Source organism: Cupriavidus nantongensis, from assembly GCF_041726985.1.
Taxonomy (GTDB): Bacteria; Pseudomonadota; Gammaproteobacteria; order Burkholderiales; family Burkholderiaceae; genus Cupriavidus; species Cupriavidus nantongensis_A.
Genome location: NZ_CP168303.1, coordinates 1,061,250 through 1,117,132, shown reverse-complemented (window position 1 = coordinate 1,117,132; position 55,883 = coordinate 1,061,250). Strand labels below are relative to the sequence as shown.

The 55,883-nt window shown below is 69.1% G+C and carries 48 protein-coding genes and 3 pseudogenes (2 of these 51 cut by a window edge); 28 read left to right on the top strand and 23 right to left on the bottom strand.

The window, feature by feature from the left end; genetic code table 11:
* Positions 1 to 15: the 5' end (the start) of a TetR/AcrR family transcriptional regulator gene (locus tag ACEI37_RS16310; protein ID WP_373379753.1), read on the bottom strand. Its footprint begins 663 nt before the window's first position; only the first 15 of its 678 coding nucleotides appear in the window; it begins with the start codon at positions 13 to 15; its stop codon lies beyond the left edge, outside the window.
* Positions 16 to 102: 87 nt separating this feature from the next.
* On the opposite strand from ACEI37_RS16310, the gene ACEI37_RS16305 reads away from it, so the two are divergent.
* The 3 genes from ACEI37_RS16305 to ACEI37_RS16295 are packed head-to-tail and all read left to right on the top strand — an operon-like array spanning position 103 to position 3,377.
* Entirely contained in the window at positions 103 to 1,656 is a 1,554-nt protein-coding gene (locus ACEI37_RS16305; RefSeq protein ID WP_373379752.1) for a flavin-containing monooxygenase, read from the top strand.
* On the top strand, positions 1,653 to 2,636 hold the full coding sequence (locus ACEI37_RS16300; RefSeq protein WP_373379751.1) for an alpha/beta fold hydrolase: 984 nt from the start codon (positions 1,653 to 1,655) through the stop codon (positions 2,634 to 2,636). Before ACEI37_RS16305 ends, ACEI37_RS16300 begins: the two co-directional genes overlap by 4 nt.
* Before the next feature lie 15 nt (positions 2,637 to 2,651).
* A complete protein-coding gene (locus tag ACEI37_RS16295; protein WP_373379750.1) occupies positions 2,652 to 3,377 on the top strand; it encodes a Coq4 family protein in 726 nt (241 codons plus the stop codon).
* 77 nt (positions 3,378 to 3,454) lie between these two features.
* Here ACEI37_RS16295 and ACEI37_RS16290 read toward each other — a convergent pair whose 3' ends face one another.
* Both ACEI37_RS16290 and ACEI37_RS16285 read right to left on the bottom strand, forming a co-directional pair.
* Positions 3,455 to 4,045: a malonic semialdehyde reductase gene (locus ACEI37_RS16290; RefSeq protein ID WP_373379749.1), complete on the bottom strand. Its 591-nt coding sequence runs from the start codon at positions 4,043 to 4,045 to the stop codon at positions 3,455 to 3,457.
* Between the two features lie 88 nt (positions 4,046 to 4,133).
* Positions 4,134 to 5,081: a DMT family transporter gene (locus tag ACEI37_RS16285; RefSeq protein WP_373379748.1), complete on the bottom strand. Its 948-nt coding sequence runs from the start codon at positions 5,079 to 5,081 to the stop codon at positions 4,134 to 4,136.
* Between the two features lie 112 nt (positions 5,082 to 5,193).
* Here ACEI37_RS16285 and ACEI37_RS16280 point away from each other — a divergent pair, with 112 nt between their 5' ends.
* Together ACEI37_RS16280 and ACEI37_RS16275 are read left to right on the top strand one after the other, a co-directional pair.
* A complete protein-coding gene (locus ACEI37_RS16280) occupies positions 5,194 to 5,625 on the top strand; it encodes a DUF1841 family protein (RefSeq protein ID WP_373379747.1) in 432 nt (143 codons plus the stop codon).
* A 133-nt stretch (positions 5,626 to 5,758) separates the two neighbouring features.
* Positions 5,759 to 7,057: a phospholipase A gene (locus ACEI37_RS16275; protein WP_373379746.1), complete on the top strand. Its 1,299-nt coding sequence runs from the start codon at positions 5,759 to 5,761 to the stop codon at positions 7,055 to 7,057.
* Between the two features lie 13 nt (positions 7,058 to 7,070).
* On the opposite strand, the gene ACEI37_RS16270 is transcribed toward ACEI37_RS16275, so the two are convergent.
* Positions 7,071 to 7,502: a thioredoxin family protein gene (locus ACEI37_RS16270; protein WP_373379745.1), complete on the bottom strand. Its 432-nt coding sequence runs from the start codon at positions 7,500 to 7,502 to the stop codon at positions 7,071 to 7,073.
* 109 nt (positions 7,503 to 7,611) lie between these two features.
* Positions 7,612 to 8,187 carry a nucleotide exchange factor GrpE gene (grpE, locus tag ACEI37_RS16265; RefSeq protein WP_116336563.1) on the bottom strand — a complete coding sequence of 192 codons (576 nt, stop codon included), beginning with the start codon at positions 8,185 to 8,187 and terminating at the stop codon, positions 7,612 to 7,614.
* Between the two features lie 275 nt (positions 8,188 to 8,462).
* Here grpE and ACEI37_RS16260 point away from each other — a divergent pair, with 275 nt between their 5' ends.
* On the top strand, positions 8,463 to 8,636 hold the full coding sequence (locus tag ACEI37_RS16260; protein WP_373379744.1) for a hypothetical protein: 174 nt from the start codon (positions 8,463 to 8,465) through the stop codon (positions 8,634 to 8,636).
* Between the two features lie 61 nt (positions 8,637 to 8,697).
* On the opposite strand, the gene ACEI37_RS16255 is transcribed toward ACEI37_RS16260, so the two are convergent.
* From ACEI37_RS16255 to hrcA, 3 genes are all read right to left on the bottom strand, one after another.
* Positions 8,698 to 9,093 carry an RNA-binding S4 domain-containing protein gene (locus ACEI37_RS16255; protein WP_018006937.1) on the bottom strand — a complete coding sequence of 132 codons (396 nt, stop codon included), beginning with the start codon at positions 9,091 to 9,093 and terminating at the stop codon, positions 8,698 to 8,700.
* Positions 9,090 to 10,205 (bottom strand): ferrochelatase, encoded by a 1,116-nt coding sequence (gene hemH / locus ACEI37_RS16250; protein WP_373379743.1) that lies wholly within the window; start codon positions 10,203 to 10,205, stop codon positions 9,090 to 9,092. The genes ACEI37_RS16255 and hemH overlap by 4 nt, the downstream gene beginning before the upstream one ends.
* Before the next feature lie 115 nt (positions 10,206 to 10,320).
* A complete protein-coding gene (gene hrcA, locus ACEI37_RS16245) occupies positions 10,321 to 11,355 on the bottom strand; it encodes a heat-inducible transcriptional repressor HrcA (RefSeq protein WP_018006939.1) in 1,035 nt (344 codons plus the stop codon).
* A gap of 114 nt (positions 11,356 to 11,469) precedes the next feature.
* On the opposite strand from hrcA, the gene ACEI37_RS16240 reads away from it, so the two are divergent.
* The 4 genes from ACEI37_RS16240 (at position 11,470) to mprA (ending at position 16,511) form a co-directional block, all read left to right on the top strand.
* Positions 11,470 to 12,387 (top strand): NAD kinase, encoded by a 918-nt coding sequence (locus tag ACEI37_RS16240; protein WP_018006940.1) that lies wholly within the window; start codon positions 11,470 to 11,472, stop codon positions 12,385 to 12,387.
* 66 nt (positions 12,388 to 12,453) lie between these two features.
* Complete coding sequence (recN, locus tag ACEI37_RS16235; protein WP_373379742.1) at positions 12,454 to 14,205, top strand: DNA repair protein RecN; 1,752 nt, start codon at positions 12,454 to 12,456, stop codon at positions 14,203 to 14,205.
* 67 nt (positions 14,206 to 14,272) lie between these two features.
* Complete coding sequence (locus ACEI37_RS16230; protein ID WP_373379741.1) at positions 14,273 to 14,719, top strand: hypothetical protein; 447 nt, start codon at positions 14,273 to 14,275, stop codon at positions 14,717 to 14,719.
* A gap of 151 nt (positions 14,720 to 14,870) precedes the next feature.
* Positions 14,871 to 16,511 carry an MprA protease, GlyGly-CTERM protein-sorting domain-containing form gene (mprA, locus tag ACEI37_RS16225; protein WP_373379740.1) on the top strand — a complete coding sequence of 547 codons (1,641 nt, stop codon included), beginning with the start codon at positions 14,871 to 14,873 and terminating at the stop codon, positions 16,509 to 16,511.
* Between the two features lie 31 nt (positions 16,512 to 16,542).
* On the opposite strand, the gene rrtA is transcribed toward mprA, so the two are convergent.
* Positions 16,543 to 17,184, bottom strand: coding sequence for a rhombosortase (rrtA, locus tag ACEI37_RS16220; RefSeq protein WP_373379739.1), 642 nt, complete (start codon positions 17,182 to 17,184; stop codon positions 16,543 to 16,545).
* Positions 17,174 to 20,044 (bottom strand): bifunctional [glutamate--ammonia ligase]-adenylyl-L-tyrosine phosphorylase/[glutamate--ammonia-ligase] adenylyltransferase, encoded by a 2,871-nt coding sequence (glnE, locus tag ACEI37_RS16215; protein ID WP_373379738.1) that lies wholly within the window; start codon positions 20,042 to 20,044, stop codon positions 17,174 to 17,176. The genes rrtA and glnE overlap by 11 nt, the downstream gene beginning before the upstream one ends.
* A gap of 263 nt (positions 20,045 to 20,307) precedes the next feature.
* On the opposite strand from glnE, the gene ACEI37_RS16210 reads away from it, so the two are divergent.
* The 3 genes from ACEI37_RS16210 (at position 20,308) to tldD (ending at position 27,069) form a co-directional block, all read left to right on the top strand.
* Positions 20,308 to 24,666, top strand: coding sequence for a YhdP family protein (locus tag ACEI37_RS16210; protein WP_373379737.1), 4,359 nt, complete (start codon positions 20,308 to 20,310; stop codon positions 24,664 to 24,666).
* Positions 24,667 to 24,684: 18 nt separating this feature from the next.
* Complete coding sequence (locus tag ACEI37_RS16205; RefSeq protein ID WP_373379736.1) at positions 24,685 to 25,512, top strand: carbon-nitrogen hydrolase family protein; 828 nt, start codon at positions 24,685 to 24,687, stop codon at positions 25,510 to 25,512.
* Between the two features lie 96 nt (positions 25,513 to 25,608).
* Positions 25,609 to 27,069, top strand: coding sequence for a metalloprotease TldD (gene tldD, locus ACEI37_RS16200; RefSeq protein ID WP_373379735.1), 1,461 nt, complete (start codon positions 25,609 to 25,611; stop codon positions 27,067 to 27,069).
* 73 nt (positions 27,070 to 27,142) lie between these two features.
* Here tldD and ACEI37_RS16195 read toward each other — a convergent pair whose 3' ends face one another.
* Positions 27,143 to 28,198, bottom strand: coding sequence for a class I SAM-dependent methyltransferase (locus ACEI37_RS16195; protein WP_373379734.1), 1,056 nt, complete (start codon positions 28,196 to 28,198; stop codon positions 27,143 to 27,145).
* Between ACEI37_RS16195 and ACEI37_RS16190 the strand changes: the two genes are divergently transcribed.
* Entirely contained in the window at positions 28,164 to 28,544 is a 381-nt protein-coding gene (locus ACEI37_RS16190; protein WP_373379733.1) for a hypothetical protein, read from the top strand. The genes ACEI37_RS16195 and ACEI37_RS16190 overlap by 35 nt on opposite strands.
* A 169-nt stretch (positions 28,545 to 28,713) precedes the next feature.
* Positions 28,714 to 29,794: pseudogene (aroG, locus tag ACEI37_RS16185) on the top strand (3-deoxy-7-phosphoheptulonate synthase AroG).
* Positions 29,795 to 29,837: 43 nt separating this feature from the next.
* Here aroG and ACEI37_RS16180 read toward each other — a convergent pair.
* From ACEI37_RS16180 to nosZ, 6 genes and pseudogenes are all read right to left on the bottom strand, one after another.
* Complete coding sequence (locus ACEI37_RS16180) at positions 29,838 to 30,383, bottom strand: nitrous oxide reductase accessory protein NosL (protein WP_373378602.1); 546 nt, start codon at positions 30,381 to 30,383, stop codon at positions 29,838 to 29,840.
* Positions 30,383 to 31,218, bottom strand: a pseudogene (locus ACEI37_RS16175) (ABC transporter permease). Before ACEI37_RS16175 ends, ACEI37_RS16180 begins: the two are co-directional and overlap by 1 nt.
* Positions 31,219 to 31,228: 10 nt before the next feature.
* On the bottom strand, positions 31,229 to 32,170 hold the full coding sequence (locus tag ACEI37_RS16170; RefSeq protein WP_373378601.1) for an ABC transporter ATP-binding protein: 942 nt from the start codon (positions 32,168 to 32,170) through the stop codon (positions 31,229 to 31,231).
* Entirely contained in the window at positions 32,145 to 33,431 is a 1,287-nt protein-coding gene (locus ACEI37_RS16165) for a nitrous oxide reductase family maturation protein NosD (RefSeq protein ID WP_373378600.1), read from the bottom strand. The genes ACEI37_RS16170 and ACEI37_RS16165 overlap by 26 nt, the downstream gene beginning before the upstream one ends.
* Positions 33,428 to 36,033: pseudogene (locus tag ACEI37_RS16160) on the bottom strand (4Fe-4S binding protein). The gene ACEI37_RS16165 and the pseudogene ACEI37_RS16160 overlap by 4 nt, the downstream one beginning before the upstream one ends.
* 68 nt (positions 36,034 to 36,101) lie before the next feature.
* Complete coding sequence (gene nosZ / locus ACEI37_RS16155; protein WP_373378599.1) at positions 36,102 to 38,042, bottom strand: TAT-dependent nitrous-oxide reductase; 1,941 nt, start codon at positions 38,040 to 38,042, stop codon at positions 36,102 to 36,104.
* A gap of 369 nt (positions 38,043 to 38,411) precedes the next feature.
* Between nosZ and ACEI37_RS16150 the strand changes: the two genes are divergently transcribed.
* Positions 38,412 to 39,362: an FAD:protein FMN transferase gene (locus ACEI37_RS16150; RefSeq protein WP_373380270.1), complete on the top strand. Its 951-nt coding sequence runs from the start codon at positions 38,412 to 38,414 to the stop codon at positions 39,360 to 39,362.
* Positions 39,363 to 39,441: 79 nt separating this feature from the next.
* On the opposite strand, the gene ACEI37_RS16145 is transcribed toward ACEI37_RS16150, so the two are convergent.
* Both ACEI37_RS16145 and ACEI37_RS16140 read right to left on the bottom strand, forming a co-directional pair.
* Positions 39,442 to 39,840: a c-type cytochrome gene (locus ACEI37_RS16145; protein WP_012352395.1), complete on the bottom strand. Its 399-nt coding sequence runs from the start codon at positions 39,838 to 39,840 to the stop codon at positions 39,442 to 39,444.
* 9 nt (positions 39,841 to 39,849) lie between these two features.
* Positions 39,850 to 40,197, bottom strand: a complete 348-nt coding sequence (locus tag ACEI37_RS16140; protein WP_111519610.1) for a cytochrome c — start codon at positions 40,195 to 40,197, stop codon at positions 39,850 to 39,852.
* A gap of 541 nt (positions 40,198 to 40,738) precedes the next feature.
* Here ACEI37_RS16140 and ACEI37_RS16135 point away from each other — a divergent pair.
* The 3 genes from ACEI37_RS16135 to ACEI37_RS16125 are packed head-to-tail and all read left to right on the top strand — an operon-like array spanning position 40,739 to position 43,432.
* Entirely contained in the window at positions 40,739 to 41,620 is an 882-nt protein-coding gene (locus tag ACEI37_RS16135; protein WP_062797882.1) for a MoxR family ATPase, read from the top strand.
* 13 nt (positions 41,621 to 41,633) lie between these two features.
* Positions 41,634 to 42,227 carry a GNAT family N-acetyltransferase gene (locus ACEI37_RS16130; RefSeq protein WP_373379732.1) on the top strand — a complete coding sequence of 198 codons (594 nt, stop codon included), beginning with the start codon at positions 41,634 to 41,636 and terminating at the stop codon, positions 42,225 to 42,227.
* Between the two features lie 29 nt (positions 42,228 to 42,256).
* Positions 42,257 to 43,432, top strand: a complete 1,176-nt coding sequence (locus ACEI37_RS16125) for a VWA domain-containing protein (protein WP_373379731.1) — start codon at positions 42,257 to 42,259, stop codon at positions 43,430 to 43,432.
* 196 nt (positions 43,433 to 43,628) lie between these two features.
* Here the strand turns inward: ACEI37_RS16125 and ACEI37_RS16120 are convergent, their stop codons facing one another.
* Complete coding sequence (locus tag ACEI37_RS16120; RefSeq protein WP_373379730.1) at positions 43,629 to 44,537, bottom strand: LysR substrate-binding domain-containing protein; 909 nt, start codon at positions 44,535 to 44,537, stop codon at positions 43,629 to 43,631.
* 130 nt (positions 44,538 to 44,667) lie between these two features.
* On the opposite strand from ACEI37_RS16120, the gene ACEI37_RS16115 reads away from it, so the two are divergent.
* From ACEI37_RS16115 to ACEI37_RS16105, 3 genes are all read left to right on the top strand, one after another.
* Positions 44,668 to 45,654: a tripartite tricarboxylate transporter substrate binding protein BugE gene (locus tag ACEI37_RS16115; RefSeq protein ID WP_373379729.1), complete on the top strand. Its 987-nt coding sequence runs from the start codon at positions 44,668 to 44,670 to the stop codon at positions 45,652 to 45,654.
* Between the two features lie 14 nt (positions 45,655 to 45,668).
* The gene (locus tag ACEI37_RS16110; RefSeq protein ID WP_373379728.1) at positions 45,669 to 46,556 is read left to right on the top strand and encodes an N-formylglutamate amidohydrolase; all 888 of its coding nucleotides are present in this window, start codon (positions 45,669 to 45,671) and stop codon (positions 46,554 to 46,556) included.
* A 249-nt stretch (positions 46,557 to 46,805) separates the two neighbouring features.
* Entirely contained in the window at positions 46,806 to 47,603 is a 798-nt protein-coding gene (locus ACEI37_RS16105) for a BspC domain-containing protein (protein WP_373379727.1), read from the top strand.
* Positions 47,604 to 47,799: 196 nt separating this feature from the next.
* On the opposite strand, the gene ACEI37_RS16100 is transcribed toward ACEI37_RS16105, so the two are convergent.
* Complete coding sequence (locus ACEI37_RS16100) at positions 47,800 to 48,933, bottom strand: M14-type cytosolic carboxypeptidase (RefSeq protein ID WP_373379726.1); 1,134 nt, start codon at positions 48,931 to 48,933, stop codon at positions 47,800 to 47,802.
* Positions 48,934 to 48,971: 38 nt separating this feature from the next.
* Positions 48,972 to 49,757 (bottom strand): peroxide stress protein YaaA, encoded by a 786-nt coding sequence (gene yaaA / locus ACEI37_RS16095; RefSeq protein ID WP_373379725.1) that lies wholly within the window; start codon positions 49,755 to 49,757, stop codon positions 48,972 to 48,974.
* Positions 49,758 to 49,806: 49 nt separating this feature from the next.
* Here yaaA and ACEI37_RS16090 point away from each other — a divergent pair, with 49 nt between their 5' ends.
* Both ACEI37_RS16090 and ACEI37_RS16085 read left to right on the top strand, forming a co-directional pair.
* Entirely contained in the window at positions 49,807 to 50,355 is a 549-nt protein-coding gene (locus ACEI37_RS16090; RefSeq protein ID WP_373379724.1) for a putative toxin-antitoxin system toxin component, PIN family, read from the top strand.
* Between the two features lie 73 nt (positions 50,356 to 50,428).
* Positions 50,429 to 51,601 (top strand): pyridoxal phosphate-dependent aminotransferase, encoded by a 1,173-nt coding sequence (locus ACEI37_RS16085; RefSeq protein ID WP_373379723.1) that lies wholly within the window; start codon positions 50,429 to 50,431, stop codon positions 51,599 to 51,601.
* Between the two features lie 108 nt (positions 51,602 to 51,709).
* Here the strand turns inward: ACEI37_RS16085 and ACEI37_RS16080 are convergent, their stop codons facing one another.
* Entirely contained in the window at positions 51,710 to 52,351 is a 642-nt protein-coding gene (locus ACEI37_RS16080; protein ID WP_062797852.1) for a glutathione S-transferase, read from the bottom strand.
* Between the two features lie 187 nt (positions 52,352 to 52,538).
* Between ACEI37_RS16080 and ACEI37_RS16075 the strand changes: the two genes are divergently transcribed.
* The 4 genes from ACEI37_RS16075 to ACEI37_RS16060 all read left to right on the top strand — a co-directional run.
* On the top strand, positions 52,539 to 54,062 hold the full coding sequence (locus ACEI37_RS16075; RefSeq protein WP_373379722.1) for a 3-hydroxyacyl-CoA dehydrogenase: 1,524 nt from the start codon (positions 52,539 to 52,541) through the stop codon (positions 54,060 to 54,062).
* A gap of 42 nt (positions 54,063 to 54,104) precedes the next feature.
* Positions 54,105 to 54,884 (top strand): oxepin-CoA hydrolase, alternative type, encoded by a 780-nt coding sequence (locus ACEI37_RS16070; protein ID WP_252674315.1) that lies wholly within the window; start codon positions 54,105 to 54,107, stop codon positions 54,882 to 54,884.
* 73 nt (positions 54,885 to 54,957) lie between these two features.
* Positions 54,958 to 55,686 carry a histidine phosphatase family protein gene (locus ACEI37_RS16065; RefSeq protein WP_373379721.1) on the top strand — a complete coding sequence of 243 codons (729 nt, stop codon included), beginning with the start codon at positions 54,958 to 54,960 and terminating at the stop codon, positions 55,684 to 55,686.
* A gap of 56 nt (positions 55,687 to 55,742) precedes the next feature.
* On the top strand, positions 55,743 to 55,883 hold the beginning of the coding sequence (locus tag ACEI37_RS16060) for a phosphotransferase (protein WP_373379720.1). It continues 936 nt past the right edge of the window; 141 of the gene's 1,077 nt are visible here — the first part of the coding sequence; the start codon lies at positions 55,743 to 55,745; its stop codon lies off the right edge, out of view.

Genomic DNA, 55,883 nt, shown 5'->3' with positions numbered 1-55,883 from the left:
GGTCATGCGCGCCATTATGGCATTCCCTATGGTCACGAAACTTGCCGGATCGCTTCTGACAATCTATGTTGTCAGAAACACCACTCGTCCGGATGCCTCCCCATGCGCGATGCCAGTTCCGATGACGCAGTTCTCGATGTGCTGATCGTGGGCGCCGGCCTGTCCGGCATCGGCGCGGCGCGCCAGCTGCAACGGCGCTGCCCCGGCAAGCGCTACGCCATCCTCGAGGCGCGCGACGCCATCGGCGGCACCTGGGACTTGTTCCGCTACCCCGGCATCCGCTCGGACTCGGACATGTACACACTGGGCTACCGCTTCAAGCCCTGGCGCGGCGCCAAGGCCATCGCCGACGGCCCGTCGATCCGCGCCTATATCCGCGAGACCGCCGCAGAAGCCGGCATCACGCGCCAGATCCGCTTCGGCCACCGCGTGGTCAGCGCGGCGTGGGACAGCGCCGACGCATGCTGGACCGTCGAAGCCGAACGCAGCGCCGACCGCAGCCGGGTGCGCTTGCGCGCGCGCCTGCTCTATGTCTGCGCCGGCTACTACAGCTATGCCGAGGGGCACCGTCCCGCGTTCGAGGGCGAGGATCGTTTTCGCGGCCGCATCGTGCACCCGCAGTTCTGGGACGAGTCGCTGGACTACGCCGGCAAGCGCGTGGTGGTAATCGGCAGCGGCGCCACTGCGGTCACGCTGGTGCCGGCGATGGCCGCCCGCGCGGCGCACGTGACCATGCTGCAGCGCTCGCCCACCTATATCGTGTCGCGCCCGGGCGAGGACGCCATTGCGCGCACCCTGCGGCGCGTGCTGCCGGAGCGGCTGGCCTACACCGCCACACGCTGGAAGAACGTGCTGCTCGGCATGACCTTTTTCCAGCTGGCGCGGCGCCGGCCGGAACGCGTCAAGGCGCGCCTGGTCGGCATGGCCGCGGCGCAGCTGCCGCCGGGCTTCGACGTGGCGACGCATTTCACGCCGCGCTACAAGCCGTGGGACCAGCGCCTGTGCCTGGTGCCCGACGGCGACCTGTTCCGCGCGCTGCGCGAGGGCAGCGCCTCGGTGGTGACCGACACTATCCAACGCTTCACCGAACACGGCATCGAACTCGCCAGCGGCAAGTCGCTCGATGCCGATATCGTGGTGACGGCCACCGGACTAAAGCTGAACATGCTGGGCGACATTGCGCTCACCGTCGACGGCCAGCCGCGCCGCCCCGCCGACTGCCTGGCCTACAAGGGCATGATGCTCAGCGACGTGCCCAACCTGGTGCTGGCGTTCGGCTACACCAACGCCTCGTGGACGCTCAAGGCCGACCTGACCGCCGAGTACGTCTGCCGCCTGCTGCGCCACATGGACCGCCATGGCCACCGCATCGCCGTGCCGCGCGCGCCCGTGGCGGTGCAGCCCACGCCGTTCCTGGATTTCACCTCGGGCTATGTGCAGCGCGCCGCCGGCGTGCTGCCGCGCCAGGGCGACCGCAAGCCGTGGCGTGTGCACCAGAACTACTTCAAAGACCTGCTGACGATCCGGCACGGACGCATCGCCGATGGCGTGCTGCAGTTCGGCGCGCCACCGGCGCTGCGCGAGCCGCGCAACGCGCAGGAGGCAACGGGCGCCAACACCGTCGCGGCCGTCGCCGCCAGCGAGGTGCAGCCATGACCGTCGCGCTCATCGCGCTGGCCGTGCTGCTGGCGCTGCTACTGCTGTCAGGCGCCGCGCTATGGCACTACACGTGGCGCACCGCACGCCGCATCGAAGCCGCGATGCCGCCGCCGGGCCGCTTTATCGACGTGCCCGGCGCACGGCTGCATGTGGTGGAGCGCGGGCAAGGTCCGGCGCTGCTGCTGGTGCATGGCCTGTCGGGCCAGCTCGAGAACTTCGGCTACGGCATGATTGCGCCGCTGGCAGAGAGCTTCCGCGTCATCGCCGTCGACCGCCCCGGCGCGGGCCATTCCACGCGCACGCCCGGCAGCGCCGCCGACCTGCGCGCGCAGGCCGACACGCTCGCCGCGCTGTGCGACCGGCTGGGCCTGGAACGGCCGCTGGTGGTGGGCCATTCGCTGGGCGGCGCGATTGCGCTGGCGCTGGCCGTGCGCCATCCGGAACGCGTCGGCGGGCTGGCGCTGATCGCACCACTGACGCATCCGCCCAGGGAAATCTCGCCGGTGTTTCGGGCCATGACCGTGCCGCGCGCATGGCAGCGCCGGCTGCTGGCCTGGACCCTGGTGGTGCCGATGTCGATCCGCCATCGCGCCGAGGTCATGGACATCGTGTTCGGCCCCGACCCGGTGCCGGAGGACTTCCCGACCCGCGGCGGCGGCCTGCTGGCCTTGCGCCCGCGCCATTTCCTGGCGGCGTCCGAGGACCTGATCGGCGCCGCGCAAAGCTTGCCGGCGCTGCTGCCCGACTACGGCACGCTGCGCGTGCCGGTCAGCGTGCTGTACGGCCGCGACGACCGCATCCTCGACTTCGCCGAGCATGGCGAAGCGCTGGTGGCCAAGGTGCCAGGCGCCACGCTGACGCTGGTCAGCGGCGGGCATATGCTGCCGGTGACCGCCATCGCCACCAGCGTCGATTTCGTGCGCGCTGCGGCCGCGCGGATGCAGGTGTACGCGCCGCAGCCGCCTCAATTCGCCTGATCCCGGGAGACGCCCATGGCCACCACGACGGGTTCCAACCCCTACAAGCAGGATCTCTTCGCCGCGCTGCGCGCCGTGCGCAAGCTGATGGCGGACGGCAACGACACCGAGCAGGTATTCCGCATCATGCGCGCACTCAACGGCCCGTCGATGCCGCGCAATTTCAACCGCCTGCTGGCCACGCACGACGGGCGCCGCATGGTCTACCAGCGTATCGAACTGGCCGAGCGCCTGTCCGATCCCGCTTACGTGGCCCGCTTCGCGCCGGGCACGGTCGGCGCCGCCTATCGCGCCTTCCTCGAACGGACCGGATACAGCGCGGACGGGCTGGCCAAGGTGTCTAATCTGGACCAGGAACCGGTGCTCGAGGACGCCTACCTGTGGTTCGGCCGGCGCACGCGCGATATCCACGATATCTGGCACGTGCTGACCGGCTACCGCGCCGACGAAAGCCTGGGCGAAGCCGCGCTGGTGGCATTCAGCTACGCGCAGACCGGCGGCAGGGGCTGGGCCATCATCGCCATCGCCGCGTCGCTGAAGAGCCTGCGCGTGACCGGCAGCCTGGCCTTTGCGCGCGCCGTGCTGGAGGGCTACCGGCTGGGCCGCCGCGCCGGCTGGCTGCTGGGCGAGGATTACGAGAAGCTGCTGCACGAACCGATCGACGCGGCGCGCGCACGGCTCGGCATCGGCGAGCCGCGGCGCTACCTGGCCTGCAACCCCATGCAGGAATGGACCGCCTGACCGCTGCGCCAGGCAAGGCCCAAGAAAAAAAGCGACCACCACGGGTCGCTTTTTTTGTTCTCTGGCAAGCAGCGCGCTCAGACGATGCGGCAGGCTTCGTCGAACGACAGGCGCGGGCCGCGCGGATACAGCTTGTCGGCCACGCCATAGCCCAGGTTGCACAGGAAGTTGACCTGCCACTTGCCGTCCGGGAAGAACGCCGCGTTGACCTTGTCGGGGTCGAAGCCGCCCATCGGGCCACAGTCCAGGCCCAGTGCGCGCGCCGCGAGGATGAAGTAGCCGCCCTGCAGCGAGCTGTTCATCAGCGCGTCGCGGGCGATCTTCGCGTCGTTGCCGGCGTACCAGGAGCGGGCGTCGGCGTGCGGGAACAGCTTGGGCAGCTGGTCGTGGAAGGCGGTGTCGAAGGCGATGATCGCGGTCACCGGCGCCGAACGCGTCTTGTCGACGTTGCCAGCCGACACGCAATCCACCAGGCGCGCCTTTTCGGCGGCGCTCTTGACGAACACGATGCGCGCGGGGCTGCTGTTGGCAGCGGTCGGCCCGAACTTCATCGCATCATAGATCTGGTGCAGCACGGCGTCGTCCACATGGCGGTCCTGCCACACGTTGTGCGTGCGGGCTTCGGTGAACAGTTGCGCCAGCGCGGCGTGGTCGATCGTCTGGGACATGCTCGTCCTTTCTGTACGGGAGGTAAGAGAAGGCGCGATTGTACCCAAGCGCCGGCGTGCTCCACGACAGTGCCTTTGAGCAAGCCGTTCAATTCCCTTGCATGTCGGCGCGCGCCGGGGCGGGCGCGCTGCCGCGGCGGGTCAGCCACAGCACGCCCGCCAGGATCAGGCCGCCGCTCACTGCCTGTGCCGCGCCGATCTGCTCGCCCAGCAGCAGGGCCGCCAGCACCACGGTGACCACCGGCTCCAGCGTCGACAGCATCGACGCCTGCGCCGCGCCCAGCCGCTGCAGCCCGGCAAAGAAGGTCAGGATCGCCAGCACGGTCGACAGCAGCGCGATTCCCGCCAGTGCCAGCCATCCGCCGGCATCGGCCGGAAACTGCGGCGGCGTGCCCGCACCGGCGCGCAGCACGCCGACGGCGCCGTAGACCAGCGCCGCCGCGGTGCAGATCACGGTGGTGGTGGCGATCGGATTGACGCCGGCGGTCAGGCGCGCGCCGACGATGATGTAGACGGAATAGATCACCGCCGCCGCCAGCCCCAGCGCGATGCCCAGCGGCGAGCCCGCGCCGCCGCCGACCGTCAGCCCGGCACCCACCGAGCACAGCACCAGTGCCACCACCGCGGCGGTGGTCAGCCGCTCTTTCAGGAAAATGGCCGCGAGGATGGTGACGAACAGCGGGTACAGGTACAGCAGCAGCGCCACCAGGCTGGCCTGCGCATGGTTGAGCGCGCTGAAAAAGCAGAACGACTGGCCGACATAGCCGATGCCCCCCATCGCCGCCAGCGCCAGCACGCGCCGCCACGGCGGCAGCGCGATGCCGCGCGTGCGCATCACCCACGCCAGCGCCGCCGCGGCCAGCAGGAAGCGCACCAGCAGCAGGCCGTACACGTCCGCGCCAGCGGCGTAGGCAAAGCGGGCAAAGATCGCCATGGCGCCGAAGGCGCTGGCCGAGACCGCGATCAGCAGCACGCCGGCCAGCTTGTCGCGGGCAGCAGTCGGCGCGGTGGGGGCGCTGGGGGCGGAAGGGCTCATCGGGCAGGCAGGGAGTCGGCGATCCCGCATTCTACTTGGGACCATCGCCGCCATTTCGGCCACCGTCGGGCCGCCGGCAAAGGTTGCCCCCGTCGTCTACAATGGCGCCACCATGTTCAATCCCTCACGAGAAGAAGTCCGCCGGTTCTTCTGCGACGCCTGGCAGAAGCAGATCGCAGGCGGCGTGCTGACCCCGCTGGAAGCCATCGCGGTCGACTGGATCGGCGAGCATCCCGAGTACCACGAGCTGCTGCGCGACACTGAAGGAGCGCTGGCGCAGGACTACACCCCCGAGCAAGGCCAGACCAATCCCTTCCTGCACCTGTCGATGCACCTGTCGATTTCGGAGCAGGTCTCGGTCGACCAGCCGCGCGGCATCCGCCAAGCCTACGAGGCGCTGGCGCGCCGGCTCGATTCCCCGCACGAAGCCCAGCACCAGGTGATGGAATGCCTGGGCGAGATGCTGTGGCAGGCGCAGCGCACCGGCCAGCCGCCGGACGGCGACCACTACGTCGACTGCGTCAAGCGCCGCGCCAACCGGTGACGGCGTCCCGCCGGTTCGCGCAAAAAGTGCAGCGTACAATTCCTCACAACCCTTTTGGGCGTGCGTGGTAGGCTTTGGGCTCCGAGTTTTCCCCTAGTTGCGTTGCCATCACCCGGCAACGTCGCGCATCTTCATGCCCCCTACTGCTTTTTTCTCGCGGCAGCGCCTGGCGCCAGCCAGCCGTGCCGTCGCCCCGCTCTGCCTGTCGCTGATGCTGGCCTGGCCGCTGGCCGGCCACGCCGGCGTGGCGCTGCTGCAGCCGCCACGCGTGATCGACGGCAACCAGCCGCTGACGCTGACCCTGGTGGTGTCGGCCGACAACACCACGCGCCGCTACCGTATTCCCGACACACTCGAAGTGACCGCCTCCGGCGACCTGCTGGCGCCGGTACGACTGGTGCTGTGGCGCGAGGTCTCCGGCCCCGCCGTGGTCAACCTGCGCCGCGGCGAGCATCGCGCCATCCGCTACACCGTGGCGCTGCCGCCGGTGCTGCGCGGCCAGGTGCGGCTCGATGCCACCGGCATCGACGCCGCGCCGGTGCTGGTCACGCTGAACCGGCTGCCGCAGCCGGGGGAGGCGGCCACGTCGACGCCGCCGGTGGCCAGCCAGGCGCCGGCCGCGGTTGTGGACAGCCCTGAATCTGCCGACAGCGCGCCCGTGCCGGTGACCGGGATCACCACGGCAGAGGCCACGGCCCCCGCCCCGGCCGACCTGCGCGACAGCGCCCGGCTGTCGTTCCACGACCCGATGTACTTCATGGTCGGCGCGCACGGCGGCGCCAACGCCAAGTTCCAGTTCAGCTTCAAGTACCGCATCTTCGAGGGCGAGGATCCTGCGTCGAAGCGGCTGTTCGACAACCTCTACTTCAGCTATACCCAGTTCTCGCTGTGGGACCTGAACGAAGATTCGGCACCGTTCCGCGACACCAACTACCGGCCCAGCCTGTTCTACTACCTGTCGGATACCGGCGTGCGCAACAGCGTGATCAGCCGGATGTCGCTGGCCACCGGCCTGGAGCATGAATCCAACGGCCGCAACGGCGTGGAATCGCGCAGCATCAACACGGTGTTCGTCAAGCCGACCTTCTATTTCGGCGACCAGAACGACTGGCACTGGCGCGTCGCGCCCAAGCTCTATGCCTATGTGGAAAAGGCCGACAACCCGGACATCGCCCACTACCGCGGCTTCATGGACCTGGGCATCGCCTATGGGCGGCCGGACTCATGGGAGTTCTCGGCGACGCTGCGCAAGGGCACGCGCAAGTGGTACGGCAGCGTCGACGCGCAGCTGACCTACCCGATGGCGCGGCTGATCCCCGGCACGGCGGGGTACCTGATGGCGGGATATTTCGTCGGCTATGGCGAAAGCCTGCTCGATTACAACCACAAGCTGCCGTGGCAGTTCCGCATCGGCTATGCGCTGACGCGCTGAAGCCGGGGCTGCGCTAGCCCGCCAGCGGCTTGCCGCTGGCCTTCAGGCGCGCATTGGCCACGGCCGCGGCAAACTGCCCGTGGCCGTGCCAGCCGGTGGCGCGGCCCAGCTTCTTGCCGTTCTGGAAGAACATGAACATCGGGATGCCATGCAGGCCGAAACGCCGTCCCAGCTCCGGGTGCGCATAGACGTTGGCATGCAGCCAGTGCAGGTCCAGCGCGCGCACCGGCTCGGGATTGGCCAGCATCGCCTTCTTGGCCATTTCGCAGTTGAAGCAGTCCACACCCCAGAAGAACACGCACACCAGTGCGTCGCCAGCGGCCGCGATGGCGCCGTCGATGGTGGTGTCGTCGACCTCGCGCATGGCAAAGGCGTCAAAGGCGCGGTGGTCCAGATGCGGGGCCGCGGACGGATCCGGCGCGCCGGCTTGCGGTTCGGTGCTCATGGTTCGCTCCTGATGCGGTTCGCGCCGGAGGCGGCACGCAGCCAATGACGAACGCCCGGGCCGGCAGGCACCGGGCGTCGGGCCGTGGCGGGACGGCAGGGGCGGCGGCTTACTTCGGCGCCGCCACCGTGACCAGCGCCGGGCGCAGCACGCGGTCGGCAATGGTGTAGCCGCGCTGGAGCACGGTCACCACGGTGTTGGGCTCCTGCTCTGCCGGCACCATCGAGATGGCCTGGTGGCGGTGCGGGTCGAACTTCTCGCCTACCGGGTTGAGTTCGACGATCTTGCCGCGCTCGAAAGCGGCGGCCAGCTGGCGCGCGGTCAGTTCCACGCCTTCGCGCAGCTTGGCGATATCGCCGGAGCCGTCGGCCAGCGCGGCCTGCAGGCTGTCCATGACCGGCAGCAGGTTGTCGGCAAAGTTCTCGATGGCGAACTTGTGCGCCTTGGCGACATCTTCCTGCGCCCGGCGGCGGATATTCTCGCCCTCGGCCACGGCCCGCATGTACAGGTCGTAATGCTCGCTGGCCTTGGCTTCCAGGGCGGCCAGCTGGGCCGCCACGTCGTCCACGGCGGTGGCCGCAGTGTCAGGCGCGCCGGTCTCCGGGCTGGCGGTGGCGGTGCTGGCCGCCTCATCGCCCGCAGGCGTCGCAGTCTGGTTGGATGGCGTCTGCTTCTGGTCTTCCATGTCGATCCGTATCAATGCAGTGTCGCGGCCCGCCGTGGGGCTGGCCGCGGGTGGTAAATCGGCGTGTGTCCGATGCAGGTGGTGGCAGCTCGCCGCATTTCAAGAGTGGCGCCGGCGCGACGCCGAAACACACGGTTACAAAGCCTCGCCTGTTGCAATCGACGCCTTATTGCTTTGCGTCAGCGCGCTCACTAAGATTCTTAGTAAGAAAAATGACAAAAATGGCGAGGGCCCAGGAGATGGTTCATTTTTGTGCCGCTTCCGAAAGGTTGGCCATGCATAAGCTCCCAGTCGTGACGCTGTGCCTCGTGGCCGCACTGACGGTCATGACCGCCTTTATCTGCCTGTCCGGCGCCTTCACCCCGCGCGATACGGAGTATGGCAGCGGCAAGGCGGTGTTCAAGCACTACATCGTTCCCTTCGTCAGCCAGGAGGTCGCGCAGGAATAAGCTGCCCACCTGGCGATCCAACGCGCGGCGGCACCGGCAACGGTGCCGCCGCGCTGCCATCTCAGCCATTGAAGTCGTCGATGCGGCGGCGATCGCGCTTGGTCGGGCGCCCCTGGATCTGCGCCGAGGGCTCAGGCTGCAGGCGCCGGCGCTCGGCGTCGGCGGCCCGGCGCGACTGGCTCTCGGCACTTTCCTGGTACAGCGTCTGCGCCACCGGGGCGGGCCCGCGCGCCGCGGCGATGCCCTTCACTTCGAGCTCCCAGCGTTGCTGGTGTGCCTCCAGCGCAACCTTGTCGCCGGGCTTGACCTCGCGCGAGTTTTTGCACAACTGGCCGTTGACCGTGACCTTGCCGCGCTCCACCGCTTCGGCCGCGAGCGAGCGCGTCTTGAAAAAACGCGCGCACCACAGCCATTTGTCGATGCGCTGGCGCGCATCCGCCTCGAAATCCACATTCATGCCGCCGCTCCCCGCGCCTGCGCACGCGTGCGCCGCGCTTCCAGTTCATGCGCATGCGGCGTGGCGAGCGGCCAGCCCTGCAGGTGCTGCAGCGCGATCTCCGCCATCGCCGCCACCCACGGCGCGGCATCGTTCATGCATGGAATGAAGTGGAAGTCCTTGCCGCCCGCGACCTTGAACTCAGTCTGACCTTCCATGGCGATTTCTTCCAGGGTTTCGATGCAGTCCGCCGGAAAGCCCGGGCAGAACACGTCCACGCGCCCGGCCCCGACCTTGCCCAGCTCCGCCAGCGTCGGCGCGGTATAGGGCTGCAGCCACTCGGCCCTGCCGAAGCGCGACTGGAACGTCACCTGATACTGCCCCGGCTGCAGGCCAAGCGCCTCGCCCAGCAGGCGGCCGGTCTTCAGGCACTCGCAGTGGTAGGGATCGCCCAGTTCCAGCGTGCGCCGCGGCACGCCGTGGAACGACAGGATCAGCTTGTCGCCCTGGCCGAAATCCGGCATGCCGTGCCGGCTCCAGTAGGCGGCTACCTGCTGCCGCAGCGCCGAGATATACCCAGGATGGTCATGGAAATGCTTGACCAGCCGCAGCTCCGGCTGGTTGCGCCACTGGCCCAGCACCCGGAACACTTCGTCGAAGGCGGTGGCCGTGGTGGTGCCCGAGTATTGCGGATACATCGGCAGCACCAGCACCTGCTCGCAGCCCTGGCGGCGCAGCGCTTCCATCACCGAGGCGATCGACGGGTTGCCGTAGCGCATCGCGCACGCCACCGTCACGTCGTGGCCGTTCTGGTGCAGCAGCCGCTGCAGCGCATGCGCCTGGCGCTCGCTGTAGACCAGCAGCGGCGAGCCCGTCATATGCGCCTCGCGCAGCCAGATCGATTCGTACTTGAGCGCCGACGCGCGCGAGCGCAGCGGCAGGATCACGCCGTACAGCAGCGGCAGCCACGCCGCGCGCGGGATCTCCACCACGCGCGGGTCGGACAGGAATTGCTTCAGGTAGCGCCCCACCGCCTTGGGCGTGGGGGCATCGGGGGTGCCCAGGTTGACCAGCAGGATCGCCGTGCGCGGCGCCTGGCCGTGCTGGTAGGCCGGTTCGGGAGAAAACGTCATGTCGCTTCCGGATTGGCGCGATGCCGGGATGGGACGGGTGCGGTGCCGGGCGCGGCGCACCGGCGCCAAGCCCGCGCGCCGGAAAAGGCGCCGCGCAGACCGGAACGCCGGACCACTAGTTCTGGCTCAGCGCGCTCGACAGCAACCGCGCGGTAATGTCGACGATCGGGATCACGCGCTCGTAGGCCATGCGCGTGGGGCCGATCACCCCCAGCGTGCCGACGATCTGCCCGTCGACCTCGTACGGCGCGGTGATGACCGCCATGTCTTCGATCGGCACCAGCTGGCTTTCGCCGCCGATAAAGATCTGCACGCCCTGCGCATGGCTGGACACGTCCAGCAGCTGCAGCAGGCTGGTCTTGTGCTCGAACACGTCGAACAGGCGCCGCAGCTTGTCCATGCTCGAAGCCAGGTCGTCGACTTCGAGGAGCTTGCGCTCTCCGCTGATATAGACGTGGTCGTCGTCCTCGTCCTCGGCGGCGCTGCCGGCCTCGACCGCGGCCTGCATCAGCTGCGACATGTCGCGGCGCAGGTCCTGCAGCTCAAGCCGCAGGTGGCTGCGCACGGTGTCGAAGCTCATGCCGGCATAGTGCGAGTTGAAGAAATTGGCGGCCTCGATCAGCTGCGCCGGCGTGTAGGGGAGTTCGGTCTGGATGATGCGGTTCTGCACGTCGCCCTCGGGGCTGACGATGATCAGCAGGATACGCTTGTCCGACAGCCGCATGAACTCGATCTGCCGGAACGCCTGCGCGCGGCGCGGCGTCATCACCACGCCGGCAAAGTGCGACAGGTTCGACAGCGTGCGCGCGGCCGCGGTGATCATGCGCTGCGGGCCCAGCTGCTGGCCGCCGAGCTGGTCCTGGATCTGCCCGGTCAGCTCGGCGAGGTCGGCGTTGCGCTCGAGCGGCTTGGCGGTCAGCATCGAATCGACGAACAGCCGGTAGCCGCGCGGCGTGGGAATCCGGCCGGCCGATGTATGCGGGCTGGCGATAAAACCCATTTCCTCGAGATCGGACATCACATTGCGTATCGTCGCCGGCGACAGGTCCAGCCCCGAGTACTTGGACAGGGTGCGGGAACCGACCGGCTGGCCTTCGGCAATGTAGCGCTCGATCAGGGTCTTGAGCAGCGTTTTGGAACGTTCATCCATGATGCCCCGATTTTACGCAAGTTTTGGACCTTCTGGCGGACCGGCCCGATGTGCCGCGGGATGGGCCGCCGGCGCCTGCTGACAACCGTCACGGCGGTATGGTCTAATCCCGGCATGTCCGCCCCAGCCAAAGCCAGCGCCGTGCGCACTCCATTCAAGACCGTCGCCCTGGTGGGCAGGTACTCCACCGCCGGCATCGAAGGCCCGCTGGAAGAGATCGCCTCCTATATCCTGCGCAACGGCCAGGATGTGGTGTTCGAGCGCGAGACCGCGCTGGCCACCGGGCTGACCGCCTACCCCGCCCTGTCCGCCGAGGAGATCGGCACGCAGGCCGACGTCGCCGTGGTGCTGGGCGGCGACGGCACGCTGCTGGGCATCGCGCGCCAGCTCGCCGGCTATGACGTGCCCCTGATCGGCGTGAACCACGGGCGCCTCGGCTTCATGACCGATATTGCGCTGGAAGACGCGCACACCGTGCTGCCCGACATGCTCGACGGCCGCTACGAGTCCGAGACCCGGCTGCTGCTGGCCTCGCGCGTGGTGCGCGACGACATGGATATCTTTTCCGCGCTGGCGCTGAACGATGTGGTGGTGAACCGCTCCGGCATCTCCGGCATGGTCGAGCTGGCGGTTTCGGTCGACGGCCACTTCATGTACAACCAGCGTTCCGACGGCCTGATCGTGTCGACCGCGACCGGCTCGACCGCCTACGCGCTGTCGGCCGGCGGCCCGATCCTGCATCCCACGCTGTCAGGCGTGGTGCTGGTGCCGATCGCCCCGCACGCGCTGTCGAACCGGCCGATCGTGCTGCCGCACGACGCCGAGGTCACGATCGAGGTGGCGAGCGCGCGCGACGCCAGCGTCAACTTCGACATGCAGTCGCTGACCTCGCTGCTGCCGGGCGACCGCATCGTGGTGCGGCGCTCGCAGAAGACCATCAACCTGCTGCACCCGGTGGGCTACAACTACTACGCCACGCTGCGCAAGAAGCTGCACTGGCACGAATACCCGTCCGAAGACAATCGCCTCTGAGCGCCATCCAGCCGCCCCTCAGCCCGAGCCCGACCGTTCATCGGACCGACCACCTTCTCCGCCACGATGCTGCGCAGCCTGTCCATCCGTGATTTCGTCATCGTCGACACCCTCGACCTGGACTTCGCCTCCGGCTTTACCGTGTTCACCGGCGAGACCGGCGCCGGCAAGTCGATCCTGATCGATGCCCTGGCGCTGGTGCTGGGCGAGCGCGCCGATGCCGGCGTGGTGCGCGAAGGCGCGCCGCGCGCCAGCGTCAGCGCCACCTTCTCGACCCATGCCGCGCTCGATGCGTGGCTGGCCGAGCGCGAGCTCAACAGCGAAGAAGACGGCGGCGTGCCGACCGTGCTGCTGCGCCGTACCGTCGATGCCGGCGGCCGCAGCAAGGCCTTTATCAACGGCGCCGCCGCTACCCTGGCGCAGCTGCGCGAAGTCGGCGACCAGCTGGTCGACATCCATGGCCAGCATGCGCACCAGCAACTGCTGCGCCCGGATGCGCAGCGGCTGCTGTTCGACGCCCACGCCGGCCTGACCCAGCAGGCCGCCGCGGTGGCCGAGGCCTGGCGCGCCTGGCGCGCCTGCGCGCGCCAGCGTGAAGCGGTCGAGCACCAGTCGCGCGAGATGCAGCTCGAGCGCGAGCGGCTCGAGTGGCAGGTCGGGGAGCTGGATAAGCTCAACCCGCAGCCGGGCGAATGGGATGAGATCCAGTCGGAGTACAACCGGCTCTCGCACGCCGCCGGGCTGATCGACGGCAGCCGCGCGGCGCTCGACGCGCTCTCCGAGGCCGACGGCTCGGTGCTGTCGGCGCTCAACGGCATCGTCCACCGGCTGCAGCAGCTGGCCGATGTCGACCCCGCGCTGCGCGACGTGCTGGCCGCGCTGGAGCCGGCGCAGGTGCAGGCCGAGGAAGCCGCGCATTCGCTGACGCGCTATGTCGACCGCCTCGAGCTCGACCCCGAGCGGCTGCAGGTAGTGGAAGAGCGCATGCAGGCGCTGCACGCCACCGCGCGCAAGTACCGCCTGCCGCCCGAGCAGCTCGCCGATGAGCTGGTCGCGCGGCGCCAGCAGCTCGACGACCTGCAGGCCGCGCAGGACCTGAACAAGGTGATGGCGCGCGAGGCCGCGGCCAAGGCCGCCTACCTGACGCTGGCGCAGCACCTCAGCCATGCCCGCAAGCAAGCCGCGCAGGCGCTGTCCGGCGCGGTCACCGACGCCATGCAGGGCCTGTCGATGGCCGGCGGCAGCTTTGTCGCGGCGCTCAATGCGCTCGACGAAGGCCAGAGCTACGGCCTCGAGCAGGTCGAGTTCCTGGTGGCCGGCCACGCCGGGGTCAGCGCGCGGCCGCTCGCACGGGTCGCCTCCGGCGGCGAACTGGCCCGCATCAGCCTGGCGATCTCGGTGATCACCAGCGAAGCCTCGCCCACGCCCACGCTGATCTTCGACGAGGTCGACACCGGCATCGGCGGCGCGGTCGCCGAGGTGGTGGGCCGGCGCCTGCAGGAACTGGGCCGCGCGCGCCAGGTGCTGTGCGTGACCCACCTGCCGCAAGTGGCGGCACAGGCCGGCACGCACCTGCTGGTGAGCAAGGAAACCACGGCCGAAGCCGACGCCTCGGTCACGCGCTCGCGCATCCGCGTGCTCGACCCGGCCGGACGCGTGGTCGAGACCGCGCGCATGCTGGGCGGCGCCACCGTCACCGCCACGACGCTGCAACATGCCGAAGAGATGCTGGCGCAGGGCATGGCCGACAGCGGCGCCGGCCAGCCCGCGCGCGCGGCCAAGGACGGCAAGCGCGGCCGCCGCGCCGCCGCCGGCTAAGGCTCGCGCCACCTTGCGCAGCCCTGCGTGGCAGCGCGCCAATTTATTTATCGACAGGAGCTTCCCCATGACCCGCCCAGCGCCGCCCACCGGCCACCGCCCGCGCGCCTCGCTGCGCGCGGTGCTGGCCATTGCCACCGCCGCCTCGGCCGCACTGCTGGCGCTGTCCGCCTGCCAGGCCCAGCCCAAGGCCTCGGCGCCGCCGCCGGGCAGCATCAGCGATGACCGCGCGCTTGGCGACATCATGGTCCGCTTCAAGCCGCCCGCGGTGGACCTGTCCGAAGACGCCGGCAAGCTGCTGGCCGAGATCAAGGGCCCGATCCGCTACGTGGTCAAGCGGCCGATGTCGGGCGGGATCTGGCTGGTCACGGCGATTTCGCCGTCGGCCGACGCCACCCTCGACCAGGCCGTCGACACGCTGCGCGCCACGCCGCGCATCGAGACCGCCGAACCCGACCGCCTGCTCAAGCCCAGCCGCAATATCCCCACCAGCCGCGACATGCCGGCGCGCTAGCACGGGACCGAATCTGTACGGAATGCCGCATTAACGAACGCGAACGATGCTAAAGCCGGCCTTGCACAACCCGGCGGCATCGTATTCGCTACATAACATGCCCACGCGCCGGCCCGGCCCGAGCGCGCTACGCCCCAGGGAGGAGAAATCCATGCCGCAATCCGCGCTGTCCGCGTTGTCCGTTCCTTGCCGCAGCTTCGCGGCCCGCCGCTGGCGGGCCCTCGCCCTGGCCGCCGCCGCGGCAAGCGGCGCGGTCCCGACCGGCACGGCCCTCGCAGCCGGCGCGCAGTCCGCACCGGCCTATACCGGCCATATCATCGTGCGCTGGCGCGACGGCACCACCGCGGTCGACGGCAACGGCGCCGGCAAGTCGCCGGCTGCCGCCGAAGCCCTCAAGCAGCTGAGCGAACGCACCGGCATCGCCGTCACGGCGCGCCGCGCCATGGGCGGCAACCTGCAGTTGCTGCAGGTGCCCGACGCCTTTGCCGCCGACCCCGAAGCGGCGGCCGCACGGCTGCGCCAGGATCCGCGCGTGGCCGACGCCGTGCCCGACCGCTGGCTGCGCCTGCACGACACCCTGCCCGACGATCCCGAGTTCCAGGTCAACCAGCCGTACCTGAAGGGCACCGGCACCGCCGTCGGCGGCGTCAACCTGCCGCGCGCGTGGGACCGCACCGGCGGCAGCAGCGGCATGGTGGTCGCGGTGGTGGACACCGGCATCCTGCCCCATCCCGATCTGCAGGGTCGGCTGCTGTCCGGCTTCGATTTCATCAGCACCACCACGGTCTCCAATGACGGCGACGGCCGCGACGGCGATCCGACCGATGCCGGCGACGGCTTGCCGGCCGGCTTCACCTGCCCGGGCAGCAGCACGCCCACGCCGGAGCAAACCAACAACAGCTGGCATGGCACGCGCGTGGCCGGCGTGCTGGGGGCGCTGACCAATAACTCGCGCGATATCGCGGGCGTCGACTGGAATGCGCGCATCCTGCCGGTGCGAGTGTCGGGACGCTGCGGCGCGCTGCTGTCCGACACCGTCGACGGCATGCGCTGGGCCGGCGGCCTGCCGGTGCCCAACGTGCCTGACAACCCTAACCCGGCGCGCGTGGTCAATATCAGCCTGGGCGGCGGCACCTGCAGCGGCATCGAACAGCAGGCCGTCAACGACCTGAATGCGCGCGGCGTGGTGGTGGTGGCCGCGGCCGGCAACAACCGCGGCGCGGTCGAGGCGCCGGCCGACTGCAGCGGCGTGATCGCGGTCACCGCGCATGCCAACGGCGGCGAGAACGCCAGCTATGCCAACGTCGGCCCGCAGGTGGCGATCAGCGCGCCGGGCGGCGGCTGCGGCAACTCGCAGGTGGTCGACGGCCGCTGCACGGTCACGCCTTCGGTGATCCGCACGCTCAGCAACGACGGCAAGACGGCGCTCGGCAACTACGTCGTGGCGTCGTCGGCGGGCACCAGTTTCGCCGCGCCGATGGTCTCGGGCGTGGTATCGATGATGTTCACGCTCAACGGCTCGCTGACGCCGGCGCAGGTTACCGCGGCGCTGAAGAGCTCGGCGCGCCCGCATCCCTCCGGCACGTTCTGCACCACTAATCAGGGCGTATGCGGCGCGGGGCTGCTCGATGCCGACGGCGCGCTGCTGGCCGCGCTGGGCATGCCACCGCCACCGGCCGCGCCGGCACCGGCCGCGGATGGCGGCGGTGGCGGCGGCGCGGTGCCGTTGTGGAGCGCCCTGCTGCTGGCGCTCGCGGGATTGACCGGCTTCGCGCTGCGCCGCCGCGGCTAGCGGCAGCGGTGGCGCTCAGGCGGCGGCGCCGCTATCGTCCGCCGCTATCGCGCGCCGGCCGCCGCGCCAGCCACCATTCCTGCACCACCCAGCACATCAGGCCGGCCACCGCGCCGGCCGCATGCGCCACGCGCACCACGCCGAAGCCCCACGCCGGATCGAACACCACCGGCGCCAGCCACGACTGTTCCACCCAGACCTTGGCCAGCACGCCCAGGCACAGGAGCACGCCGGTGATGCGCGCCAGTCCCGGCGCGCGCAGCAGGCCCAGCGCGCCCCACAGCGCCAGCCCGTGCAGCGCGCCCGAAAGCCCGCCGTACCAGGCAATCGCCGGCACGCGCAGCAACACCAGCTGCACCGCGATGCCGCACGCCACCAGCACCAGCAACAGGCTGCGCACCCGCGCCACGCGCGCGCAGATCGCCAGCACGCCGGTGGCGGCAAGCATGTCGGCAAGCCAGTGATGGCCGTCCAGGTGCACCCACATCGCCGTGGCCAGGCGCCACCACTGTCCGTCCACCCGCACCGCATCGCGCAGGTACAGGCCATGCGCGTGCCACCACGGCAGGAAGGTGAACGCCGCCGACAGCGCCCATACCAGCGCCACCGCCGCCAGCAGGCCCGGCCACGATGCGCCGGCCGGTGCCGACGGCCTCGCGGCCTCAGTCCTCACCGAACACAGCCCGCCACAGCGTGCCCACCGCCGCGGTCTGCGTGGCCATCGACGCCGGCGCCACGCGCGCATGGACCTGGCCGTCGAGACGCATCTGGTGCTGGCGCGCGCGGAACAGCCGGTAGGCGTCGCCCACCGCCAGCGCCAGCGTGGCATCGATCAGGCCCAGCTCGCCGGCCTCGCGCAGCAGCGCGATATTGCCGGCATTGCGCGTCAGCTGCGGATGGGCGCGGCTGTGCAGCAGCACCAGGTACTGCACCGTGAACTCGATGTCGACCATGCCGCCGCGATCGTGCTTCAGGTCGAACAGGTCGGTGGGGTTGGGATGGCCTTCGGCGACCTTGCGGCGCATCTGTGCGATCTCGCCGCGCAGCGCCGCGGCGTCGCGCTGCTGGCACAGCACCTCGTCACGAAGCGCCTCGAAGCGCGCGCCGATGGCGGCGTCGCCGGCGCAGAAGCGCGCCCGCGTCAGCGCCTGGTGCTCCCAGACCCAGGCGGTGTTGTCGCCCTCGCGCAACTGGTAGCGGCGGAACGCGTCGAAGCTGGTCACCAGCAGGCCGGCCGCGCCATTGGGGCGCAGCCGCGTGTCGACGTCGAACAGCGCGCCGGCCGCGGTATGGCTGGTGAGCCAGGTGATCAGGCGGCGCGCATAGGCAGCATAGACCTCGGGCGCGCGCTCGTGCTCGTCGTCGTACAGGAAGATGATGTCCAGGTCCGAGGCATAGCCCAGCTCCTTGCCGCCCAGCCGGCCATAGGCGATCACGGCGAAGCGCGGCACCTCGCGGTGGCGCGTGGCGAGCTGGCGCCACACCGTTTCCAGGGTCGCGTCGAGCATGGCATCGGCCAGGTCCGACAGTCGGTCAGCCACCTGCTCCACCGTCAGCATGCCCTGCAGGTCCTGCAGCAGCACGCGGAAGGTCTCGGCATGGTGCTCGCGGCGCAGGATGTCCATCTGCTGCTCGACCTGCCCCTCCGCGGCCAGCAGCCGTTCATGCAGGCGCTTGCGGAACGCGGCCCAGTCGGGCGCGCCAGCCAGCGCGTCGCTGTCGAGCAGCTCGTCGAGCAGTTGCGGATGGCGCGTCAGGTAGGCGGCGGCCCAGCGCGAGGCATGGAGCGTCTGCGCGACGCGGTCCATCGCCTGCGGGTATTCGGACAGCAGCGACAGGTAGGAGGCGCGCCGGCTGATGGCCTCGAGGAAGTCGATAAAGCGCCCGATGGTGCTGTCGGGATCGTCCTGGCGTGCGGCCAGGTCGAGCGCGCGGTTGACCAGCTGGTCGAAGCGCGCGCGGCTGGCTTCGGACAGCGCGCGATAGCGCAGCGACGCGGCGATCGCGCGCAGCCGGTCCAGCAGCGCATTGCAGTTGGTAAAGCCGGCGGCCTGCAGCCGCTGGCACGGCACCGCGCTGTCGCCCGCGCCCTGCGACGGGTCCTGGCGCGGGTTGTCCTGCGCGCGCGCGGCGCTGTCTTCTATGACGATGTCCGGCCACAGCGCCTCGCACGGGCCGGCGTCGGGATCGGAGAAGGTGGCTTCGAACTGCTGCGCGACCGGCTCCTGCAGCTCGGCGAGCCGGGCCAGCAAGGCGGGCCAGTCGGCGCAGCCCATCATCTGCGCCACCGCGTGCTGCTCGTCCGGTGACGTCGGCAGGTGATGGGTCTGGGCGTCGTCGCGGTATTGCAGCCGGTGTTCGAGCTGGCGCAGGAAGCGGTAGGCATCGCCCAGTTGTTCGGCCTGCCCGGCAGGCAGCAGGCCGCGCTCGACCGCCACCGCCAGCACCTCCAGCGTCGGCCGGATCCGCAGCGCGGGGTCCTGGCCGCCGCGGATCAGCTGGAACACCTGTGCCATGAACTCGATCTCGCGAATGCCGCCACGGCCCAGCTTGATATTGAACGAGCGCTGGTTGACACCATGCCCGGGCAGGCCGCCGCTGCGCTTGGCGGCCTCGCTGCGGATTTGCGCATGCAGCGAGCGGATCGCCGCGATCACGCCGTAGTCCAGGTAGCGCCGGAACACGAACGGCGAGGTCAGCCGCGCCAGCAGGGCAGCGGTGCGCTGCGCATGGGGCGAGTCCAGCGCCGACACCACGCGGCCCTTGATCCAGGCGTAGCGCTCCCACTCGCGGCCCTGCACCACCAGGTATTCTTCCAGCATGCCCAGGCTGCAGGCCAGTGGCCCGGCATCGCCGTTGGGACGCAGCCGCATGTCGACGCGGAACACGTAGCCGTCGGCGGTCACGTCGGCGAGCAGGTTGATCAGCCGGCGGCCCAGGCGGATGAAGTACTCGTGGTTGGACAGGGTGCGCGGGCCGCCCTGGGTTTCGCCGTCCTCGTCGTAAAGGAAGATCAGGTCGATATCGGACGAGACATTGAGCTCGCGCCCGCCCAGCTTGCCCATGCCCACCACCACCAGCTCCTGCACCTCGCCGCTGTGGGCGCCGGCCGGGCGGCCGAAGGTGGCGGCAAGATCGTCGCCCAGCACTGCCAGGCCGTGCTGGATCGCCAGTTCGGCCAGGTCGGTCATGGCGCCGGTGACCTCGCCCAGTGTCGCCAGGCCGCGCAGGTCGCGCTCGATCACCGCGCACATGACCTCGGCACGCAGCCGGCGCAGCGCGCGCTTGGCGGCCTCTTCGGTGTCGGCCGAGGGCGCATGCAGCGCCTGCAGCCGTGCTGCCATCCACGCGCGCGTGAGCGGCTGCGCCACCGCGGCAGCGAGGATTTCCGGCAGGTCCGGGCGGGCCTGCAGCACGCGCCGCGCGTAGTGCGAGTACGCGGCCGAGTACAATACGTCGCCGCCCGCCCGGGCGCCTTCGCCGTCCGGCTGCGGCGCCTGCGCCGCGGTGACGGCAAAGGCGCCGGCAGCCATGGTGCCGGCGCCCTGCCCCGGTGCGACATACGCCGCCTGGGCGGGTTCCGGTGTGGCGCGCGCGCCATGTTGGTCAACAGCGGCGCCAGCGGCGGAACTCGTCGGATCAGAGGCAGTCATTCCAGTATTTGAAATGCAAGCAAAGTTGCGAAAGGTGCGGCCAGAGGGTTACCCCGCCGCGGTGCGCGCAGCTTGCGCATTTCTTGTTTTAGCCGGCCGGGCACCAGATTGGAGAGCGGCTAGTATTGTCGGATAATCTGCGCATGTCCAGCCGCGCCCCACAACCCGCTGACGGTTCTCCCCCCAATGGCGGCGCGGGCGGGCACGAGGCCGCCACCACGCTGCCCGCATCGCCCACCGGTTCTCTTGGCATTGACACCCCTGGCGCCCCCCGGCGGAGTCTCGCGTGGGCGCGCACCGCGGCGCTGGGCCGCGCCACTGCCCGCGCCGCCGCGGCGGCCGTGCGCCATCCGTTCTGGCGCGGCCTCGGGCGCGCGCTGGTGCGCCTGGCGCTGGTGCTGGCCGTGCTGGCGCTGGCGGCCGGGCTGCTGATCCGCTTCGTGCTGTGGCCGCAGGCGTCGGCCGCGCGCGAGTGGCTGGAACAGCGCGGCTCGCAGGCGCTGTCGGCGCAGGTCAGGATCGGCTCGCTCGATACCTATTGGGACGGCTGGCACCCCGCCTTCCGCGCGCGCGGCCTGAGCGCGGTGGACGGCCAGCAGCGCGCGCTGCTGTCGGCCGCCACGCTCGACGGCAAGCTGGCGTGGCGTTCGCTGGTCAGCATGAACCTGCAGTTCGTCAGCCTGAGCGCCAGCGGCACCGACATCCTGGTGCGCCGCACCGCCGAGGGCCGGCTGCTGGTCGCCGGCATGGTGGTCGATGCCACCGGCGGCCAGCAGGACGACGACCGCTTCCTGGGCTGGCTGATGTCGCAGGGGCGCGTGGCGCTGTCCGACGGCAAGCTGCGCTGGCTCGACGAAAAGGCGCGCCTGCCGCAACTCGACATCGGCGAGATCCGCCTCGACACGCGCCGCGACGGCGCGCGCCACACCTTCCACCTGGAAGCACGCTCGCCGGCACTGGGCCCGCGCCCGCTGGAGGTGCGCTCGACCTTCCGCGACGACTACCTGCACAGCGCCGGCAACTGGCGCCACTGGACCGGCCAGGCCACCTGGGACCTCGGCCAGCTGCAGCTGCCGGTACTGCAGCGCTACCTGGCGATGTTCGAGCGCGTCGCCAGCGGCACCTTCAGCACCGACGGCAGCATCGAATTCCGCCAGGGGCGCATCGTGCGCAGCCAGACCCGGCTGCGCGCCAGCGGGGTCGACCTGCAACTGGCCGGCGCCGCCGCGCCGCTGCGGCTGGCCAATGCGCAGGCCCTGCTGCTGCACCGGACCGAGCGCGACGGCAGCAACCTGCTGACCGTCGATACGCTGCTATGGCAGCCGCTGCAGGCCCAGCAGCCGGCGGTGCCCGATGCCAGCAACGCGCCCGCGGTGGCCGACGGCACCTGGCGCGAAGGCATGCGCAAGGTCGCCATCGGCTGGGCCCGGGCCAGGGATGGCACCCTGAACAAGTTCTCGCTGAAGGCACCCTCGCTGGACCTGAACACGGTGCGCGCGCTGGCCACCTCGATGCCGATCGATACCGCGGTGCTGCGCCAGCTGCGCGCGCTGCAGCCGGCCGGCCACATCGACAACCTCAACGTCAGCTGGACCCGCGCGCGCACCGGCATGCTCGAGCGCGGCGGCGGCAAGCCGCACTACAGCATCCAGGGCACGCTGCGTGAGGTCTCGATCAACGGGCAGCCCGCGGTGCCGGCGCTCGACGCCGCCGGGCATCCGCGCCTGGGCACGCCGGGCTTCTCGCGCCTGTCCGGCACCTTCACCCTCGACGACCAGCAGGGCAGCGCGCGCTTCGAGGGCAACGACGCGGCGCTGGTGCTGCCAGGGCTGTTCGAAGACCCGCGCCTGCCGTTCGACCAGATCGGCGGCGACGTGCGCTGGCAGCACCGCGACGGCAAGCTCGCGGTGACGCTGGACGGCGTGCGCTTTGCCAATGCCGACGCCGCCGGCTCGGTGCGCGGCACCTGGCGCGAAGGCGGCGATGGCGTCTCGGGCATCGCCGACCTGGCCGGCGAGATGACCCGCGCCAGAGTCGCGCGCGTGCCGCGCTACCTGCCGCTGAGCATCCCCGCCGCGACCCGCCACTACCTGTCCGGCGCGCTCACCGGCGGCGAGGCTGCCGGGGTCAGCTTCGTACTGCGCGGCGACCTGGCGCACTTCCCGTTCCACGCACCGCACGAGAAGGCGGGCGAGTTCCGCGTCGAAGTACCGATCGAACACGTCAGCTACCAGATCGCGCCGCATGACGGGGCCCACGAGCCGGCCCATGGCGCCGCCGGCGCATCGTCGTGGCCGGTGTTCACCGACATCGCGGGGCGCGTGGTGTTCGACCGCGGCGGCATGACCTTCCTGGCACGCCGCGCCACGGTGCAGGACATTGCCGGCGTCACGCTGCAGGATGTCAGCGGCCGCATCGACGACCTGAGCCCGCGCGGCAAGCTCGCCATCGACGGCAGCGCCACCGGGCCGGTGCAGGGCTTCGTGCGCTACATCAACGCCTCGCCGGTGCGCGAATGGACCGGGCACGTGGCCGATGCGGCCCGGGCCGGCGGCCACGGCGAGCTCAAGCTCAAGCTCGAGATGCCGCTCGAGCACGCCGACGCCGCCAGGGTCGACGGCCGCTTCCGCTTTCCCGGCAACGATGTCGTGCTCAGCCCGCAGCTGCCGCCGCTGGGCAATGCCAGCGGCGTCATCACCTTCAACGAGCGTGGCTTCGGGCTGGAGAACCTCCGCGCGCGCTTTCTTGGCGGCGAGCTGCGCCTGGCCGGCGGCACCCAGCCGGACGGCGCCACACGCGTGAGCGCGAACGGCCAGGCCTCGGCCGCCGGACTGCGCGAGGCCGCCGCAGGCACGGCGCTGGCGCCGCTGGCGGCACGGCTGGAAGGCGCCACCGGCTACAGCGCCGTGATCGGCGTGCGCGAACGGCAGCTGCAGGTCCAGCTGAACTCCGAGCTCAACGGCATGGCGCTGCAGCTGCCGGCGCCGCTGGCCAAGGCCGCCGCGCCGTCATTGCCGCTGCGCGTGGAGCTGCGCCCGGCCGCGCATGGGGCGAATACCGCCGGCACCGCGCGCGCCGGCACCGACGAGCTGGCGCTGCAGCTGGGCAATGTGCTCAACGCCCGCTACCTGCTGCGCCGCGATGGCAGTGGTAGTGGCAGCGGCAGCGGCGGCAGCAACGGCTTCGAAGTGCTGGCGGGTGGCATCGGCGTGCAGCAGGCGGCGCCGCTGCCGGCCACCGGCGTCAGCGCCGCGGCCACCTTCGACCAGCTCGATCTCGATGCCTGGCGCGCGGCCTTCGCCGGGGGGGCTGGCGGCGCGGGGGCCGAGGAGCCGCCCTCGCCGTTCCTGCCCAGCCGCATCGCGCTGCGCGCGCGCACGCTGCACGGCATGGGCCGCACGCTGGACGAGGTCGCGCTCGACGCCAGCCGCGAGGCCGACGGCTGGAACGCCAGGGTCGACTCGCGCCAGGTGGCCGGTGCGGTGCAATGGCGCCCGGGCGCGACGGCCGCCGCCGGTTCGCTGCGCTTGCGCCTGTCGCGCCTGAACGTGCCCGATGCCAACGACGAGCACAACGTGGTCGACGCGCTGGCGAGCAGCATCGACACCTTGCCCGCGATCGACCTGGTCGCCGACCAGTTCATGCTGCGCGGCCACGACTTCGGCAAGCTCGAGGTCAAGGCGCATACCGAGACCAGTACCGGCGGCACCGATCCGGTCTGGACCCTGGACAAGCTGCAGATCGAACAGCCCGGCGCCACCCTGACCGGCAACGGCAGCTGGCGCGTGCCGCGCCGCCTGCGCGCCGACGCCAGCGCCGAGCGCCGCACGCTGCTGTCGTTCGCCATCGACGTGCGCGATGCCGGCGCGACGCTGGACCGGCTGGGGCTGCCGCATACGCTCAGCGACGGCAAGGGCAAGCTCGAGGGCCGCGTGGCGTGGCGCGGCTCGCCGCTGTCGATCGACTACCCGACGCTGACCGGCAAGCTGTCGCTGGACCTGGAGAACGGCCAGATCCTCAGTGTCGAGCCGGGCGCGGCGCGCCTGCTGGGCGTGCTCAGCCTGCAGGGCCTGCTGCGCTTTGCCACGCTGGACTTCCGCACGCTCTCGGGGCGCGGGCTGCTGTTCGACCGCATCACCGGCAGCGGCACCATCGAAAACGGCGTCGGCACCATCGAGGACTTCCGGCTACGCAGCCCGCAGATCATCGCCAGCATGAGCGGCACCGCCAACCTGCTGCGCGAGACCCAGGACCTGCGCGTCGAGGTGGTGCCGCGCATCAACGCCACCACCACGTCGATCGCGGCCGCCTTTATCAACCCGGCGCTGGGCATCGGCACGCTTGCCGCGCAGCTGCTGTTCGCCGACGAGTTCTCCAAGATGTTCACCCAGCACTACCGGATCTCGGGCAGCTGGGCCAACCCACAGGTCGGCAAAGTGGAGGACAATACGGCGCAAGGCCCGACCTTCCAGAACCGCGCGGACCCGGCCTTCCCGCGCTAGAAGAAGATGCCGCCCCCAATGACACCAGCCAGCCCCGCCCCGTTCCGCGTTGCCGCCGTCCAGACCGTGACCGGCACTTCGCTTGACGCCAACCTGGCGCGCGCCGAGGCGCGCATCGCCGAGGCCGCCGCCGGCGGTGCCGAGCTGGTGCTGCTGCCCGAGTACTTCTGCATCATGGGCCGCGCCGAAACCGACAAGGTCGCGGTGCGCGAGCACGACGGCGACGGCCCGGTACAGCAGTTCCTGGCCGACGCGGCGCGCCGCCATGGCATCTGGCTGGTCGGCGGCACGCTGCCGATGTGGTGCGACGACCCGCAGCGCGTGTACAACACCTCGCTCGCCTTCAACCCGCGCGGCGAGCGCATCGCGCGCTACGACAAGATCCACCTGTTCGGCTTCACCCGCGGCACCGAAAGCTATGACGAATCGCGCACCATCCTGGCCGGGCGCACGCCGGTCAGCTTCGATGCGCCCTGCGGCCGGGTGGCGATGTCGGTGTGCTATGACCTGCGCTTTCCGGAGCTGTACCGCGGCCTGGCCGCCGACGGCGGCACCAGCCTGATCCTGATGCCGGCCGCCTTCACCTACACCACCGGGCAGGCCCACTGGGAAATCCTGCTGCGCGCCCGCGCCATCGAGAACCAGTGCTATGTGCTGGCGGCGGCGCAGGGCGGCAAGCACGAGAACGGCCGGCGTACCTGGGGCCATTCGATGCTGGTCGACCCGTGGGGCGAAGTGCTGGCGATGCTGCCCGAAGGCGAAGGCGTGGTCGGCGGCGTGATCGACCCGGCGCGGCTGGAGGAAGTCCGGCAGAACCTGCCGGCATTGCGGCACCGGGTGCTGTAGCATGTACGCAAGCGCGGGGGCCGACGGCGCCCTCGCCCACAGGATTGTTTGCCGCGCCGGCCCGCCCGCGCGGCCCAAGGAAAAAAAGGACCTCTCATGAACGCCGGCGATCTCGGAATCCGCAACCTGGCCACCGCGCAGCAACTGCTGCTGGCACCGTACGGCCTGGACGAAGCCAGGCTCCAGCGCGTGCTGGCCGATATCTTCACGCACAAGGTCGACTACGCCGACCTGTACTTCCAGTACACCCGCAACGAGGCCTGGAGCCTGGAGGAAGGCATCGTCAAGTCGGGCAGCTTCAGTATCGACCAGGGCGTGGGCGTGCGCGCGGTCTCGGGCGACCGCACCGCGTTCGCGTATTCGGATGAAATCAGCCTGCCCGCGCTGTCGCAGGCGGCAGCCGCCACGCGCACCATCGGCAAGGCCGGCAGCGGCCGCGTCAAGGTCGCCGGCGAGCTGGCCACGCACGCGGGACGCAGCCTGTACACGCCCAACGACCCGCTCGACTCGATGAGCGCGGCGGAAAAGGTGGCGCTGCTGGAGCGCATCGAGCGCATGGCACGCGCCAAGGATCCGCGCGTGGTGCAGGTGATGGCTGGCCTGGCCGGCGAGTACGACGTGGTGCTGGTGGCGCGCAGCGACGGCGTGATCGCCGCCGACGTGCGCCCGCTGGTGCGGGTCTCGGTCACGGTGATCGCTGAACAGGGCGGGCGGCGCGAGATCGGCTCGTCGGGCGGCGGCGGCCGCTATGCCTACGGCTATTTCACCGACGACCTGCTGCAGCAGTACGTGGACGAGGCGGTGTCGTCGGCGCTGGTCAACCTGGATGCGCGCCCGGCCCCGGCCGGCGCGATGACCGTGGTACTGGGCCCGGGCTGGCCCGGCGTGCTGCTGCACGAGGCGGTCGGCCACGGGCTCGAAGGCGACTTCAACCGCAAGGGCTCGTCGGCGTTTGCCGGCCGCATGGGCGAACGCGTCGCGGCCAAGGGCGTAACCGTGGTCGACGACGGCACGCTGGCCAACCGCCGCGGCTCGCTCAACCTGGACGATGAAGGCAATCCGACCCAGTGCACCACGCTGATCGAGGACGGCATCCTGCGCGGCTACATTCAGGACACCCTCAACGCGCGCCTGATGAAGATGCCGGTCACCGGCAACGCGCGCCGCGAAAGCTATGCCGCGCTGCCGATGCCGCGCATGACCAACACCTACATGCTCAACGGCGACAAGGACCCGCAGGAGATCATCGCCAGCGTCAAGCGCGGCCTGTATGCGGTCAATTTCGGCGGCGGCCAGGTCGACATCACCAACGGCAAGTTCGTGTTCTCGGCCAGCGAGGCCTACATGATCGAGGACGGCAAGATCACCTACCCGGTCAAGGGCGCGACCCTGGTCGGCAACGGCCCGGAATCGCTCAAGGACGTGACCATGATCGGCAACGACATGCGGCTGGATTCGGGCGTGGGCGTGTGCGGCAAGGAAGGCCAGAGCGTGCCGGTGGGCGTGGGCCAGCCGACGCTGCGCATCGAGAATATGACGGTGGGCGGGACTGCGTAAGACCGCTGGTCTGCTCCCTCTCCCGCTTGCGGGAGAGGGAGTACCCAGTCCGTTAGCAAGACGGCCACACCCCTCACGGCCGCACTTCATACACCAGATTGAACGGCGTCTGCGCCGCCCGCCGGAAGCTGCGGAAGCCCGCCTGCTCCGCGACCGCGCGCATGCGCGCCTCGCCCGCCTGCGCGCCCAGGCACAGGCCGATTTCCTGCGACCGCGATGCCGGCGTGCAGATAAAGGTCGACGCGGAATAGAACACCCGGCCCACCGGGTTCAGGTTCTGCTCCAGTGCATCGTTGGCAAAGGGCTCGACGATCATCCACGCGCCATCGGCGCGCAGGGTCTCGCGCACGTGGCGCGCCGCGCCGACCGGGTCGCCCATGTCGTGCAGGCAGTCGAACACCGCCACCAGGTCATAGTCCTTGCCGCCATAGTCCTTGGCACTGGCCACCTCGAAGCGCACGCGCTCGGCCACGCCGGCACGGCGCGCGGCCTCGGCCGCATGGCGCACCGAGGGCTCGTGGTAGTCGAAGCCGACGAAGCGCGACGACGGAAACGCCTGCGCCATGATGATGGTCGACGCGCCATGGCCGCAGCCCACGTCCGCCACCATGGCCCCGGCCTTGAGCCGCGCCGCCATGCCGTCGAGCGCCGGGATCCATTCCGACACCAGGTGCGCCGCATAGCCGGGCCGGAAAAAGCGTTCGGTGCCGTGGAACAGCGCGGGGTCATGCTCGTGCCAGCCCAGCCCGCGGCCATTGCGGAAGATGTCGATCATCTTCGGAATCGCGCGGAACTGCGCCACGGCAATCTGGAACGCGCCCGGGATAAAGGCCGGGCTGCCTTCCTGCGCCAGCGCATAGGCCTGCTCCTCGTTCAGGCTGAACTGCCCCGAACCCGCGTCATAGTCGACATAGCCGCTGGCCGCCTGCGCCGACAGCCATTCGCGCAGGTAGCGCTCGTCGGTATGGGTCTTGGCCGCGAGCACGGCGACGGTCATCGGCTTTTCCGCCAGCGCCTTGTACAGCCCGAGTTCATCGCCGACGACCACGGTCGCGGCATGCATCACCGCGCCGATATCGCCGATGAATTTTTCCATGAAGGCATTCAGCCTCGCTTCATCGACGCTCATGATGCACCTCCCCGTGCGACTGCTCCCCGCTTCCAATATAGCCATCGGCCATCCCCGGAAAAGCCGAAAAGCGGCGGCGGCAGCAGCCTCGCAAGGCCTTGGCGAAAGGCAAGACGGATTGGTGCGCCAGCGCACGGCATGGCTGCGGCGACACTTGCCAACCCCGGCAAAAGGCGCTATAAAGATGCTTCGTCGCGCGGCCAGCAGCCAATGTGCAACGAAAATTACCGAAGCGGCGCGCAATTTCCTGCCTTTCTGCCACGCAGTGCAGCATAAATCCAGCGCCCGCGAAGAAAATCGTTTCAAGCTGACCCAAGCCAACGCCTTTTCCCGCCATGTCCGCTAAGTTTTACTTTTACTTTTTTGGCGATCTCACACCGCTGGCGGATAGGGAGGGATGGCTGTAAGCAGCGCCCCGAATACAAAAAAAAAAAACCGCCAGCGACCCTGGCGGTTTTTTTATACCCCTTTGTTTTCCCACACACTCACGACCTCACAAGAATCCTGGAGCCATCATGCTGAAGAACACCGACGACCTGCGCATCCGCGAACTCAAGGAGCTGCTGCCGCCCGCGCACCTGATCCGCGAGTTCGGCTGCTCCGAACAGGCTTCGGACGTGATCTATGGCGCGCGCCAGGCCATGCACCGCATCCTGCACGGCATGGATGACCGGCTGATCGTCATCATCGGCCCGTGCTCGATCCACGATACCCGTGCCGCGCTGGAATACGCCAAGCTGCTCAAGGTGCAGCGCGAGCGCTTCGCCGGCGAGCTCGAGGTGGTAATGCGGGTGTATTTCGAAAAGCCGCGCACCACGGTGGGCTGGAAGGGCCTGATCAACGACCCGCACATGGACGGCAGCTTCAAGATCAACGACGGCCTGCGCACCGCGCGCGAGCTGCTGCTGACCATCAGCGAAATGGGCGTGCCGACCGGCACCGAATACCTCGACATGATCAGCCCGCAGTACATCGCCGACCTGGTCAGCTGGGGCGCGATCGGCGCGCGCACCACCGAGTCGCAGGTGCACCGCGAGCTGGCGTCGGGACTGTCGTGCCCGGTCGGCTTCAAGAACGGCACCGACGGCAACGTCAAGATCGCGGTCGACGCGATCAAGGCCGCGTCGCAGCCGCACCACTTCCTGTCGGTGACCAAGGGCGGACACTCGGCGATCGTGTCGACCTCGGGCAACGAGGACTGCCACGTGATCCTGCGCGGCGGCAAGGCGCGCCAACTACGACGCCGCCAGCGTGCAGGAAGCGTGCGACGCCATCGCCAAGGCCGGGCTGGCCTCGCGCCTGATGATCGACGCCTCGCATGCCAACAGCAGCAAGAAGCATGAGAACCAGATCCCGGTGTGCGCCGAGATCGGCCGCCAGATTGCCGCCGGCGACCAGCGCATCATCGGCGTAATGGTCGAATCGCACCTGGTGGCCGGTCGCCAGGACCACGTCCAGGGCCAGCCGGTCGAGGAGCTGACCTACGGCCAGTCCGTCACCGATGCCTGCATCGGCTGGGACGAGTCGGTCAAGGTGCTCGAGGGCCTGGCCGAGTCGGTGCGCCAGCGCCGGCTGGTATCGGGCAGCGGCAACTGAAGCGGCAACTGAAGTCACGACGGCGGGCACCCAGCCCGCCGTGCTACATCCGGCTGTCGTGCATGGCGCCGCCGCTGAGGTCGGCCAGTTCCGGCGTCACCTCGGCGTAGCGCAGCAGTTTCCCGCCATGGCGGGCAGCGAAGGCAGCCGCATCGCTTTCCATCCTGAAGCTCGCCAGCGTCGGCCCCATCGCGCCGTGGCGGCGGCTGCCGGCGACGTAGAGGCCGGTGGTGGCGTCGAACCAGTGGCCGCGCGGCTGCTCCCAGTCGGCACGCGCCATGTCCTGCACGAACGCCGCGCGCACCGGCCGCAGCTGTTCCGGCCGCAGCAGCGCGTGGAACATTTCCACCGTATCGCAGAACCAGTGCGGGCGCCCTTCGCCCGCATAGAACACCTGCGCCTTGGGCCCGGCGTAATCGGCCAGCAGCATGCCGTCGAGCGCGCAGGCGGTGGCGGCGTCGAATTCCTGCGGCTGTGCCGGGTCTTCCGGCTTGCGGCCGCAGCCGGCGAGCAGGACGGCGCTGCCGGCAAGGGCCAGCAACAGGTGGCGGCGATGCCATGAGAACGGGGTACACAGCGTGGTACACATCAGCGGAAACTCCTGGCGGCAAGGCCCAGCGGCACGGCGATCCACGCAGCAGCGCCGCGCCGGTCGGCCACGGGCTGGCCAGCGCGGGCGGCACGATGCTGGCAACGCCCCCGGCGCTGCGCAGCTGGTCCAATGAAAAGGCATTGACGATGCGAAACAGGTCGGCGGGGTTGAGCAACAGCAGCCACGCGATCCAGTCGGTGGCGGCGTGCTGCGCGTCCGCGCCGCTGCCGGCGACCAGCATGCCGAGCAGCAGCAGGTCGAACACCAGCACGAAGAAGAACCACAGCCCGATCGCCAGACCCGACGCCTGCGCGCGGTCGCGGCTCAGCACCGACAGCCACAGCGCCAGGCTCAGGAACGCCAGCCCGAGCAGCACCGCGCTGGCGACGAAGCCGAGGGTGTGATACAGCCCCGCCCAGCCGAACTGTCGCGCCAGCAGCAGCGCTATCAGCGCAAAGCCGCCGGCCGTGGCCAGCACCAGCGCGGCGGCCAGGCCGAGGTACTTGCCCAGCAGCAGTTCGCCGCGCGTCAGCGGCAGCGACAGCAGCAGGTCCAGCGAGCCGCGCTCGCGCTCGCCCACCACGGCGTCGAAGCCCAGCAGCAGCGCGATCATCGGAACCAGGTAGATCACCAGGCTGGCCAGGCTGGTGATGACGAACTCCAGCGAGCGCGGGCCCAGCACGCCCTGCTCGGCGCCGCCGAAGTAGCCGATCGCCAGCGACAGCCCGGTGAATACCGCGGCCACCGCCAGCACCCAGCGATTGCGCATGCGGTCGCGGAATTCCCTGCCGGCCAGCGCGGCCACCTGCCGCGCGTCGAACCAGTCGCCCATGCTCATGCCCTCATCCCCTCATGCCGAGAAACAGGTCCTCGAGCGACGGCTCGTGGATCTGCAGGTCCAGCAGCCGGCCGGCGAGCGGCTGCAGCGCGGCCAGCACCGCCATCTTGGCGGCCGGCGCACAACGCACCGTCAGCGCGCCGGGCGGCGCAGCGTCGATTTGCAGCGCGGGCAGCGCGCGCAGCCGGCGCAGCGCCTCGTCGCGCGCGCCGGCCTCGACCCGCAGCACCAGCGTCAGCGGCAGGCCGGCCCGGGCGCGCAGCGCCGCGAGGCTGCCGGCGGCCTGCAGCCGGCCCGCGGACAGGATGGCAAAGCGGTCGATGCGCTGCTGCAGCTCGGCCAGGATGTGCGAGGTGATGACGATGGTGACGCCGCGCTCGCGCTGCGCGTTCAGCATGGCGTAGAAGTCGCGGATCGCGGCGGGGTCCAGGCCGTTGGTCGGCTCGTCCAGGAACAGCACGCGCGGGGTGCCCAGCAGCGCCTGTGCAAAGCCCAGCCGTTGGCGCATGCCCTTCGAATACTCGCGCACCGGACGAGCGGCCGCAGCGGACAGACCCACATGGCCGAGCATCGGCGCGCAGGCTTGCGCCTGCACGCCCTTCAGCCGCGCGAAGAAGCGCAGCGTCTCCAGGCCGCTCAGGTTGTCATGGAGCACCAGGTGTTCGGGCAGGTAGCCGATGCCGCGGCGTGCCGCACGGAATGCGCGGCTGCCCACATTGGCACCGGCCACGCGCAAGGTGCCGTGCGTCGGCGGCAACAGGCCCAGCATCATCCGGAACAGCGTGCTCTTGCCCGCGCCGTTATGGCCGATCAGCCCGAGCAGCTCGCCCTGCCCCACGCTCAGGCTGACATCGTCGACGGCGCGCAGCGCGCCGAAGTGCTTGCTGACGCCGGACAGCACGATGGCATCCATGGCCGGTTCAGCGGCTGGCGTCGGCCGGCTCATGCCATTGCCTCCAGTTGGCGCCGGCCGGCCGCATGCGGGGATATTCGTCGACCACTCCCGGCGCACGGATTACCGGAAACTGGTGCCCGGCCAGCCGCAGCGCTTGCAGCGCCGGGCTGCCCAGCAGCAGCGCCACGCCCGGATAGCGCCAGCTGAGCCGGTCGACCACGTCATTGGCCCGGTACGGGATATCGCCCACGCCGTCGGCATCACGGTCCCAGCCCAGGTAGTTGCTCCAGTAATTGCCTTGCGCGCGCTCGGACGCGTCGCGTCCGCCCCAGGCCTCGTCGCGCGCGCCGACATAGCGCACCGGCTCGCGGTTACCGATAAAGTCATTGCCCTGCACCACGTTGCGCGTCGATCCTGCCGACAGGTGCACGCCGATGGCGTTGCCGAGCACCAGGTTGCCGCGCAGCTGCGCATACTCGACATCGTAGATAAAGAAGCCGCGCTGGTTGTGCGCGACCACGTTGCCTTCGATCACCGAGTCCTGCAGCGTGCGCAGCATGATGCCGTGGTCGGCATTGGTCCAGGTGCGGTTGTTGCGCACCACCTGGTCGCGCACTTCCATCAGCGCCAGTCCGCCGCGGTTGCGGTAGCTGTCGTTGTTCTCCCACAGGTTGTGGTACGAGTTCATGTAATGGGTGCCGTAGCGGCTATGGTGCAGCCGGTTGCCGCGAAACACGGCGTGGTGCGAGACGTCGACGTAGAGCGCGTCGCGCACGAAGCTGATGTGGTTGCCGAGGATGCGCGCGCCGCGCGTGTTGTAGAGCTGCACGCCGTTGCCGCGCTGCGCCGAGTTGTAGTCACGCTTGCCGGTGATGGTGTTGGCCTCGACGCGGACCTCGTCGGCCTTTTCGATCCACAGGCCGAACAGGTTGTAGGTCAGCTCGCAGTGCCGCACCACGGCACGGTGTGCGCCGGGCTGGATGTAGATGCCGGCGTTCTGGGCCTTCAGGCTGTCGCCGGAGTCACGCACGATCAGTCCCTCGACCGTCACGTCGGGCGCGGCGATGCGCAGCGTATCGCCACGCAGCGCGCCGCTGAGCGTGGGCCGCGCGATGCCGCGCAGCACCAGCGGCCTGGAGATGGTGAAGTTGCCGGTGTAGTGGCCGCGCGCGATCTCGATGGTGTCGCCGGCAGCAGCGGCATCGATCGCCGCCTGCAGGGACTGGCCGGGCTGCACGCGCCAGGTCGCTGCCTGCACGCAGCCTGGCTCGCACGCAAGCCATAGGAAGGCGATCCCGAACAGCAGCTTCATGCGGCCAGCATCCCCATCGCCTTCAGCGCCAGGAACAGCACGGCACCGACCAGCAGGTTCTTGAAGCCGACATAGCTGAGCATGTCCATCACGGTGGCGCGACGATAGCGGCCGCGCCACCACGGGCCATCCTTGACATAGCGTTTTGCCGACAGGCGGATCAGCACCTCGTAGAGGCTCCAGCCCAGCCACCAGCCGATCACCGCGCCGGCGCGCAGTTGTCCGCTGGCCGCCAGCGCCCACGCCGCGGTCGCCGCCAGCGCGACCGCCAACCCTGCCAGCTGCAAAGCAGCGGCGGAGCGCCAGCCCTGCCCGCTCCAGGGCCACAGGTGGTCCCACAGCTCGGCGAAGCAGCGCGCGGCGCCCGTGGCGGCGGCGTAGGGCGGCGTCACGGGATCGGTGGGCATGCGCGGATCGGGGCCCGACGGCTGTGCCGCAGCGGCCGTCACCGGCACCAGCGGAATGAAATACCCGTCGCGCCCCACCGGCGTCAGCGCAGCCCGTCGCGCTCGCGCCGCTTGCGCTCGCGCGCCAGCGGCGGGCAGCCGTGCGTATCGGTGTAGAGCACCATGCAGTCGAGGCAATGGAGGCACTCGCGCTGGTCGATGCGGCCATCGGCATCGATCGCCTGCGCGCCGCACCCCGCCGCGCATGCCTTGCAGCGGTTGCAGTCGGGCTTGCGCTGCAGCCCGAACCAGCGGAACGTGCTCGGCATTGCCAGTGCCGCGCCGAGCGGGCACAGGTACTTGCAGTAGGGCCGTTCGATGAACAGCGACAACGCCAGCAGCGCGCAGGCGAACAGCCCGTAGGGCCACGCGCGGTTCGCGATGCCGACCAGGAAGGTGGTCTTGAACGGCTCGATCTCCGCCAGCCGCTCGGCCAGCCCCATCGAGAACACCGACACCGCCAGCAACCCGAAGAACACGCCGTACTTGACCCACTTGAGCCGGTCGTGCCAGCGCCGCGGCAACTGCCGCTGCCATCGTTTCAGCCCCAGAAATCGGCCGAGCTTGTAGAGCGCCTCGGACAGCGAGCCGAACGGGCACAGCCAGCCGCAGAACAGCCCGCGCCCGAACAGCAGCACGGTGGCGATGATGAAGATCCAGAAGCTGAAGATAAAGGGATCGCTCAGGAACAAGGCCCAGTCCCAGCGCAGCAGCAGCGCATGGAACCACGTCAGCACCTGCGTCACCGAAGGCTGCGCCATCGCGCCAAACCCGACGAAGACGATGCTGATGGCCCAGCCCGTGTACTTGAACGCGTTGACCGGCCACTTGTGCTGGTGGCTGGCACGCCGCGTCAGGCGGTCGCGCAGCGCGTAGACCAGCGTGACCGCGCCCAGCAGCGCCACGAACAGCGCGATGGCGCCGGCCTGCCGGCGCCAGACCTTGCGCCACGGCGCCTGGGGTACGTCGATCTGGGGGCGGCTGCCCTGCAGCAGCGCCGCCGGCAGCCAGTACGGCGCGTCGAAGCTGGCAAAGCTGCGCGTGCCGGTGGCGCGGTCGACCCGGTTGCCCAGGAACGACAGCTTCCACGGATACGCCGCCGAAAAGGCCGGCGAGCGGATCACGAAGATCGCCGACTCGGTCGGCGCCGGCGCGCCCGGCGCGGCCACGCCATAGAGGTTCAGGTAGTCGAGGTCGCGGAAGGTGAACGCGTCCGCGTCCTGGCGCACCTGCACCCGGTCGTAGATGCCGCCGCGCACGAAGCCGGAGCCCTTGAACGACTCCGTGCCGCCGGTGCGGATCACGAAGATGGCATGTTCGCCCGGCCGCAGCTGCGCGCGCAGGCCCTGCCAGCCGGCATCGCCCAGCACGCTGCGCGCGATATCGGGATGGTTGAGATCGCCGAACCACAGCTCGATAAACGGCCCGCCGCCGCCCGGCAGGCCGACCTGCGCGGGCTGCACCAGCAGGCGCTGCACCGCGCCCATCGCCACCAGCTGCGGCCAGCTGTATTGCGTGCCGCTTTCAACGAAGCGCGCCGGCGCGCGCTGTGTCGGCGCCAGGATGCCGACCTGCCGCGCCACCACCGCACCTGCCGTGGTCAGCACGTGGTTCTGCGCGATCACCGTCACCGTGGCGCCCGAAATCGCGTCGACCCCGACCACGCCTTCGTCGGGTCGCGACTGCCCCACTTCGATCTTGTCGGCGACCGACTTGCCGACATACTGCCGGTTGAAATCGAGCAGCGCCGATTCCGGGATGCCCAGCAACAGGATCGGCTCCGAATGCTTCAGCACCTTGACGCCGGCATAGCGGCCCTGCGTGTCCATGCCGATCAGCGTCACCACCGGCTTGCCCGAATACGCCGGGGTATCGGTGATGTCGGTGGACAGCATGACGTAGCCGAGCAGCTCGCGCTTGCCGCCGGGGCCGGTGCGATAGCCCTCGACATAGGGCGGCTGGCCCATGCGCGCCGAAAAATGCGTGGCGCCGGGCAGCACTTGCGCGCACGGCACCAGCGCGCACAAGTCGGCAGCGGTTGCCAGTTGTGGCGGCAGCTCGGCCTCATAGGCGCCCGCGTGCGCCAGCCCGACCAGGCCAAGCGAGAGCAGCCACGCGGCGAGGGCCGCGACGAATCCTTTGAAGATTGCGTGCATCATGAAAAGCAGCAGGCGTAGCGCCGCACGCGGCCGATGCGCCGCGCGCCACGCTACGCCAGGCCGGCTCAGGCCTCGACGATCATGCGGCTGCGCATCTCGAGATGCAGCGCGTGGCAGAAGTGGGTGCAATAGCACCAGAACACGCCGGGCTTGTCGGCGACGAAGGTCACCGACGCCGTCTCCTGCGGATTGACGATGAAGTTGATGTTGTACTTCGGGATGGCGAAGCCGTGGGTCAGGTCCTCGATCTTGTCGAGGTTGGTCAGGATCAGCGTGACCTCGTCGCCCCGTTTCAGCTGGATCTCGCGCAGGCTGAATACCGGCGCCTGCGAGGTGAGCTTCACCGTCACCTTGCGGCCGTTGCGGAACACGCCCGATTGCTGCGCATCCTTGATTGCCAGCGGGAAATCGTCGAGCGCGTAGACCTGCTTGGGCCGCAGCAGCTCGCGCCGGAAGATGATGAAATCGTGCGGCTCGCTGTGCACGGGGTGGTCCGCCAGCAGCACCATCTTGTCGCCGGAGATGTCGATCAGCTGTTCGTTCTCGGCATGCAGCGGACCCACCGGCAGGAAGCGGTCCTTGGAGAACTTGCAGCCCACCGCCAGCAATTTGCCGTCGGCGGCGATGGTCTCGGATTGCGAGGCATTGAGGTGGCCGGGCTGGTATTGCACGTCGAGCCGGTCGACCACGTATTTGGCGCTCTTGTCGCCCCGGTGGAAGCGGATCGCCGCGTCGATGTTCCACTTGACCACCTGGCTGTCCAGAAACAGCGTGGTGTAGGCATTGCCGCGGCCGTCGAAGGCGGTATGCAGCGGCCCCAGGCCCAATTCAACTTCCGCGACGATGGCATCGTCCAGCCTGGCCAGCTTGCCGTCGAACCAGTCGAGCACCCTGGCCAGTTCGATCACCGTGCCGGTCGGCGACAGCTTGCCGGCGCAGATGAAGTACTTCTGGTCGGGGCTGGCGTTGACGCCGTGCGGGTTCTTGGGCACCGAGACATAGGCGGTCAGTGCCGTGGCCGGGTCCTGGTTGGCGGCATGCGTGCCGTCGACCACCGGCACCCTGGAATCGCCGATGGTCCTGAACTTGCCGGCCTTCACCGCTTCTTCGATGCGAGCAATGTTGAAGAACAGGCAGGCATCGCGCTCGGCCGACATCATGTCCTCGAAGCGCACGCCCATTTCCACGTTGTACTGGTTGGTCGCGGCCAGCTTGCCGTCGTACGAGGTCGCCACCAGGTCGCAGTTGCCATCGATCAGCACCTGCCAGCGCACCGCCATCGATTCGGCGTCGACGCAGGTGAACAGCGAGCGGTACTTGCTGCCGTCCTCGGTCGGCGTATTGGGCAGCGGCACGCCGAATTCGGCGCCGCAGAACACGCGCGTGGTGTAGTTGATGCTGGCGTCGACGGGATCGCGCTTGTCCGGGAAGATGCCGTGGAAGCCCTGCACGTTGGGCAGCTCGGTGATCTTGTCGCAGATGAAGTAGTCGAGCCGGATGCGCGCCAGCCGGGCATTGATCTTGTCGTTGATCCAGGCATAGCGGCCGTCGTAGTTGCCGTCCTTGTACGAGGCATGCACGTGATGGGTATCGCCGACCGTGTACTGCACGCTGCCGTCGGCGCGCGTGCCCATCACGCGCTTCGACTCATTGGTGATCCCCCACCCCGTCAGCGCGTCCGGCACGAAGCATGGAATGCGGTGCAGCTCGCGCCCGGACGGCAAGCCCAGCACGCGCATGTCGCCGGCATGGCCGCCGCTCCACAGCCCGTAATAGGTGTCCAGTTCGCCGGGCTTCAGGTGCACCGTGGTAGCGGTGTTGCCGGCATGGCCGGCGTGGGCACCGGTGCCGCTGGCCGGCGTGGTCGCGACCGGCGCGCCGCCGTTGTCGGTGCACGCCGCCACACCGGCTAGGCCGGCGAGCGCCGCGGTATTGATGAAGCGCCGCCGTCCGGGCGCTGCCGGTGCATCGTGGAGTGGCAGGGGATGCTGCGTATGCCTGGTCATCTTCGTTCCTCGAACCGTCATGGCAAAGGCGGAGTCCGCTCCGCCGGCTTGCTGCTTGATTTGACTTGTAGTGGCTTGCTGCTGCCGGCTACAGATGGTCGAAGCAGTTGGCGCGATCGAGGTTGATGATCGTCATGGTTCTCTTGAATATTCATTATCGATGCATGTTTTTCTCCGACGGCGCGGACAGAATGTCGGCACGGCAAGGCTCACCGCCGCTTTCGCGATCGATACCACCTCGTCATGCGCTTCAAGACCCTACTGCCAGCACAGCCTTCCCTCCCCCACTTCGACCACGTTGCCCCCATCGACCGCCGGCGCCGCGCCCTCGTCCGCGGCGCCGCGAGCGTGCCGCTGCTCGCCACCGCGATGTTCGTGCGGCCGGCGCTGGCCGATCCCTCTGTCACGCGTGCATCGCGCCGATTGCTGGGCACGCGCGTCGACATCGTCGTGCAGGACAACTGCCACGGCGCGGTGCAGGCCGCCATCGCCGCGGCCTTTGCCGAGATGGCGCGGCTGGAGCAGTTGATGAGCCGCTATCGCCCCGACAGCCAGGTCAACGCGCTGCAGCGCGCGGCGGGCCGCCACCCGGTGCACATGGCGCCGGAAATGATGACTGTGCTGCAGGCCGCCGCGGCGGTTTCGGCACGATCCCGCGGCGCCTTCGATATCACCGTCGGCGCCTTCGCCGGCTGGCGCTTCGGCGCGGATGGCAACCGCTTGCCCGACGCCGCCGAACTGGCGCGCGAGCGCCTGCTGGTGGACTACCGGCAAGTGCGGCTCGACGCCCGGCGCGGCACGGCCATGCTGGCCCGCCCCGGCATGCGGCTGGACCTCGGCGGCATCGCCAAGCTGCCCATCCTCGATGCGGGCATGCAGGTGCTGCGGCGCCACGGGCTGGCCAATGCGATGATCAACGGCGGCGGCGATGTGCTGGCCATGGGCCAGTTGCAGGGGCGCGACTGGCGCATCGGCCTGCGCGATCCGCTCGCGCCGGCGCGGCTGCAAGGCGTGCTGCAGGTGAGCGACGCCGTGGTGGCATCGTCGGGCGACTACGAGCGCTGCTTTGTCGCCGGCGGCCGGCGCTATCACCATGTGCTCGATCCCGCCACCGGCCTGCCGTCGGCCGGGCCGCACGGGGTCACGCTGGTGGCCCCGACCGTGGCCGCGCTCAACGGGCTGGGGGCCGCGCTGATGGTGGCAGGCCAGGCGGCCTGGGCACGGCTGGCCGGCGGCAGCGCCGGCATCGATGGGCTGATCGTGGGCGATGGCGGCCGGTGGATGTCCGCCGGCATGGCGCAAAGGCTGCGGCAAATCTGAGCGCCCGCGCCGCGGACGAAAAAAAAGCCGCTTCCAGCGAAGCGGCTTCCTTGCCTGCAGGCGGCCTGGCCGCCGGCGCTTACTTCTTCAGCACCAGGTCGCCCGGCAGCGACTCGATGTAGGCGGCCATGTCCTTCAGTTCCTTGCGCGTGAACGGGCGCGGCTTGCCGTCCTTGTCGGTGACCGCCGGATTGGCGTTGACCTGGCCGGCCATGATCGCGTTGGAACGGCCCACCAGCGCATTGCCCGACACCTGGTAGGACATCAGCGCGTGATACAGGTAGTCGGCATGCTGGCCGGCCAGCTTGGGGTAGTCGGGCGAGATCGGCTTGTTCATGCCGGCGCCATGGCAGGCCACGCAGTTGCCCTTTTCGACCAGGGTCTTGCCGTTGGCAAGGTCAGCGGCCGAGGCCGGCATGGCGGCAGCACCCAGCACGAGTGCGCCGAGCGCGAACGAAAGCGTCTTGAGCGTCTTCATGTGGGTCTCTTACTTGAGGGAATTGTTCTGCGTGCCAGCGTTCTGCTGCGAGTAGTAAGCCGCCACGTTGGCGATGTCCTGCTCGGTCAGCGTCGCGGCGATGCTGCGCATGGTGGGGTGCTTGCGCTCGCCCTTCTGGTAGGCCTTCAGCGCGTTCTCGATGTACTTGGCGCTCTGGCCGCCCAGCAGCGGCACTTCATAGATCTCGGGGAAGGACGCACGGTAGCCCGGAATGCCGTGGCACCCGATGCACATTGCAACCTTGTCCTTGGCAGCGTCTCCATTGCCCTTGACTTCCTGTGCCTGCGCGGCCGTTGCAGCCGCGCCCAGCACCACCATCGTGAGGAGCTTTTTCATTGTCTTTGCGGATTGGAAGTTAAACCGTGTGACCTGCCCTGCCGGGCGGAGACGGTTTCAGAATGCTTCTGCGGGGCAACCAGGGCAGCCAGTCGGTTGGCCGGGGTGCAACCCGCCAGAGATGTCGCATCCGGTCGGTTTGCCGGGGAGTGGAACACCATTCTGGAACCACCTCGCGCAATCGCCGCGACCCGGAAGGGCCGCTGGGACTTCTGAACGCGGACTGCCGGATACTGGAGAACTGGACGTGGGGGCGCGTCAAACCGCCGCATTGTACCGCAGCCGGCACCTGCCAGTCCAGCCAGCGACCGGCGCCGGCGGAACCCTGTCGGCACGCCCCAACACGAACCGCAAAGGTCTTTTATACTGGCCCATCCCGGGAATCCGCACGACCGTTCGCGGACGCTCCGCCAGCGGCACGCGGGCGCCCGCCACGGACCCTGTATTCCATAACGAAAGCGCGCATCACAGCGCGAAGAGACCGCGCCCAGCACGCCAATCCGGCCCTCGCCCGCGAGCGGCCGCCACCTCAGGTTGCCTCATGTCAAACACCGCCAACGCCCAAGCCTCATCCCAGCCGGTCCGCTTCGAAGGCAGCGACCAGTACGTTGCCACCGATGACCTCAAGCTCGCCGTCAATGCCGCGCGCACGCTGCAGCGCCCGCTGCTGATCAAGGGCGAGCCCGGGACCGGCAAGACCATGCTGGCCGAGGAAGTCGCCGCCGCGCTGGGCATGCCGCTGCTGCAATGGCATATCAAGTCGACCACCAAGGCGCAGCAGGGCCTGTACGAGTACGACGCCGTGTCGCGCCTGCGCGATTCGCAGCTAGGCGACGACCGCGTCCACGACATCCGCAATTACATCGTCAAGGGCGTGCTGTGGCAGGCCTTCGAGGCCGATGAGCAAGTCGTGCTGCTGATCGACGAGATCGACAAGGCCGACATCGAATTCCCCAACGACCTGCTGCGCGAACTCGACCGCATGGAGTTCTATGTCTACGAGACCCGCGAGCTGGTCAAGGCGAAACACCGTCCGCTGGTGATCATCACCTCGAACAACGAGAAGGAACTGCCCGACGCCTTCCTGCGCCGCTGCTTCTTCCACTACATCAAGTTCCCCGATGCCGAGACGATGCAGCAGATCGTCGACGTGCACTACCCCGGCATCAAGCGCGAGCTGGTTGCCGCCGCGCTGGAATCGTTCTACGAGATGCGCAACCTGCCGGGGCTGAAGAAGAAGCCATCGACGTCCGAGCTGATCGACTGGCTCAAGCTGCTGATGGCCGAGGACATCCCGCCCGAGGCGCTGAAGAGCCCGGACAAGAAGGCCGCGATCCCGCCGCTGCACGGCGCGCTGCTGAAGAACGAGCAGGACGTGCACCTGTTCGAGCGCCTGGTGTTCATGAACCGCGCCAACCGCTGAGCCACTGCGCGCCATGACTACGTTCGTCAAACCCGTCACGCTGGTGGGCCGGCACGTCACGCTGGAGCCGCTGCGCGCCGAGCACGCCGAGGGGCTGCGCGCCGCCTGCGCCGACGGCGAGCTGTGGAAGCTGTGGTACACCAGCGTGCCAGCGCCGGAGCGCATGGAAGCCGAAATCGCGCGGCGGCTAGCGCTGCAGGAACAGGGCTCGATGCTGCCGTTCGCGGTGCGCGACGCGGCCGGCGAGCTGGCCGGCATGACCACCTACATGAATATCGACGCGAACAACCGGCGCGTCGAGATCGGCTCGACCTGGTATGCGCGCCGGGTCCAGCGCACGCCGCTGAACACCGAGTGCAAGCTGATGCTGCTGGGCCATGCCTTCGACCATCTCGACTGCATTGCGGTGGAGTTCCGCACGCACTGGATGAACCAGCAAAGCCGCGCCGCCATCGCCCGCCTGGGCGCCCGGCAGGACGGCGTGCTGCGCAACCACATGCGCATGCCGGACGGCTCCCTGCGTGACACCGTGGTGTTCTCGATCATCGCCAGCGAATGGCCGGCGGTGCGGCAACACCTGCAATTCCAGCTCCAGCGGCCGCGCTGACGCGCCGCGCCGACTGAAAGCGAGGCACCATGCTGATCGATTTCTTCTTCTCGCTGCGCCACGCCAAGCTGCCGGTGTCGGTCAAGGAATACCTGACCATGCTGGAAGCGCTCAAGGCGCAGGTCATCACGCCCTCCATCGACGAGTTCTACTACCTGTCGCGGATGACGCTGGTGAAGGACGAGAAGCACTTCGACAAGTTCGACCAGACCTTCGCCGCCTACTTCAAGGGCGTGGAGAGCCTGGTCGACTGGAAGTCCGACATCCCGCTCGACTGGCTGCAGAAGACGCTCGAGCGCGAGCTGTCGCCAGAGGAAAAGGCGAAGATCGAGGCCATGGGCGGACTCGACAAGCTGATGGAGCGCCTCAAGCAATTGCTCGAGGAGCAGAAGGAAAAGCACGAAGGCGGCAACAAGTGGATCGGCACCGGCGGCACCTCGCCGTTCGGCCACGGCGGCTACAACCCCGAGGGCATCCGCATCGGCGGCCCGTCCAAGGGCAACCGCACCGCGATCAAGGTGTGGGAGGCGCGCAGCTACAAGGACTATGACGACCAGGTCGAACTTGGGACGCGCAATATCAAGGTCGCGCTGCGCCGGCTGCGCCGCTTCGCGCGCGAAGGCGCCGACACCGAGCTGGACCTCGACGACACCATCCACTCCACCGCGGCCAACGCCGGCCTGCTCGACATCAAGCTGCGGCCCGAGCGTCACAACAAGGTCAAGGTGCTGATGCTGATGGACGTGGGCGGCTCGATGGACGACCACATCAAGCGCGTCGAGGAACTGTTCTCGGCCACCAAGACCGAGTTCAAGCACCTCGAGTACTACTACTTCCACAACTGCCTGTACGACTACGTGTGGAAAAACAACCGCCGCCGCCATGCCGAGAAGCTGGCGACGTGGGACCTGCTGCACAAGTACACGCCCGACTACAAGATCATCTTCGTCGGCGACGCCACCATGAGCCCGTACGAGATCCTGCAGCCGGGCGGGTCGGTCGAGTACAACAACGCCGAGGCCGGCGCGGTGTGGCTGAACCGCATGACCGAGCAGTTCCCGCACTTCGTCTGGCTCAACCCCGAACCCGAAGGACTGTGGCAGTACCGGCAGTCGATCACGGTGATCAACCAGCTGATGAAGGGACGGATGTACCCGGTCACGCTGGCAGGGCTGGAACAGGCGATGAAGGTGTTGTCGAAGTAAGGACTTGAAACGCGCGCCGCAGCCGACGCCGCGCGCACAGGCTCCCCTCGCCCGCTTGCGGGAGAGGGGTGGGGGAGAGGGCCGGAGTACCCACGAAGTAAGGCGTGTCAGCCTTGCACGCGCCTGCCCTCTCCCCCGGCCCCTCTCCCGCGCGCGGGAGAGGGGAGCAAACCACCGGCATGCTGAAACCTCTGACTCACTCAGGCCGCGCCAGGTCCGCCCCCTCCATCACCCACGCCCGGAACGTGCGCAGCGCCGGCAGGTGCTGCTTCTGCTCCGGATAGCACAGGTAATAGCCCTTCTTGGCCAGCACCTGCGCGGGATGCGCCACCACCAGCGCGCCGCTGGCCAGTTCTGCCTCGATCAGGCAGCGCGGGATCAGCGCGATGCCCAGTCCCGACAGCGCCGCCTGCGTCAGCAGCGAAAACTGGTCGAAGCGCGCCCCGCTCCAGGCATCGCGCGTGGGCAGGCCGAGCGTGGCGAACCAGTCGGGCCAGGCCTCGGGCACGGTGGTGTGGTGCAGCAGCGGGTAGCGCAGCAATGCCGCCGGCGTCGGCGCGACGCCATCGGGCTCGGACGCGAGCAGGCCCGGCCGGCATACCGGCAGGACCTCGCGGCCGGTCATGTAATCGGCCAGGCTGCCGGGCCAGACGCCATCGCCGAAGCGGATCGCGGCATCGAGGTCCGGCTCGGAAAAATCGTAGCCCTGCGCATGCGGCACGAATTCCAGCGTCACCTCCGGATGGCGCGCGAAGAACTGAGGCAGGCGCGGGATCAGCCACTTGGCGCCCAGCGTCGGCATGCTGGCGATATGCAGCACGCCGCCCCGCCCCTGCCCCGCCATCAACTCCACCGTGGCGGCTTCCAGCTCGTTCAGGCTGGGCGCGATGCGCTCGAGGTAGCGCTCGCCCGCGCGGGTCAGCACCAGCCGCTGGCGCACCCGCTGGAACAGCTCGACCCCGAGGTAGGCCTCGAGGCTGCGCACCTGCTTGCTGACCGCGCCCTGCGTGACATGCAGCTCGCGGGCGGCTACGGTAAAGCTGTTGTGGCGCGCCGCCGCCTCGAAGGCGTGCAACTCGGTCAGCGACGGACATAGGCGTCGCATAAATCACCTCTACTTCACGACCAAATGGAATGAGCTTGGGATTTTATTTCGTTTGCGAGGGTCCTGCTTGCACGAGCAAAATCGTGAAAACGCCTTTGTCTCTTCCTTGATACCTTTCGCCACCAAGATCATGCAACGTCGCCACCTTCTCCGCGTCCTGGCCGCCACCTCGGCCGCCCTCGCCACCGGCCTGTCGTTCAGCGCCGCCGCCCAGTCCGGCTACCCGACCAAGCCGATCACGCTGGTGGTGCCGTTCCCGGCCGGCGGCACCACCGATATCGTCGCGCGCATCGTCGCCGACAAGCTTGGCCAGCAACTGGGCCAGGCGGTGGTGGTCGACAACCGCGGCGGCGCCGGCGGCAGCATCGGCACCACCTTCCTGTCCAAGGCCGCGCCGGACGGCTATACGCTGGGCATCGCCACGGCCTCGACCCATGGCATCAACCCGGCGGTGTACCCGCGCCTGTCCTACGATGCCACCAAGGACTTCACTACCATCACCAACCTGGCCTCGGTGCCGAACGTGATGAGCATCCACCCGTCGGTCAAGGCCACCGACATGAAGGCCTTCATCGCGCTGGCGCAGTCCCAGCCCGGCAAGCTGGCCTATGGCTCGGCCGGTAACGGCAGCGTCTCGCACATGATGGGCGAACTGTTCAAGCTGAGCAGCAAGACCGAATTGCTGCACGTGCCGTACAAGGGCGTGGGCCCGGCGCTGAACGACGCGCTGGCCGGCCAGGTGCAGGTGCTGTTCGACAACCTGCCGTCGTCGCTGCCGTTTATCGAGGGCGGCAAGCTGCGCGCGCTCGCGGTGGCGGCACCCAAGCGCGTGGCCGCGCTGCCCAATGTGCCGACCTTTGCCGAGCTCGGCCTCGGCGAAGTCAACGACGCCGCCTGGTTCGGACTGATCGCGCCGGCCAACCTGCCGGCCGAGCTGCAGAACAAGCTGCATGCCGCCGCGGTCAAGGTGCTGGCACTGCCGGAAGTCAAGGCCAAGCTGGAGAAGCTCGGCGCCACGCCGGTGGGCGACACCCCGGCGCACTTTGCCGCGCAGATCAAGACCGAAGTGGCCAAGAACAAGCGCGTGGCCGCCGCTGCCAAGATCTCGCTCGACTGAACGCACCGCACACCATGACCGACACCGACCGAACCATCGCGGACAGTCCGTTCTGCCTGTACCAGCCCGAGGGCGAGCCCGCGGCGCTGTTCCTGGACTCGCCGCACAGCGCGACGACGTACCCCACGGACTTCCGCCCCGATCCCGCGCTGCCGCTGGCGCTGCTGCGCCAGGCCGAGGACACCTTCGTCGACGAGCTCTACGCCGGCGCCCCGGCACGCGGCATCCCGCTGCTGTGCGCGGGCTTTCCGCGCAGCTACCTCGACGCCAACCGCGCGCTCGAGGAAATCGACGAAGCCCTGCTCGACGCGCCGTGGCCCGGCGCCCGGCAGGAAACCGCCAAGACCCGGCTGGGCAAGGGCCTGGTCTGGCGCGTGCTGGACACCGGCGAAGCCATCTACGACCGCAAGCTGAGCGTGGCCGAGGTGCAGGCGCGCATCGAACGCTGCTACCTGCCCTACTACGCGCAGCTGCAGAAGCTGGCCGAGCGTGCCGTCGCCAGCCATGGCAGCGCCTGGCATATCAACTGCCACTCGATGCCCAGCCACGCCGCGCCGTTCGCGACCGAATTCCCCGGACTGGAGCATCCGGATTTCGTCGTGGGCGACCGCGACGGCACCACCTGCGACAAGCGCTTCACCGACCGGGTCGAGGGGCTGCTCAAGGAGATGGGCTACGAGGTCTGGCGCAACCACCCGTACAAGGGCGTCGAGATCGTGCGCGTGGTCGGACAGCCGCAGGCCGGTCGCCACAGCCTGCAGCTGGAGGTCAACCGCAAGCTCTACATGGATGAAGCGGGCCTGACGCATACCGCCGGCTTTGCCAAGCTGCGGCACGACCTGAACAGCCTGCTCGACGAACTGCTGCGCTTTACGCGCGCGATGCCGTCGCGCGTGGCGTGACCCCCCTGCGGTCCCCGGCCCGGCTGTGCCGCCGGGGTCCGCTTCGGAAACTGCGAGCCCGCGCCGGGATCACTTCGCGCGGGCGGTAGCGTGTCCGCCAGGCTTTAGAAGAATGGGTAACAAGATTTAGGAACTTTGGCAGATGGGTTTCCTCTATCATGGCAATCCTTTGCGAACCCATCCTGGCTGCCGGCCCCTGGCGCCGGCAGGCAATCCCAGGCAAGCACACACGCTCACAACGCTAACACCGTGATCCGACGAATCTCCGCAATGCTCGGCAGCCGGCTGCGCATGGTGGCCGCCGCCGTAGCCGGTGCGATCGCGCTGGCAGGCTGCGCCAACCTGCCGGACGAGGCCGCCGGCACCGGCGCCAGCCCGGCGCCGTCCCCTGCAACCGCCGCACCGGCCCCGGCACCAGCCCGCCCCGCCGCTCCCCCCGCCCCGGCAGCTTCCGCTTCGCCTCCCACCAAGACCATCAACCTGCCCGACCGCGGCCGCGTCAGCCTGTCCGAGTACCGCGCGCGCATGCGCGAGCAGCTGATGAAGACCGAGAACGCCAGCAGCGACGTGGCCGACTGCGCCGCGCACGCCAGCTGGGTGGTGCCGCGCTCGGCCACCTACGATGCGCTGAAGATCCCCACCGGCGCGCTCGCCGCGGGACAGGCCACCACCGAACCCTGGAGCGGGCGTTTCTCGCCGGGCAAGCAGGCCGTGCCGGTCAGCTCGGTGGTCACCTTCGCCGCCACCGCGCACAAGCGCAAGGGCAGCGACGACTGGCAGCCGGTGAAGGTGCGCTGCGGCTATGACGACGGCATGATGCTGGCGTACGAGCTGCTCGACAGCAGCGGCGCCACCATCAGCGAGCCGGCCGCCGCGCCGGCGGTACCCACCGCCACGCGCACGTCGGCCAGCAAGAGCCGCAAGAGCGCGAAGGGCAAGAGCACGGCGTCGAAGTCGAGCAAGGCTTCGGCATCGAAGTCGGTGAAGTCGGGCTCTGCCAAGTCGACGTCGGCCAAGGCGAGCAGCAAGAGCAAGAAGAAGCAGTAGGCGCAGCAAGACAGCGCACGCCGATGTGGGCGCTGGCTGGCTCCCCTCTCCCGCTTGCGGGAGAGGGGCTGGGGGAGAGGGCAGGCGCACGGCAAGCACGATGACGCTTCACTCCGTGGAAGCTCCGGCCCTCTCCCCCGCCCCTCTCCCATAAATGGGAGAGGGGAGACAACAACTAGCGTGCGGACGCCTCGGCTCAGCCCAGGTAATCCAATATCGCCTGCAGCATGGCCGTTCCCAGCAGCGCGCTGCGCGCGCCATTCCATCCGACCGCCGGATCCGGCATATCGGCGTTGTCCTTGAACGGCATCTCCAGCGTCAGCGCCAGGCAGCCGAAGGTATGGCCGATGTACTTCGACGCCAGCTTGAGCGCGTCGGCGTTGTACTTGCTGGCCGCGTAGCCATGCACGTCCTGGAAATCCGGCGAGGCTCGCTTGAAGGCCTCGATAAAGCGCTGCTGCTCGCGCCGGCGCGCTTCGGTGAAGCCGGGCAGCATCTCGCTGCCAGCGACGAAGTTGTACGGCAGGCCCTCGTCGCCATGGATATCGAAGAACATGTCGCAGCCGCTGGCCTCGATCGCGCGGCGCACGTGGTAGACCTCGGGGCTGGACTCCGGGCTCGGCGCCATCCACTCGCGGTTCAGGTTGGCGCCCGCGGCGTTGGTGCGCAGGTTGCCGCGCGCCGAGCCGTCGGGGTTCATGTTCGGCACGATATGGAACACCGCGCGCTCGAGCAGCTTGCGCGCGACCGGGTCGCCCGCCCACATGCCGGTGCCGGTCAGCCGCTGCAGCACGCCTTCGACAAACCACTCGGCCATGCTTTCGCCCGGGTGCTGGCGCGCGATCATCCAGATGGTCGACTTGCCGGGACCGGGCGCGCCGATGGTGACGCGCGTCATGTCGCGGCCGTCGACGGTGCTGCCCAGGTGCGACAGCCGCGCCAGCGGCGAGCGCTGGCAGCTTGCCAGCAACGACAGGTGGCGCTCATCCGGGTACGGCTCGAAATACGCTAACCAGAGGCTGTCGTGCTCGGGCGTGACCTCCACCGTCATCACCTGGCCGTCGAAGCGCGTCGGCACGCGGAACCAGTAGGCGCGGTCGTACGACGCCACCGCGCGGTAGTCGCGCCAGCCGTCCGGATAGGTGCAGTCGCCCGCGTTCAGGAAATGCATGCGGCAGGCCTGCCCGGCCGCGCCCTGCAAACGGAAGTGGAACCACTGGCGGAAGTCGGCGTGCGAATCGGCACGGATGCGCAGGCGGATATCGTCGGCGCGGTCGAGCGCCTCGACCTCGATGGCACCGGAATCGAAATGCGAAGAGATATGCAGCATGGCTGACGGTCTCGTGGCGATGGGTTGAGGACCCGTGGTCAGTCTTCGAGGCGACGGCGGAACACCCAGCGGGTCGCGTCCGAGGCCGCCTTGTCGAAGGCATAGCCGTCCTCGGCGAAGCGCTTGAGCTTCTCCGGCTCGGTTACGCGGTGCGTCACGGCGTAGCGCGCCATGGCGCCGCGCGCCCGCTTGGCGTGGAACGAAATGATCTTGTAGCGGCCGCCCTTCCAGTCCTCGAACACCGGCGTGACGATGCGCGCCTGCAGCACCTTGGGCCGCACCACCTTGAAATACTCTTCCGAGGCCAGGTTGACCAGCACCGGCGCGCCCTCCTGCTTGAGCGCGGCCATGTCGGCGTTGAGCAGCTGCGTGACGTCGTCGCCCCAGAACGCGTACAGATCCTTGCCGGCGGCATTGTCCAGGCGCGTGCCCATTTCGAGCCGGTACGGCTGCATCCAGTCCAGCGGGCGCAGCACGCCGTACAGGCCGGACAGGATGCGCAGGTGCTTCTGCGCAAAGCCAAGGTCATCGGTCGACAGCGACTTCGCGTCGAGGCCGTCGTAGACATCGCCGTTGAAGGCCAGCACCGCCTGCTTGCTGTTGGCCGCGGTGAAGCTCGGCGACCAGTCGGCGTAGCGGGTCACGTTGAGCACCGCGAGCTTGTCGGAGATATCCATCAGCGCGCCCACGTCCTGCGGCGCGAGCCGGCGCAGGCGTTCGATCAGCGCGGCGGAACGGTCGATGAAGCGCGGCAGCGTGTGGGTCTTGATGCGGGCGGGAGTCTCGTAGTCCAGCGACTTGGCGGGAGACAAAACGATGAGCATGGCAAAATCGCGGCAGTAGCCAAGGACAAACAAGCCCAGATTGTAGCGAATGCGCCTCGACACCACCGCAACCATCCCGCCCGCCGGCAGTGCCGGGGACGCCGGCCGCCCCGCCGGCATCACATCCGCGCCGCGCGTGGTGCTGGACTCCAATATCTGGGTGGACCTGCTGGTCTTCCAGGACCCGCACGTCGAGCCGATCCGCGCCGCGCTGGAAGCCGGCACCATCGCCCCGGTGATCCGCGCCGACTGCCGCGAGGAACTGCGCCGGGTGCTGGCCTATCCGCAATTTGCCCGTTTTGAAGTCGATATCGGCGCCGCGCTCGCGACCGTCGACCGCCTCGCCAGCCTGGAGGCGGCGCCGCCGCAGGCCGACTGCGACGCGCTGCGCCTGCCGCGTTGCAAGGACACCGACGACCAGAAGTTCGTCGAGCTGGCTCACTTTGCCGGCGCCGCCTGCCTGGTATCGAAGGACAAGGCGGTACTCAAGCTGCGCACCCGCCTGCGCCGCAGCAGCGGCGTGGAAGTGATGACGCCGCCGGCGTTCGGCGCCTGGCTGGCCGCGCTGGACCCGTCCCCGGTCGCCGATCCGCTTTAGAATGGCGGCTCGCGGCGCCGCCCTGCGCCGCCGCACGCCTGCCTACCGTTCCCACTGCATTGACTCGCGCTCTATGTCCGCAGACACCACGCTCGCCCCACTGACGCCGCCGCCGTCGCGCCTGCCCAACGTCGGCACCACCATCTTCACCGTGATGTCGGCGCTCGCCGCCGAAAAGAACGCGGTCAACCTGGGCCAGGGCTTCCCCGACTTCGACTGCGACCCGAGCATCGTCGATGCCGTGGCCGGTGCCATGCGCGCCGGCCATAACCAGTACCCGCCGATGGCGGGCGTGCCGCGCCTGCGCCAGGCCATCGCCGCCAAGATCGCCAGCCTGTATGGCCACCAGTACAGCTGGGACAGCGAGATCACCGTCACCGCCGGCGCCACCCAGGGCATCCTGACCGCGATCCTGTGCGCGGTGCATCCGGGCGACGAGGTCATCGTGCTGGAGCCGTGCTACGACAGCTACCTGCCCGCGATCGAACTGGCCGGCGCCACCGCCGTGCCGGTCGCGCTGGAAGCGCCCGCGTTCCGCGTGCCCTTCGACAAGCTCGCCGCCGCGATCACGCCGCGCACGCGCATGATCCTCGTCAACACGCCGCACAACCCCACCGGCACGATCTGGCGCGCCAGCGACATGGACCAGCTGGCGCAGATCCTGGCCGGCACCGACATCCTGCTGCTGTCGGACGAGGTCTACGAGCATATGGTCTACGATGGCCAGCCGCATGAATCGGTGTCGCGCCATCCAGAGCTGGCGCGCCGCAGCTTCGTGATCTCGAGCTTCGGCAAGACCTATCACGTGACCGGCTGGAAGGTCGGCTACGTCGCCGCGCCCGCCGCGCTGATGGCCGAGTTCCGCAAGGTGCACCAGTTCAACGTGTTCACGGTGAATACGCCTGTGCAGCACGGCCTGGCCGACTACATGGCTGATCCGGCGCCCTACCTGCAGCTGTCGGCGTTCTACCAGGCCAAGCGCGATTTCTTCCGCGCCGGGCTGGCGAGCTCGCGCTTCAAGCTGCTGCCGTCGGACGGCACCTATTTCCAGTGCGTCGATTATTCCGCGATCTCGGACCTGAGCGAGGCCGACTTCGCCATGTGGCTGACGCGCGAAATCGGCGTCGCCGCGATACCGGTCTCGGCCTTCTACTCGCAGCCGCGCGAATCGGGCGTGGTGCGGTTCTGCTTTGCGAAGAAGGAAGAGACGCTGGCGCTGGCGCTGGAGCGGTTGGGGAAGCTCTAAGCAGAATCGTAAACGCCCGCAAATTGCGGGCGTTCTTGCATGTGGGAGCGGTTTGCTCGCCTCTCCCGCTTGCGAGAGAGGGAGCATACAAGCGGCAAGCCGAACCGCTTACTTCCTCCGGCTCATCATCAGCTCGGTATTCGCCTTGCGGTCCGCATTGACCTTCTGCACCGACTCGCGCTGCGACAGCGTCTTCAGGTAGTCCTTGACCGGCAGGTCCGCCAGCATGTCGGTGCCGTAGATGATCTTGGTGCACGACGACACCAGCGGCAGGTGCACCGCGGCAGCGCAATCGGCCAGCGTGAAGCGGTCGCCGGCGATATACGGCGAGAACTTCGCCAGGCTGGCGAAGGCGGGGATATAGCGGCTCAGCAGCTTGTGCTGGCGCTCCTTGACGCCGTCGCTGACCTTGCCGCCGAAGAAGGCCTCCGGGTACAGCTCGCGCGCCGTCAGCTCAAGGTAGAGCTCCAGGAACACGATGATCTCGCGCACCTTGGCGGCCTGGTACGGGTCAGCCGGCAGCAGCGGCGTCTGCGGGTAGGCCGCTTCCACGTATTCGGCGATGGCCTCGGACTCGCACAGCGGGCCGGATTCGGTGATGATGTAGGGCACCTTGCCCGCGGGCGTGGCCGCCGGGTCGGTCTCGCCGATCCAGGCCAGCACCTCTTCGAACGGCACGTTCTTTTCCAGCAGCGCCAGCTTCACTTTGTTGTAGTAGTTGCTGGCGGCAAATCCGCAGAGCTTCAGCATGTCGTCTGTCTCCGTTATGGGATGGGTCCCCGCATCGAATCGCGTGGAACGGGGGATTGTGGACCATCCGGCGTCTGCAGTGAACCGGCTGGCCGATCAGCGCACGCCGCCTGCCCCGCCGGTCTGTCGCGGAAGGTGCAAAAAACGTACGATCGTGCTAATTTAACCACAACTTTTGGGACAAATGATGAGCACTTTCACCATCGATACGCTGGGTATCGTCGGCACCGGCGCCATGGGCCGCGGCATCGCACAAATCGCCGCGCAGGCAGGCCTGACCGTCAACCTGTACGACGCCAACCCGCAGGCGGTGGAAGCCGCGCGCAAGTACCTGCAGGACACGCTGGCCAAGCTCGCCGACAAGGGCAAGATCAGCACCGCCGACGCCGAAGCTACGCTGGCCCGCGTCAAGCCGTGCGGTGCGCTCGAAGACCTGGCTGCCTGCGACATGGTGCTGGAAGCCATCGTCGAGAAGCTGGAAGTCAAGCGCGACCTGATCGCCAAACTGGAAGCGATCGTGCGCGAGGACGCCATCATCGCCTCGAACACGTCGTCGCTGTCGATCACCGCGATTGCTGTCGGCGCGAAGCACCCCGGCCGCATCGCCGGCTATCACTTCTTCAACCCGGTGCCGCTGATGAAGGTGGTCGAGGTCATCGACGGCCTGTCGGGCAACCCGGCGGTGGGCGACGCGCTGATGGCGCTGTCGCGCCGCATGGGCCATACGCCGGTGCGCTGCAAGGACATGCCGGGCTTTATCGTCAACCATGCCGGCCGCGGCATGAATATCGAAGGCCTGAAGGTCGCGCAGGAAGGCGTGGCCGAGTTCGCCGACATCGACAACATCATGCGCGAGCAGGCCGGCTTCCGCATGGGGCCGTTCGAGCTGATGGACCTGACCGGGCTGGACGTGTCGCACCCGGTGATGGAATCGATCTACAACCAGTTCTACCAGGAGCCGCGCTACCGTCCGTCGCCGATCACCGCGATCCGCGCGGTCGGCGGGCTGATCGGGCGCAAGGCCGGCACGGGCTTCTATGCCTACGCCGATGGCCAGAAGCAGGTGCCGGCCGCGGCCGCGGTGCCAAGCGCGCGCCCGTCGAGCGTGTGGGTCAGCCACGCCAGCGAGCGCGGCCATGCCATGGTGACCAAGCTGCTGGGCGCGCTCGGCGTGACCCCGGAAGGCGGCAACCAGCCTTCGGCCGAGGCACTGATCATCGTCACGCCGCTGGGGCTGGACGCCACCACCAGCGCGCTGCAGCAGGGCCTGGACCCGGCCCGCACCGTCGCCATCGACACGCTGCTGCCGTTCGAGGCCACCAGGCGCCGCACGCTGATGACCACCCCCGCCACCAGCGCCGCCGCGCGCGACGCCGCGCACGGCCTGTTTGCCGGCGACGGCGTACCGGTCACGGTGATTCGCGACTCGGCCGGCTTTGTCGCCCAGCGCGTGCTCTGCTGCATCATCAACATTGCCAGCGATATCGCGCAGCAGCGCATCGCCACGCCATCGGACATCGACCTCGCTGTGAACCTCGGCCTCGGCTATCCGAAGGGACCGCTGGCGCTCGGCGACGCGGTCGGTCCGCAGCTGGTGCTGGAGACGCTGCGCAACATGGAAGCGCTGACCGGCGACATGCGCTACCGCCCCAGCCCGTGGCTGTGGCGCCGTGCCGGCCTGGGCCTGTCGCTGCTGGCCGAAGGGCAGTAAGCCCCCGGCCGTTGCCGCTACCCGCCCCACCGAGCCCCCGCCATGCCCGCACAGCTGCTTTCCCGCCGCGTCGATTCGACGCTGGTGCTGACCATCTCGAACCCCGAGGCACGCAACGCGCTGCACCCGGACATTTACGCGGCCTCGCAGCAGGCGCTGGAACAGGCCGCGGCGGATGACTCGCTGCGCGCGGTCATCATCACCGGCGCCGACGGCATCTTCTGCGCCGGCGGCAACCTGAACCGGCTGCTCGGCAACCGCAGCCAGCCGCCCGAGGTGCAGGCCGCCAGCATCGCGCTGCTGAACGGCTGGATCGAGTCGCTGCACGCCTTTCCCAAGCCGATCATCGCGGCAGTGGAAGGCGCGGCCGCGGGCGCGGGCTTCTCGGTGGTGCTGGCATGCGACTTCGTCGTGGCGGCCAGCGATGCGAAGTTCGTGATGGCCTACGTCTCGGTGGGCCTGACGCCCGACGGCGGCGGCTCGTACGAGATCGCACGCGCGCTGCCGCGCCCGCTGGCGAGCGAGCTGATGATGGAGGGCAAGCCGGTCGACGCCGCCAGGCTGGCGCAGTTCGGGCTGGTCAACCGCGTCACCGAGCCGGGCCAGGCGCTGGACGAAGCGCTGCGCCTGGCCGCGGGCCTGGCGCGGCAGTCGCCGCACGCAGTGGGCCGCATCAAGGCGCTGATCAACCATGCCGCCACCGCCTCGCGCGCCGAGCATCTGCTGGCCGAGCGCGACAGCTTCGTCGCCGCGCTGCACCACCCCGACGGCGGCGAAGGCATCAGCGCCTTCCTGGAGAAGCGCAAGCCGCAATACCGCTGATCCGCCCGCGCGGATCAACACCACGGCCAGCCCGCGCAGACGGGCATGCCGGCACAATGCAAGGAGACCACGCATGGAATTGCCGCCGTCCTCGCGTCGCCGCATCTACCTGATGCGGCATGGTGCCGTGTCTTACTTCGACGACGCCGGGCGCCGCACCGCCCTGCCCGAGCTGGTGCCGCTGAACGAGACCGGCCGCATGCAGGCCAGCGCCGCCGGCCGCGCCTTTGCCGCGGAGCAGATCCGCTTCGACCGCGTCATCGTCAGCGGGCTGCCGCGCACGGTCGAGACCGCGCAACGCGTGCTGGCCGAACTGCCGGAGATGGACGGCATCGCCCCCGAAGTCTGGCCGGAGCTGCAGGAAATCCGCGGCGGCGACCTGTCCGCCATTGCCGATGAAAACCTGCGCGACGCCTTCGTCGGCGCCTTCGAAGGCGAGGTGCCGGAACACAAGCGCTTTCTCAACGGCGAGACCGTCGGCGCCTTCCTCGACCGGGTGCTGCCCGCGCTGGCGCGGCTGCGCGACGACCCGGCCTGGGATACGGTGCTGATGGTGCTGCACGGCGGCACCAACCGGGCCATCCTGTCGCAGGCCATCAGCTGCGGGCGGCGCGTGTTCTTCGGCTCGCTGCTGCAGACCGCCGGCTGCATCAATGTGCTCGACATGGGCGACGGCCCGCTCGACTGGGTGGTGCGCATGACCAACTACTCGCCGCCCACGCCCGTGCACAGCGGCTCGCGCCACACCACCATGGAAGTGCTGCTGCACCAGTATTTGCGCGGACGCCAGCCACCCGGCTGAGGTTCCCCGCCCCCGATTTCCTCATCGAACCCGAACAGAAAACCAACGGAGACAGCATGACCAGCAACGTATCGCACTTCGAAGGCACGCGCCCGGTGGCCGACCAGCAGCGTTTCGACACCGCCGCGCTGGAGGCCTGGATGCGCCAGCACGTGGAGGGCTTTGCCGGCCCGCTGACCGTGGAGCAGTTCAAGGGC

What these genes read in the sequence shown, in the direction of transcription:
- ACEI37_RS16305 (WP_373379752.1), top strand. Translation starts at nt 103, where the DNA reads ATGCGCGATGCCAGTTCCGATGACGCAGTTCTCGATGTGCTGATCGTG.
- ACEI37_RS16300 (WP_373379751.1), top strand. Translation starts at nt 1,653, where the DNA reads ATGACCGTCGCGCTCATCGCGCTGGCCGTGCTGCTGGCGCTGCTACTG.
- ACEI37_RS16295 (WP_373379750.1), top strand. Translation starts at nt 2,652, where the DNA reads ATGGCCACCACGACGGGTTCCAACCCCTACAAGCAGGATCTCTTCGCC.
- ACEI37_RS16290 (WP_373379749.1), bottom strand. Translation starts at nt 4,045, where the DNA reads ATGTCCCAGACGATCGACCACGCCGCGCTGGCGCAACTGTTCACCGAA.
- ACEI37_RS16285 (WP_373379748.1), bottom strand. Translation starts at nt 5,081, where the DNA reads ATGAGCCCTTCCGCCCCCAGCGCCCCCACCGCGCCGACTGCTGCCCGC.
- ACEI37_RS16280 (WP_373379747.1), top strand. Translation starts at nt 5,194, where the DNA reads ATGTTCAATCCCTCACGAGAAGAAGTCCGCCGGTTCTTCTGCGACGCC.
- ACEI37_RS16275 (WP_373379746.1), top strand. Translation starts at nt 5,759, where the DNA reads ATGCCCCCTACTGCTTTTTTCTCGCGGCAGCGCCTGGCGCCAGCCAGC.
- ACEI37_RS16270 (WP_373379745.1), bottom strand. Translation starts at nt 7,502, where the DNA reads ATGAGCACCGAACCGCAAGCCGGCGCGCCGGATCCGTCCGCGGCCCCG.
- grpE (WP_116336563.1), bottom strand. Translation starts at nt 8,187, where the DNA reads ATGGAAGACCAGAAGCAGACGCCATCCAACCAGACTGCGACGCCTGCG.
- ACEI37_RS16260 (WP_373379744.1), top strand. Translation starts at nt 8,463, where the DNA reads ATGCATAAGCTCCCAGTCGTGACGCTGTGCCTCGTGGCCGCACTGACG.
- ACEI37_RS16255 (WP_018006937.1), bottom strand. Translation starts at nt 9,093, where the DNA reads ATGAATGTGGATTTCGAGGCGGATGCGCGCCAGCGCATCGACAAATGG.
- hemH (WP_373379743.1), bottom strand. Translation starts at nt 10,205, where the DNA reads ATGACGTTTTCTCCCGAACCGGCCTACCAGCACGGCCAGGCGCCGCGC.
- hrcA (WP_018006939.1), bottom strand. Translation starts at nt 11,355, where the DNA reads ATGGATGAACGTTCCAAAACGCTGCTCAAGACCCTGATCGAGCGCTAC.
- ACEI37_RS16240 (WP_018006940.1), top strand. Translation starts at nt 11,470, where the DNA reads ATGTCCGCCCCAGCCAAAGCCAGCGCCGTGCGCACTCCATTCAAGACC.
- recN (WP_373379742.1), top strand. Translation starts at nt 12,454, where the DNA reads ATGCTGCGCAGCCTGTCCATCCGTGATTTCGTCATCGTCGACACCCTC.
- ACEI37_RS16230 (WP_373379741.1), top strand. Translation starts at nt 14,273, where the DNA reads ATGACCCGCCCAGCGCCGCCCACCGGCCACCGCCCGCGCGCCTCGCTG.
- mprA (WP_373379740.1), top strand. Translation starts at nt 14,871, where the DNA reads ATGCCGCAATCCGCGCTGTCCGCGTTGTCCGTTCCTTGCCGCAGCTTC.
- glnE (WP_373379738.1), bottom strand. Translation starts at nt 20,044, where the DNA reads ATGGCTGCCGGCGCCTTTGCCGTCACCGCGGCGCAGGCGCCGCAGCCG.
- ACEI37_RS16210 (WP_373379737.1), top strand. Translation starts at nt 20,308, where the DNA reads ATGTCCAGCCGCGCCCCACAACCCGCTGACGGTTCTCCCCCCAATGGC.
- ACEI37_RS16205 (WP_373379736.1), top strand. Translation starts at nt 24,685, where the DNA reads ATGACACCAGCCAGCCCCGCCCCGTTCCGCGTTGCCGCCGTCCAGACC.
- tldD (WP_373379735.1), top strand. Translation starts at nt 25,609, where the DNA reads ATGAACGCCGGCGATCTCGGAATCCGCAACCTGGCCACCGCGCAGCAA.
- ACEI37_RS16190 (WP_373379733.1), top strand. Translation starts at nt 28,164, where the DNA reads ATGAAGGCATTCAGCCTCGCTTCATCGACGCTCATGATGCACCTCCCC.
- ACEI37_RS16195 (WP_373379734.1), bottom strand. Translation starts at nt 28,198, where the DNA reads ATGAGCGTCGATGAAGCGAGGCTGAATGCCTTCATGGAAAAATTCATC.
- ACEI37_RS16180 (WP_373378602.1), bottom strand. Translation starts at nt 30,383, where the DNA reads ATGTGTACCACGCTGTGTACCCCGTTCTCATGGCATCGCCGCCACCTG.
- ACEI37_RS16170 (WP_373378601.1), bottom strand. Translation starts at nt 32,170, where the DNA reads ATGAGCCGGCCGACGCCAGCCGCTGAACCGGCCATGGATGCCATCGTG.
- ACEI37_RS16165 (WP_373378600.1), bottom strand. Translation starts at nt 33,431, where the DNA reads ATGAAGCTGCTGTTCGGGATCGCCTTCCTATGGCTTGCGTGCGAGCCA.
- nosZ (WP_373378599.1), bottom strand. Translation starts at nt 38,042, where the DNA reads ATGACCAGGCATACGCAGCATCCCCTGCCACTCCACGATGCACCGGCA.
- ACEI37_RS16150 (WP_373380270.1), top strand. Translation starts at nt 38,412, where the DNA reads ATGTTCGTGCGGCCGGCGCTGGCCGATCCCTCTGTCACGCGTGCATCG.
- ACEI37_RS16145 (WP_012352395.1), bottom strand. Translation starts at nt 39,840, where the DNA reads ATGAAGACGCTCAAGACGCTTTCGTTCGCGCTCGGCGCACTCGTGCTG.
- ACEI37_RS16140 (WP_111519610.1), bottom strand. Translation starts at nt 40,197, where the DNA reads ATGAAAAAGCTCCTCACGATGGTGGTGCTGGGCGCGGCTGCAACGGCC.
- ACEI37_RS16135 (WP_062797882.1), top strand. Translation starts at nt 40,739, where the DNA reads ATGTCAAACACCGCCAACGCCCAAGCCTCATCCCAGCCGGTCCGCTTC.
- ACEI37_RS16130 (WP_373379732.1), top strand. Translation starts at nt 41,634, where the DNA reads ATGACTACGTTCGTCAAACCCGTCACGCTGGTGGGCCGGCACGTCACG.
- ACEI37_RS16125 (WP_373379731.1), top strand. Translation starts at nt 42,257, where the DNA reads ATGCTGATCGATTTCTTCTTCTCGCTGCGCCACGCCAAGCTGCCGGTG.
- ACEI37_RS16120 (WP_373379730.1), bottom strand. Translation starts at nt 44,537, where the DNA reads ATGCGACGCCTATGTCCGTCGCTGACCGAGTTGCACGCCTTCGAGGCG.
- ACEI37_RS16115 (WP_373379729.1), top strand. Translation starts at nt 44,668, where the DNA reads ATGCAACGTCGCCACCTTCTCCGCGTCCTGGCCGCCACCTCGGCCGCC.
- ACEI37_RS16110 (WP_373379728.1), top strand. Translation starts at nt 45,669, where the DNA reads ATGACCGACACCGACCGAACCATCGCGGACAGTCCGTTCTGCCTGTAC.
- ACEI37_RS16100 (WP_373379726.1), bottom strand. Translation starts at nt 48,933, where the DNA reads ATGCTGCATATCTCTTCGCATTTCGATTCCGGTGCCATCGAGGTCGAG.
- yaaA (WP_373379725.1), bottom strand. Translation starts at nt 49,757, where the DNA reads ATGCTCATCGTTTTGTCTCCCGCCAAGTCGCTGGACTACGAGACTCCC.
- ACEI37_RS16090 (WP_373379724.1), top strand. Translation starts at nt 49,807, where the DNA reads ATGCGCCTCGACACCACCGCAACCATCCCGCCCGCCGGCAGTGCCGGG.
- ACEI37_RS16085 (WP_373379723.1), top strand. Translation starts at nt 50,429, where the DNA reads ATGTCCGCAGACACCACGCTCGCCCCACTGACGCCGCCGCCGTCGCGC.
- ACEI37_RS16080 (WP_062797852.1), bottom strand. Translation starts at nt 52,351, where the DNA reads ATGCTGAAGCTCTGCGGATTTGCCGCCAGCAACTACTACAACAAAGTG.
- ACEI37_RS16075 (WP_373379722.1), top strand. Translation starts at nt 52,539, where the DNA reads ATGAGCACTTTCACCATCGATACGCTGGGTATCGTCGGCACCGGCGCC.
- ACEI37_RS16070 (WP_252674315.1), top strand. Translation starts at nt 54,105, where the DNA reads ATGCCCGCACAGCTGCTTTCCCGCCGCGTCGATTCGACGCTGGTGCTG.
- ACEI37_RS16065 (WP_373379721.1), top strand. Translation starts at nt 54,958, where the DNA reads ATGGAATTGCCGCCGTCCTCGCGTCGCCGCATCTACCTGATGCGGCAT.